Source organism: Nitrosomonas sp. (assembly GCF_040240425.1).
Lineage (GTDB): Bacteria > Pseudomonadota > Gammaproteobacteria > Burkholderiales > Nitrosomonadaceae > Nitrosomonas.
The window spans coordinates 1-57,671 of record NZ_QPHG01000007.1; the positions used below are offsets into that span (position 1 = coordinate 1).

At 48.2% G+C, this 57,671-nt stretch carries 60 protein-coding genes (1 of these 60 running past the window's edge); 10 read left to right on the forward strand and 50 right to left on the reverse strand.

Annotation, left to right across the window (positions count from 1 at the left end; translation table 11 throughout):
* Positions 1-193: 193 nt before the first annotated feature.
* Entirely contained in the window at positions 194-460 is a 267-nt protein-coding gene (gene rpsT / locus DU481_RS03775; protein ID WP_350132716.1) for a 30S ribosomal protein S20, read from the reverse strand.
* Positions 461-637: 177 nt separating this feature from the next.
* A complete protein-coding gene (locus DU481_RS03780; protein WP_350132718.1) occupies positions 638-1,024 on the reverse strand; it encodes a hypothetical protein in 387 nt (128 codons plus the stop codon).
* 183 nt (positions 1,025-1,207) lie between these two features.
* On the opposite strand from DU481_RS03780, the gene DU481_RS03785 reads away from it, so the two are divergent.
* Positions 1,208-1,543 (forward strand): BAR domain-containing protein, encoded by a 336-nt coding sequence (locus DU481_RS03785; RefSeq protein ID WP_350132720.1) that lies wholly within the window; start codon positions 1,208-1,210, stop codon positions 1,541-1,543.
* Here DU481_RS03785 and DU481_RS03790 read toward each other — a convergent pair.
* From DU481_RS03790 to DU481_RS03835, 10 genes are all read right to left on the reverse strand, one after another.
* On the reverse strand, positions 1,536-1,985 hold the full coding sequence (locus DU481_RS03790; protein WP_350132722.1) for a GNAT family N-acetyltransferase: 450 nt from the start codon (positions 1,983-1,985) through the stop codon (positions 1,536-1,538). The genes DU481_RS03785 and DU481_RS03790 overlap by 8 nt on opposite strands.
* A 22-nt stretch (positions 1,986-2,007) precedes the next feature.
* Positions 2,008-3,303 carry an adenylosuccinate synthase gene (locus tag DU481_RS03795; RefSeq protein ID WP_350132724.1) on the reverse strand — a complete coding sequence of 432 codons (1,296 nt, stop codon included), beginning with the start codon at positions 3,301-3,303 and terminating at the stop codon, positions 2,008-2,010.
* Between the two features lie 35 nt (positions 3,304-3,338).
* The gene (locus DU481_RS03800; RefSeq protein ID WP_350132726.1) at positions 3,339-4,490 is read right to left on the reverse strand and encodes an ATP phosphoribosyltransferase regulatory subunit; all 1,152 of its coding nucleotides are present in this window, start codon (positions 4,488-4,490) and stop codon (positions 3,339-3,341) included.
* Between the two features lie 42 nt (positions 4,491-4,532).
* Positions 4,533-4,718: a DUF2065 domain-containing protein gene (locus DU481_RS03805; RefSeq protein ID WP_090319596.1), complete on the reverse strand. Its 186-nt coding sequence runs from the start codon at positions 4,716-4,718 to the stop codon at positions 4,533-4,535.
* A gap of 211 nt (positions 4,719-4,929) precedes the next feature.
* A complete protein-coding gene (gene hflC, locus DU481_RS03810) occupies positions 4,930-5,805 on the reverse strand; it encodes a protease modulator HflC (RefSeq protein ID WP_090319593.1) in 876 nt (291 codons plus the stop codon).
* Positions 5,806-6,996 carry an FtsH protease activity modulator HflK gene (hflK, locus tag DU481_RS03815; protein ID WP_350132728.1) on the reverse strand — a complete coding sequence of 397 codons (1,191 nt, stop codon included), beginning with the start codon at positions 6,994-6,996 and terminating at the stop codon, positions 5,806-5,808.
* A gap of 30 nt (positions 6,997-7,026) precedes the next feature.
* A complete protein-coding gene (gene hflX / locus DU481_RS03820; protein ID WP_502889906.1) occupies positions 7,027-8,205 on the reverse strand; it encodes a GTPase HflX in 1,179 nt (392 codons plus the stop codon).
* Positions 8,205-8,450, reverse strand: a complete 246-nt coding sequence (gene hfq / locus DU481_RS03825) for an RNA chaperone Hfq (protein ID WP_090319587.1) — start codon at positions 8,448-8,450, stop codon at positions 8,205-8,207. Before hfq ends, hflX begins: the two co-directional genes overlap by 1 nt.
* A gap of 256 nt (positions 8,451-8,706) precedes the next feature.
* The gene (locus DU481_RS03830; protein WP_292669975.1) at positions 8,707-9,699 is read right to left on the reverse strand and encodes a cytochrome-c peroxidase; all 993 of its coding nucleotides are present in this window, start codon (positions 9,697-9,699) and stop codon (positions 8,707-8,709) included.
* A gap of 163 nt (positions 9,700-9,862) precedes the next feature.
* Entirely contained in the window at positions 9,863-10,435 is a 573-nt protein-coding gene (locus DU481_RS03835; RefSeq protein ID WP_350132733.1) for an RNA pyrophosphohydrolase, read from the reverse strand.
* 209 nt (positions 10,436-10,644) lie between these two features.
* On the opposite strand from DU481_RS03835, the gene DU481_RS03840 reads away from it, so the two are divergent.
* Together DU481_RS03840 and DU481_RS03845 are read left to right on the forward strand one after the other, a co-directional pair.
* Positions 10,645-12,354 carry a proline--tRNA ligase gene (locus tag DU481_RS03840; RefSeq protein ID WP_350132735.1) on the forward strand — a complete coding sequence of 570 codons (1,710 nt, stop codon included), beginning with the start codon at positions 10,645-10,647 and terminating at the stop codon, positions 12,352-12,354.
* The gene (locus DU481_RS03845) at positions 12,342-12,932 is read left to right on the forward strand and encodes a lytic transglycosylase domain-containing protein (protein WP_292669978.1); all 591 of its coding nucleotides are present in this window, start codon (positions 12,342-12,344) and stop codon (positions 12,930-12,932) included. Before DU481_RS03840 ends, DU481_RS03845 begins: the two co-directional genes overlap by 13 nt.
* 26 nt (positions 12,933-12,958) lie before the next feature.
* On the opposite strand, the gene DU481_RS03850 is transcribed toward DU481_RS03845, so the two are convergent.
* From DU481_RS03850 to DU481_RS03890, 9 genes are all read right to left on the reverse strand, one after another.
* Positions 12,959-13,459 carry a TlpA family protein disulfide reductase gene (locus DU481_RS03850; RefSeq protein WP_350132738.1) on the reverse strand — a complete coding sequence of 167 codons (501 nt, stop codon included), beginning with the start codon at positions 13,457-13,459 and terminating at the stop codon, positions 12,959-12,961.
* 18 nt (positions 13,460-13,477) lie between these two features.
* Positions 13,478-15,010, reverse strand: a complete 1,533-nt coding sequence (locus tag DU481_RS03855; RefSeq protein WP_350132740.1) for a 2-isopropylmalate synthase — start codon at positions 15,008-15,010, stop codon at positions 13,478-13,480.
* A gap of 229 nt (positions 15,011-15,239) precedes the next feature.
* A complete protein-coding gene (gene pssA, locus DU481_RS03860; protein ID WP_350132742.1) occupies positions 15,240-16,016 on the reverse strand; it encodes a CDP-diacylglycerol--serine O-phosphatidyltransferase in 777 nt (258 codons plus the stop codon).
* Between the two features lie 132 nt (positions 16,017-16,148).
* The gene (locus tag DU481_RS03865) at positions 16,149-16,814 is read right to left on the reverse strand and encodes a phosphatidylserine decarboxylase (protein ID WP_350132744.1); all 666 of its coding nucleotides are present in this window, start codon (positions 16,812-16,814) and stop codon (positions 16,149-16,151) included.
* A 12-nt stretch (positions 16,815-16,826) separates the two neighbouring features.
* Positions 16,827-17,843 (reverse strand): ketol-acid reductoisomerase, encoded by a 1,017-nt coding sequence (gene ilvC, locus DU481_RS03870; RefSeq protein ID WP_350132746.1) that lies wholly within the window; start codon positions 17,841-17,843, stop codon positions 16,827-16,829.
* A 120-nt stretch (positions 17,844-17,963) separates the two neighbouring features.
* Positions 17,964-18,455 (reverse strand): acetolactate synthase small subunit, encoded by a 492-nt coding sequence (ilvN, locus tag DU481_RS03875; RefSeq protein ID WP_090319562.1) that lies wholly within the window; start codon positions 18,453-18,455, stop codon positions 17,964-17,966.
* A gap of 8 nt (positions 18,456-18,463) precedes the next feature.
* Entirely contained in the window at positions 18,464-20,167 is a 1,704-nt protein-coding gene (locus DU481_RS03880; RefSeq protein WP_107803657.1) for an acetolactate synthase 3 catalytic subunit, read from the reverse strand.
* 63 nt (positions 20,168-20,230) lie between these two features.
* The gene (tldD, locus tag DU481_RS03885; protein ID WP_350132748.1) at positions 20,231-21,703 is read right to left on the reverse strand and encodes a metalloprotease TldD; all 1,473 of its coding nucleotides are present in this window, start codon (positions 21,701-21,703) and stop codon (positions 20,231-20,233) included.
* Positions 21,704-21,729: 26 nt separating this feature from the next.
* Entirely contained in the window at positions 21,730-22,560 is an 831-nt protein-coding gene (locus tag DU481_RS03890) for a carbon-nitrogen hydrolase family protein (protein WP_107803676.1), read from the reverse strand.
* A 264-nt stretch (positions 22,561-22,824) separates the two neighbouring features.
* Here DU481_RS03890 and glnE point away from each other — a divergent pair, with 264 nt between their 5' ends.
* Positions 22,825-25,614 carry a bifunctional [glutamate--ammonia ligase]-adenylyl-L-tyrosine phosphorylase/[glutamate--ammonia-ligase] adenylyltransferase gene (glnE, locus tag DU481_RS03895; protein ID WP_350132750.1) on the forward strand — a complete coding sequence of 930 codons (2,790 nt, stop codon included), beginning with the start codon at positions 22,825-22,827 and terminating at the stop codon, positions 25,612-25,614.
* Between the two features lie 203 nt (positions 25,615-25,817).
* On the forward strand, positions 25,818-26,264 hold the full coding sequence (locus DU481_RS03900) for a pilin (RefSeq protein WP_350132752.1): 447 nt from the start codon (positions 25,818-25,820) through the stop codon (positions 26,262-26,264).
* Positions 26,265-26,535: 271 nt separating this feature from the next.
* Here DU481_RS03900 and DU481_RS03905 read toward each other — a convergent pair whose 3' ends face one another.
* The 6 genes from DU481_RS03905 to DU481_RS03930 are packed head-to-tail and all read right to left on the reverse strand — an operon-like array spanning position 26,536 to position 32,365.
* Positions 26,536-28,917, reverse strand: a complete 2,382-nt coding sequence (locus tag DU481_RS03905; protein ID WP_502889907.1) for a GspE/PulE family protein — start codon at positions 28,915-28,917, stop codon at positions 26,536-26,538.
* 11 nt (positions 28,918-28,928) lie between these two features.
* Complete coding sequence (locus DU481_RS03910; RefSeq protein ID WP_350132754.1) at positions 28,929-29,693, reverse strand: 3',5'-cyclic-nucleotide phosphodiesterase; 765 nt, start codon at positions 29,691-29,693, stop codon at positions 28,929-28,931.
* 21 nt (positions 29,694-29,714) lie between these two features.
* Positions 29,715-30,140 carry a universal stress protein gene (locus DU481_RS03915; protein ID WP_350132756.1) on the reverse strand — a complete coding sequence of 142 codons (426 nt, stop codon included), beginning with the start codon at positions 30,138-30,140 and terminating at the stop codon, positions 29,715-29,717.
* 32 nt (positions 30,141-30,172) lie between these two features.
* Positions 30,173-30,892 carry a TerC family protein gene (locus tag DU481_RS03920; protein ID WP_350132758.1) on the reverse strand — a complete coding sequence of 240 codons (720 nt, stop codon included), beginning with the start codon at positions 30,890-30,892 and terminating at the stop codon, positions 30,173-30,175.
* 53 nt (positions 30,893-30,945) lie between these two features.
* Positions 30,946-32,115, reverse strand: a complete 1,170-nt coding sequence (locus DU481_RS03925; RefSeq protein WP_350132760.1) for a patatin-like phospholipase family protein — start codon at positions 32,113-32,115, stop codon at positions 30,946-30,948.
* Positions 32,108-32,365 carry a hypothetical protein gene (locus tag DU481_RS03930; protein ID WP_090319530.1) on the reverse strand — a complete coding sequence of 86 codons (258 nt, stop codon included), beginning with the start codon at positions 32,363-32,365 and terminating at the stop codon, positions 32,108-32,110. Before DU481_RS03930 ends, DU481_RS03925 begins: the two co-directional genes overlap by 8 nt.
* A gap of 149 nt (positions 32,366-32,514) precedes the next feature.
* Here DU481_RS03930 and pip point away from each other — a divergent pair, with 149 nt between their 5' ends.
* Positions 32,515-33,477, forward strand: coding sequence for a prolyl aminopeptidase (gene pip, locus DU481_RS03935; protein ID WP_350132762.1), 963 nt, complete (start codon positions 32,515-32,517; stop codon positions 33,475-33,477).
* Positions 33,478-33,485: 8 nt separating this feature from the next.
* Here pip and DU481_RS03940 read toward each other — a convergent pair whose 3' ends face one another.
* Both DU481_RS03940 and DU481_RS03945 read right to left on the reverse strand, forming a co-directional pair.
* Positions 33,486-34,406 (reverse strand): CPBP family intramembrane glutamic endopeptidase, encoded by a 921-nt coding sequence (locus tag DU481_RS03940; RefSeq protein ID WP_350132764.1) that lies wholly within the window; start codon positions 34,404-34,406, stop codon positions 33,486-33,488.
* A gap of 34 nt (positions 34,407-34,440) precedes the next feature.
* Positions 34,441-36,444 carry an SEFIR domain-containing protein gene (locus DU481_RS03945; protein ID WP_350132766.1) on the reverse strand — a complete coding sequence of 668 codons (2,004 nt, stop codon included), beginning with the start codon at positions 36,442-36,444 and terminating at the stop codon, positions 34,441-34,443.
* Positions 36,445-36,674: 230 nt separating this feature from the next.
* On the opposite strand from DU481_RS03945, the gene DU481_RS03950 reads away from it, so the two are divergent.
* Positions 36,675-37,913, forward strand: a complete 1,239-nt coding sequence (locus DU481_RS03950; protein WP_350132768.1) for an EAL and HDOD domain-containing protein — start codon at positions 36,675-36,677, stop codon at positions 37,911-37,913.
* Between the two features lie 19 nt (positions 37,914-37,932).
* Here the strand turns inward: DU481_RS03950 and DU481_RS03955 are convergent, their stop codons facing one another.
* From DU481_RS03955 to bioB, 15 genes are all read right to left on the reverse strand, one after another.
* Entirely contained in the window at positions 37,933-38,382 is a 450-nt protein-coding gene (locus DU481_RS03955; RefSeq protein ID WP_350132770.1) for a DUF6174 domain-containing protein, read from the reverse strand.
* A gap of 15 nt (positions 38,383-38,397) precedes the next feature.
* Complete coding sequence (locus DU481_RS03960) at positions 38,398-38,910, reverse strand: hypothetical protein (RefSeq protein WP_350132772.1); 513 nt, start codon at positions 38,908-38,910, stop codon at positions 38,398-38,400.
* Positions 38,903-39,289 carry a TM2 domain-containing protein gene (locus tag DU481_RS03965; protein WP_350132774.1) on the reverse strand — a complete coding sequence of 129 codons (387 nt, stop codon included), beginning with the start codon at positions 39,287-39,289 and terminating at the stop codon, positions 38,903-38,905. Before DU481_RS03965 ends, DU481_RS03960 begins: the two co-directional genes overlap by 8 nt.
* Positions 39,290-39,303: 14 nt before the next feature.
* Positions 39,304-39,516, reverse strand: coding sequence for a DUF4177 domain-containing protein (locus DU481_RS03970; RefSeq protein WP_090319510.1), 213 nt, complete (start codon positions 39,514-39,516; stop codon positions 39,304-39,306).
* A 110-nt stretch (positions 39,517-39,626) separates the two neighbouring features.
* A complete protein-coding gene (locus DU481_RS03975; RefSeq protein WP_350132776.1) occupies positions 39,627-40,208 on the reverse strand; it encodes a hypothetical protein in 582 nt (193 codons plus the stop codon).
* 278 nt (positions 40,209-40,486) lie between these two features.
* Positions 40,487-41,200: a PEP-CTERM sorting domain-containing protein gene (locus DU481_RS03980; RefSeq protein ID WP_350132778.1), complete on the reverse strand. Its 714-nt coding sequence runs from the start codon at positions 41,198-41,200 to the stop codon at positions 40,487-40,489.
* A gap of 340 nt (positions 41,201-41,540) precedes the next feature.
* On the reverse strand, positions 41,541-41,912 hold the full coding sequence (locus DU481_RS03985) for a YidH family protein (protein ID WP_350132780.1): 372 nt from the start codon (positions 41,910-41,912) through the stop codon (positions 41,541-41,543).
* Positions 41,913-42,001: 89 nt separating this feature from the next.
* On the reverse strand, positions 42,002-42,640 hold the full coding sequence (locus DU481_RS03990) for a hypothetical protein (RefSeq protein WP_350117040.1): 639 nt from the start codon (positions 42,638-42,640) through the stop codon (positions 42,002-42,004).
* A gap of 102 nt (positions 42,641-42,742) precedes the next feature.
* Positions 42,743-43,039, reverse strand: coding sequence for a DUF3175 domain-containing protein (locus DU481_RS03995; protein WP_350132782.1), 297 nt, complete (start codon positions 43,037-43,039; stop codon positions 42,743-42,745).
* A gap of 207 nt (positions 43,040-43,246) precedes the next feature.
* A complete protein-coding gene (locus DU481_RS04000; protein WP_350132784.1) occupies positions 43,247-43,810 on the reverse strand; it encodes a PEP-CTERM sorting domain-containing protein in 564 nt (187 codons plus the stop codon).
* Between the two features lie 417 nt (positions 43,811-44,227).
* Positions 44,228-44,902 (reverse strand): dethiobiotin synthase, encoded by a 675-nt coding sequence (bioD, locus tag DU481_RS04005; RefSeq protein WP_350132786.1) that lies wholly within the window; start codon positions 44,900-44,902, stop codon positions 44,228-44,230.
* Between the two features lies 1 nt (position 44,903).
* On the reverse strand, positions 44,904-45,785 hold the full coding sequence (bioC, locus tag DU481_RS04010) for a malonyl-ACP O-methyltransferase BioC (protein ID WP_350132788.1): 882 nt from the start codon (positions 45,783-45,785) through the stop codon (positions 44,904-44,906).
* Positions 45,763-46,533 carry a pimeloyl-ACP methyl ester esterase BioH gene (gene bioH / locus DU481_RS04015; RefSeq protein WP_350132790.1) on the reverse strand — a complete coding sequence of 257 codons (771 nt, stop codon included), beginning with the start codon at positions 46,531-46,533 and terminating at the stop codon, positions 45,763-45,765. The genes bioC and bioH overlap by 23 nt, the downstream gene beginning before the upstream one ends.
* Entirely contained in the window at positions 46,530-47,693 is a 1,164-nt protein-coding gene (gene bioF, locus DU481_RS04020) for an 8-amino-7-oxononanoate synthase (RefSeq protein WP_350132792.1), read from the reverse strand. The genes bioH and bioF overlap by 4 nt, the downstream gene beginning before the upstream one ends.
* Positions 47,694-48,701, reverse strand: a complete 1,008-nt coding sequence (gene bioB / locus DU481_RS04025; protein ID WP_350132794.1) for a biotin synthase BioB — start codon at positions 48,699-48,701, stop codon at positions 47,694-47,696.
* A 131-nt stretch (positions 48,702-48,832) separates the two neighbouring features.
* On the opposite strand from bioB, the gene DU481_RS04030 reads away from it, so the two are divergent.
* Together DU481_RS04030 and trmL are read left to right on the forward strand one after the other, a co-directional pair.
* Positions 48,833-49,507 carry a ComFC family protein gene (locus DU481_RS04030; protein ID WP_350132796.1) on the forward strand — a complete coding sequence of 225 codons (675 nt, stop codon included), beginning with the start codon at positions 48,833-48,835 and terminating at the stop codon, positions 49,505-49,507.
* A gap of 45 nt (positions 49,508-49,552) precedes the next feature.
* The gene (gene trmL, locus DU481_RS04035; protein WP_350132798.1) at positions 49,553-50,017 is read left to right on the forward strand and encodes a tRNA (uridine(34)/cytosine(34)/5-carboxymethylaminomethyluridine(34)-2'-O)-methyltransferase TrmL; all 465 of its coding nucleotides are present in this window, start codon (positions 49,553-49,555) and stop codon (positions 50,015-50,017) included.
* Positions 50,018-50,024: 7 nt separating this feature from the next.
* Here trmL and DU481_RS04040 read toward each other — a convergent pair whose 3' ends face one another.
* From DU481_RS04040 to DU481_RS04060, 5 genes are read right to left on the reverse strand one after another with little or no spacing between them, the layout of a single operon-like run.
* A complete protein-coding gene (locus DU481_RS04040; RefSeq protein WP_350132800.1) occupies positions 50,025-52,124 on the reverse strand; it encodes a type IV pilus secretin PilQ in 2,100 nt (699 codons plus the stop codon).
* Positions 52,125-52,152: 28 nt separating this feature from the next.
* The gene (locus DU481_RS04045) at positions 52,153-52,674 is read right to left on the reverse strand and encodes a pilus assembly protein PilP (protein ID WP_350132802.1); all 522 of its coding nucleotides are present in this window, start codon (positions 52,672-52,674) and stop codon (positions 52,153-52,155) included.
* Entirely contained in the window at positions 52,675-53,289 is a 615-nt protein-coding gene (locus DU481_RS04050; RefSeq protein ID WP_090319471.1) for a type IV pilus inner membrane component PilO, read from the reverse strand. It lies immediately after the preceding gene.
* Positions 53,290-53,298: 9 nt separating this feature from the next.
* The gene (locus tag DU481_RS04055) at positions 53,299-53,889 is read right to left on the reverse strand and encodes a PilN domain-containing protein (protein WP_350132804.1); all 591 of its coding nucleotides are present in this window, start codon (positions 53,887-53,889) and stop codon (positions 53,299-53,301) included.
* Positions 53,886-54,989 carry a pilus assembly protein PilM gene (locus tag DU481_RS04060; RefSeq protein ID WP_350132806.1) on the reverse strand — a complete coding sequence of 368 codons (1,104 nt, stop codon included), beginning with the start codon at positions 54,987-54,989 and terminating at the stop codon, positions 53,886-53,888. The genes DU481_RS04055 and DU481_RS04060 overlap by 4 nt, the downstream gene beginning before the upstream one ends.
* Before the next feature lie 216 nt (positions 54,990-55,205).
* Here DU481_RS04060 and DU481_RS04065 point away from each other — a divergent pair, with 216 nt between their 5' ends.
* Complete coding sequence (locus DU481_RS04065; protein ID WP_350132808.1) at positions 55,206-57,524, forward strand: penicillin-binding protein 1A; 2,319 nt, start codon at positions 55,206-55,208, stop codon at positions 57,522-57,524.
* 24 nt (positions 57,525-57,548) lie between these two features.
* On the opposite strand, the gene hemB is transcribed toward DU481_RS04065, so the two are convergent.
* Positions 57,549-57,671 carry the 3' end of a porphobilinogen synthase gene (hemB, locus tag DU481_RS04070; RefSeq protein WP_350132810.1) on the reverse strand. It continues 885 nt past the right edge of the window, so the window shows 123 of its 1,008 coding nt (coding positions 886-1,008); the start codon falls outside the window, past its right edge — the gene reads right to left on this strand; the stop codon is at positions 57,549-57,551.

A 57,671-nucleotide genomic window follows, 5' to 3' on the forward strand; every position in this document is an offset into this window, starting at 1 on the left:
CCAGAGCTTTTACTTCCTCAATCCATCCGGTTCCCTCTGCCCGCACAGCTTCCCAAAACACAGGCAGGTAGCCTCCCCTAGACTACTTAGTCACCTCACCACTGTCAAGGGGACTGTAAACACGATACCATCTCGGATCCCGTTCTTCTCAATACTTTCTGCGCTATAAAATGAAAAAGTAAATTACTTATTCTTAGCTATTCAGCATTTTGATGGCCGCAGATAATCGGCTTTTATAACGCGCAGCCTTATTTTTATGAATGATGCCCTTACCAGCAATTGAATCCACAGTTCCCAAAGAACTATTAAAAGCATTTTGGGCCAATTCCTTATTTCCTGTTCCAATTGCCTTTCTAACCGATTTTATTGCAGTACGTAATTTAGACCGCAAACTGACATTGTATTCTCTGCGTTTGATCGCTTGTCTCGCACGCTTTCTTGCTTGTGCACTGTTAGCCATAAAAATCCACAGCTCCTTCAAAGAAAAAGGATTGGATACTACTTTCTTTTTTTCTATATTGCAACCATAACTGCCTAAAACCTGAGGTAAATCTACAAACCTCAAGTATTTTAATGACTACCACTCATCGTTATAATTTTTCAAAACTAGAATTATAAAAACGATGTTAGATTTTTACTAATTCTGTTTTATAGAACGCGGAGGTTTACAATAAAACCGCGATGGATATTCCGGATTGCGCTGTTTATTCCGAATAACATCACCGCCTTCATTGACACAAACCATTACCGATTTGTCTAGATTGGGAAAATATTCGTTTGATCCTGGTTGAGCCGAGGTTGGCGGCACCTTTTCTCTGATTCTGGCGCAGATATCTGGTTCATTTGGTTTCGGCCGGTCACTTTCCATCGCTGGCAATGGGCAAAGATTACATGGATCTCCAGGACATAAACAACCTTCACAATTGGCTAATGTCGGTGCGGCATAGGTAATTAGCCCTATACCGAACAATAAGCCCGCACTGATTTTAAATACTGATAACAACATTCTCACACTTTTCATCATACTTATTCACCTGAAAAATTTTATCTCAATTTTGTTTTTTTAGATCTTTAATAAAGATTTGATAACCGACAGCAATCAGCAGAAACATCTGCTTTTTGTTATACTGATTTTACCTCAACTTAGATTGAGCTAAGAGCAATGCAGAAAACTTTGAGTCCATAAATCATGATAATGAATTTCAATTTGAAACTAATTAAATCCACTTTATGCATACTAAGTGTTCTAATTGCCTCGTTTGCTCATGCCGAACCCATTGAACTTCTGCAAAAAAATGCCAGTGTGGCGTATGAAAAAATGATGAAAGCCAAGCAAACTGCAGAATCTTTGGCCAAAGACGCTACTTTTGCTGAGAAAAAACTGGTCTCAGCTAAGCAAAAAATGATGAAAGCCGAACGCGAAGCAGAAACAGCCAAAAGAAAATCGGAGCAAGCCAAAATCGCGATGGAGCAAGCAATTAATCGATGGAAGCAAGCTTCCGATATGCTGGCAAATGAATGGGGCACATCGGAGGTCAAATAATCAAAGCTGACTCTTTGAGAGATAACATCATTTTGACATGTGGAATACCGGCTTCCATGAATTCTTCTCCCACAACTTGGAATCCCAATTTTTTATAGAATGGTATAGCGCTCGTTTGAGCATGCAATTGCGCCTCAAACTGGCCCCGTCTTATTAATATCTGCAATAAAGTTGTCAACAACGCGCTGCCCAAACCTTGGCCACGCCATTCTTTTAATACCGCCATACGTCCGATATGACCATCCGGCAATAATCGCGCAGTCCCCACCGGTTGACCGGCGTTATTCAAAGCAAGCACATGCACGCTGACTGCATCAAACTGATCCCACTCCAATTCTTCCGGAACCTGCTGTTCGCGAATAAATACCGTTGTTCGTACTGCACGCAGAGCACTCTCCGCTTCTTCCCAACTAACGATTTGTACAGCATCAGCATGACGCACGATTAACTTCTGTCAAGCGGTATTATTTAAACGGATGACGCAGCAGAATCGTTTCTTCCCTATCCGGTCCAGTGGAAATCATATCGATCGGTATTTCACAAACTTCTTCAAGACGTTTCAGATAGTTTTGCGCCGCTTTGGGTAACTGTGTGAACTCCTTAATTCCAGCCGTATTTTCTGACCAGCCCGATATTTCCTCGTAGATTGGGTCACAGTTATCCAGGTCGTCAGCACCAACAGGGAGAATAGTGCTGCTGCTGCCATTGCTCAATTTGTAGCCAACGCCAAGATTCAAACTTTCGACACCATCCAATACATCCAGTTTAGTAATACATAACCCTGTTACGCCATTAATTTGTATCGAACGCTTCAGCGCGACCGCATCAAACCAGCCGCAGCGGCGTGGGCGTCCAGTAGTCGACCCAAATTCATGACCGCGCTTAGCCAGATGCTTGCCAACTTCGTCATCCAGTTCTGTAGGAAATGGCCCTGATCCAACCCGTGTGGTATAGGCCTTGGTAATTCCCAGGACATAATGCAGCATCTGCGGCCCCACTCCACTCCCGGGAGCTGCGGCGCCAGCCACGCAATTGCTTGATGTTACAAAAGGATATGTACCATGATCGACATCAAGTAGCGCGCCTTGCGCACCTTCAAACAACAGATTATTTCCCGCTTTATTTGCTTCAAATAACAATCGCGGAACATCGGCTAGCATGGGTTTGATTCTCTCGGCTTGGGCCAATGCATCATCCATTGTTTTTTGAAAATCTATAATCGGCGCTTGAAAATAATTTTTCAACACGAAATTATGATAATCCAGCATCTCACCCAGCTTGGCAGCAAAACGATCACGGTGAAACAGGTCCTGCAAGCGAATAGCCCGCCGTGCGACTTTATCTTCGTAAGCCGGTCCAATGCCACGCCCCGTAGTGCCTATTTTTCCGACACCCCTGGCAGTCTCGCGCGCGTTATCCAAGGCAATATGACAAGGTAAAATTAACGGGCAGGCTTCACTAATCCGCAATCGATTGCTGACATCAATCCCGCTTTGCTCCAACATATCAATTTCACTGAGCAGCGCCTCCGGCGAAATCACGACGCCATTACCGATATAACAAACCACCGTATCACGCAGAATACCGGAGGGAATCAGGTGCAATACGGTTTTCTTGTTGCCGATGACCAATGTGTGACCTGCGTTGTGTCCGCCTTGAAAACGCACGACACCTTGCGCATGATCCGTGAGCCAGTCGACGATTTTTCCTTTTCCTTCATCGCCCCACTGCGTACCAATGACGACAACATTCTTAGTCATAGTGCTAATCTCTAAAAAATTCTGTTTCCAAATGATTAAATTTCTTTAACGATCCATTGCCCGTCATGCAATATTAATTCCCTGTCGCAATCGAGAGATTTGCCTTTTTGCCCCGGCAATTCCACCACAACGATCTGCCCTGACTTACGCAATTGCTCAATTTTGTTTTCCAACTCAGTGTTTTTTTTCTGATAAGGCGCGCTGATTGCCTTTGGATACGATTGCGGCTTCATCAATCTGGACAATTCTCTTAAATCCATACTGAAACCTGTGGCCGGGCGGGCTCGCCCGAATGCTTTGCCTATTTCATCATAACGTCCGCCTAAAGCAATCGCATTGGAGCAACCGCTGGTATAGGCAGCAAAAACCATTCCGGTATGATAATGATAGCCGCGTAAATCGGCCAAATCGAATGCGATCTCTTCGACAATCGGTTTCAGCTCTTCTTTAGCAATGCTCAGTTCATTCAGGGCCGCTCTGATTTCCGGATAATCGGGTAATCGGCTGGCCGCATCAGTAAGCACTTTGTGATCGCCATACAGTTCAGGCAATAGCAATAATGCTTCTCGCGTTTGCTTTTGCAAATCCACACACAGTTCCTGTAAAGTGGACACATCTTTTGCTTGCAATGCCGCATAAAGCTCAGCTTCAAGTTCGTGCGAAATACCCGCGCCTTTAATCAAGCCACGAAAAACTGCGACATGACCAAGATCCAATTGGATTGCACTCACACCGGAGACAGTCAAGCACTGCAACATAAGCCGCTGAACTTCTAAGTCACTCTCCAGACCGGAATGACCATAAAGCTCTGCCCCTACTTGTAAAGGCTCTCGCGTTTTAGTTATGCCCGCGGGCACGGTATGCAATACGCTATTGGCATAACACAAACGTGTAATGCCTTCAAAATTCAACAAATGCGCGTCAATTCTTGCCACTTGCGGTGTCATATCGGCACGTAGCCCCATCATGCGGCCACTCAACTGATCAATCACCTTAAACATGTGCAAATCCATGTCACTGCCACTACCGGTCAGCAACGACTCTACATACTCCAATAAAGGCGGCACCACTTGTTGATAGCCTTGCACCATCAGCAGATCTATGATCTGGCGGCGCATACCTTCAATATGTATTGCTTCCGCAGGCAATATATCTTCAACAAACTCTGGAAGTAACCAATTGTGCATATTTACGATTGACGAGCTGTCAACAAAAAGAATAAAAAAACATCAACTGACGATCAGAAGCACCATTAATCCGACTAACATCGAAGTCAAACCTACAAACCGGATCTGATTATCGTTAATCTCCGTCAGTTTTCTAAATGCTTCCCGCCATGTCTGCGGTGATAGAAAGGGTAACATTCCTTCTAAAATTAACATCAATGCAACTGCATTAAGAAAAGTTTCCCACATACTCAGAACCACTCCGGTTTAATCGTGCCAACATAATTTCTCTACAAGAAGCAGAAAAATTAAGAGGTTCTGATGTAATCGCATATACAAGAACCATTACGATTTCCAGAACCTCTTTCTCAGTCATTACATAATCGAGTTACATAAAAACCACCTAGGTATGCAATGCAGAAATTGCGTTTATACCTTCATCCATACCACTCCTCGTTACCTACTTGCTGACTGCCGGGTTTCTCAGATACTTGAAGAAATCGGAGGTAGGTTCCAACACTAACATGTCACCCTTGTTCTTGAATGACTGTTTATAAGCATCAACGCTACGCCAGAAAGCATAAAACTCCGGATCTTTCTGAAATGCAGTGGCATAAGTCGCTGCTGCTTGACTATCACCATCACCCATCGTTTTTTGCGCTTCTCGGTAAGCTTCAGCTAATATGACTTCACGCTGTCTGTCGGCATCCGCGCGAATTTTCTCTGATTCAGCCGCACCGGTAGAACGTAATTCGTTGGCAACTCTTTTACGCTCCGCTTCCATACGTCTAAATACCGACTCGCTGACCTCTTGCGGAAGATCAACACGCTTCAAGCGCACATCGACTACTTCCACACCAATAGAGCGCGCATCGTTATCCGCTTTCTGGCGCATAATTTCCATAATGACATCACGCTCACCCGAAACTACGTCATGAACAGTGCGATTACCAAATTCATCGCGCAAACTTGCATTGATAGTCTGCGCCAAACGTGTTTGCGCCAGTGCTTCATCACCACGCACACTGATGTAATATTGTTTCACATCGACAATACGCCATTTCACAAACAAATCCACCAGAACGTTCTTTTTTTCTGAAGTAATAAAACGTTCGGGTTCTTCGGTATTCATTGTAAGAATACGTTTCTCAAAATAACGTACATTATGTGCGATTGGAATTTTGAAATATAAACCAGGTTCGGTTTTAACATCGATAACTTCACCCAGTTGGAACAAAATAGCTTGCTGCCGTTCATCCACAACATAAATAGCTGAGCTACCCAGAAAAAAAATTGCGATAACAATGCCTGAAAATACTGATGTAAAACTTTTCATCTATCTTGCCTCCCGTTCGCGACTGCGAAAAGATTCTCGAGCCCGCACACTGCCGCTCTCAGTTGTCGTTTCCTGCATCATAGGCTGCACGGCGACAGGTGAAACCGATGATGGCGCTCCACTCATATTAACCAACTTATCCAATGGCAAGTACAAGAGGTTGTTACCGCTTTTCTGATCAACAATAATCTTGCTGGTGTTAGAAAGCACTTGCTGCATCATATCTAGATATAGACGTTCACGCGTTACTTTCGGCGCTTTGCTATATTCAGCAAGAATTTGTTCGAAACGGCTGGCGTCACCCTCCGCACTGACAATCACGCGTTGCTTATAACCCTCTGACTCCTGAATCAATCGAGCCGCATTACCTACCGCTCTTGGAATTACGTCATTGGCATAAGCCTGGCCTTCGTTCTTTTGCCGTTCTCTGTCTTGTCCGGCTTTAACCGCATCATCAAAAGCTGCTTGAACTTGCTCAGGCGGTTGGGCATTTTGCATCGTTACTCTGCTGATCGAAATACCAATCTCGTAACGATCCAAAATCTTCTGCATTAATTGCGTTGCATTAGCTGCAACTTGCTCACGGCCTTCGTAAAGAACGTAGTCCATTTTACTTTTACCGATTACTTGACGGATTGCCGTTTCTGCCGCTTGCAAAACAGCTTCGTCAGGATTCCTATTCTTAAATAGGAAATTTTCCGGATTATTCAATATGTATTGCACCGCAAATTGAATATCAATGATGTTTTCATCATCGGTTAACATCAATGATTCCCGCAATACTTTACTGCGCACATTGTTACGATAACCAATTTCAACCGTGCGAACTTGACTGACGTTTACTACTTCCACTTTCTCGACCGGGTAAGGTATATGCCACCGCAAACCTGCCGGAGCGGTATCTACATACTGGCCGAAACGTAACACAACGCCTCTATGCCCTTCATCCACTATATAAAATCCGCTTGCCGACCAGACTACCGCAAGCAAACCAAGAATCACTGCGATGCTACTGCCACTTTGCGGCTTAGGGCTTGGAGTATTAGAGCCAGAGCCGTCATCGCCTCCACCACCTTTTTTTTGCCCGAAAATATTATTGATCTTTTTGTTGACATTACGCAGTACATCATCCAGATCCGGCGGACCAGAATCACCTTTGTTTTTTCCCCATTGTGGATCATTTAATCCCATAACAATTCCTGTTTTGTTCGTTCAAAAAAGTTATTGTACCGTAGCACAATCTCCAGTTATTTTCGGAATATCTGTAGGTTCTTCATATAATTTCTTAGAGTTTTCTACTACTGCTTCTGTCAATGCCTGCCTTACAAGTGCTATTCCTTCACCAGTTTTTGCACTTAAACGAATGCGAGATATTCTATCATATTCGTCACGTGTACAACCTTTACTAGCTTCTGCAAAGTCAGTCAGATCAATCTTATTTAAGATTAAAATTTGCGGAATCGTATCAGCGCCAATCTCTTTTAAAATTTTATTCACTTCTTCGATTTGCTCATCCCGGTTAGGGCTGCTGGCATCGATAACATGCAACAAGATATCGGCTTGCACGGTTTCTTCAAGTGTGGCACGAAAAGCTGCCACCAAGGTATGCGGTAGTTCTCGAATGAATCCTACCGTGTCGGAAATGACTACCGGCCCTCCTTCAGCAAGAAATAATTTTCGTGTCGTCGTGTCCAATGTAGCAAACAATTGATCGGCGGCATACGTTTGAGCGCGAGTCAACTTATTAAATAGAGTCGATTTCCCTGCATTGGTATAACCGACAATAGATACCGACAATACATTGGTACGCTGCCTTGAGCGCCTCCGCACAGTACGCTGGCGCTGCAGAGTTGCAAGTTTCTCTTTGAGCAATTTAACACGCTTTCGAATCAAACGGCGATCTGTTTCCAACTGAGTTTCACCCGGACCACGCAAACCAATACCCCCTTTTTGCCGCTCCAGATGAGTCCAACCCCGCACAAGACGCGTCACCAGATACTCAAGCTGTGCAAGCTCTACTTGTAATTTTCCTTCATGACTTTTAGCACGCTGAGCAAATATATCCAAAATCAGACTGGTGCGGTCAATGACGTTACAATTTAACCGCAAAGATAAATTGCGTTGCTGTGCCGGAGACAAATCATGATTGAATATAACGAGTGTAGCGTTGTTTAACGAGATCAACCGTGCAATCTCGTCGACTTTACCGCTACCGATATAGGTCGTTGGATCAGGCCGCGAACGCTTCCCTTCCAGAACCGCTGCAACTTGGAGTCCTGCGCTAATAGCCAGTTGCTGCAATTCCTGCAAGCTATCAGCATGAGTGCTACTGCCAAAATCAATACCAACCAGTATCGCTGCAACAGCAGCATTCGCTTTATCCATACCTGATTCAAGCATCAGGCATCACGTGCATCCAATGTTTCAATAGGAATAGTAACGGCTCTTGCGGGCACTACCGTAGAAATCGCATGTTTGTATACCATTTGCGTAACCGAGTTTTTCAACAACACAACATATTGATCAAATGAATCAATTTGCCCTTGCAATTTAATACCATTCACTAGATATATCGATACCGGAATATGCTCTTTCCGTAATATATTCAAAAACGGATCTTGCAGTAACTGTCCCTTGTTACCCATGGGTAACTCCCTATTCTAATTATTGGTTATTGGAATAGTGACTCTACTTTATTTTTTAATGTAAATCTATACCTGATTGCACTAATACAGTAGAGCCGTCATATTAATCTAAATCAACTACTGCCCGTAGCATCACTACCCTATTGGCGACTCACAGGCATTCAGATTGTTTGTTGGCACCCTGAATGCCTGGATATTGATTCCCCGGCTTTGTTTCAATATTAAAATTGCTTATTTTTCAGTCAGCCACTCATTATTAGAACGGTACAGGTCTTGGGGTATTATTGTTGGAAGGTGGTAAAACCGGCAGTTTAATATCAGGCTGATCACCGGTTAGTGTTTTTAAGAAAGCAACAATGCTATCAATTTCTTTCTTATTGAAATCACGGTCCAACTGAATTTTACCCATTGTTTTTACTGCATCTTCCAATGTTGCTGCCGCGCCATCATGAAAGTAGGGATAGGTTAACTCAATATTGCGCAAAGTCGGTACTTTGAAAACATTCAAGTCAGTATCCTTTCCAGTGACCCCTTTTCTTCCTTCCGCTTTGCTTGCGGTTTTATAAGGATGATGCACACCGAATTTCTGATAAAGCGCGCCGCCAACTGCTGGGCCGTTATGACAACCGGCGCAGCCGCTGCTCTTGAATAATTCGTAACCTTCCACTTCTTGAGCATTCAATGCTTTTTTGTCACCTTCCAGCCATTTATCGAAACGCGAACCCGGTGTAACAAGTGTTTCTTCAAAAGCAGCGATCGCAGTGGTAACCCGGTCAATATCAACCTGATCGGAACCAAATGCTTTTGCAAAATGAGCACGGTACTGAGGAATGGATTGCAGCACTTCGACAGCCACTTTATGGGTTGAAGCCATTTCACCTGGATTAGCAATTGGGCCACCGGCTTGCTCTTTCAGATCCTTAGCCCGTCCATCCCAGAATTGCGCCAAGTTCATGCTGGCATTAAGGACGGTTGGTGCATTAATCGGGCCTTGTTGCCATTTATGACCGATTGAGGTAGGAATATTATCCGTTCCGCCCATGCTCAGATTATGGCAAGAGTTGCATGAAATAAATCCTGATTTTGACAGACGGGGATCAAAAAACAGCATCTTACCCAGTTCAACCACATCAGCATTTGCTACTTTTGCAGCTTTAATGGGCTGAATAGGTTCATTGGCTGAAACATTAATCGAAGTGACAAGAGCGCCAATCGATAACAGCGACGCAACCACTGCACGTATCTTCATCGGTATTCTCCATAAGTAAATAAATAAAAAACGGCTGTAGTGGCGCAGCCGATTACGCCTGATGAAACACCCACACATGGGAATTTGTAAAAAGCGGAACGGCTCAACTTCGTTCCTGTTACTTGCAGGACGACTTAAAAACCCTGCAAAACTCTCAGACGAACTACTCGTTTACTTCCAGTTGATCGGCCAGGATCTCTCTCGATCCTTTGAGTAGAATTTTTTGATCATATCCCGCCCCGATACTTTGGTTGGGACAAGAATCCGTTTTTAACAAGCGCGACAATTCCGTCAGCGCTTGCTTATATACTTTACGTTTGAATTCAACAACCGAATCCAATTCAATCCAATACTGGTTCCAGCGCCAAGCATCGAATTCGGGGTGCGCGCTCCTGCGCAATGAAACATCACTATCGCGCCCGATCAAACGCAGCAAATACCAAATTTGCTTTTGTCCCTTGTAATTCCCCCGCCACTCCCGCCGGATCCAGCGATCGGGAACCTCGTACCGTAACCAATCCCGTGTGCGCCCAACAATCTCTACGTGATTTGGACGCAACCCGATCTCTTCGCTTAATTCCCGATACATGGCCTGTTCGGGACTTTCTCCCGACTTAATGCCGCCTTGAGGAAATTGCCAAGAATTTTGTCTAATACGTTTGCCCCAGAATACCTCATTTTTTGAATTCAGGAGGATAATACCGACATTGGGGCGATATCCATTACGGTCAATCATATGGAATACTCATTTGACCCATCAAATGGGTGGATTTTTTCATACTTTTCTTTAGATTGAAAGTGCTCGAAGAATAAAAATCCTAGCACTCCAGCATTTTCATCAATCTCAATTAAATTACTTATTCGGCATATAGGGACTAATCCCCACTTAACCAAGTATTTCAAGGTAAAATCGTCACAATTTTATTTTCATAATGGAATCCCCTCATGCGCGTTTCGCAATTTTTTATTTCAACGCTTAAAGAAGCTCCCGCCGAAGCGGAGCTCATCAGTCACAAACTCATGCTCCGTGCCGGACTCATCAAGCGCTTGGGGAGCGGATTGTATACTTGGATGCCATTAGGTTTGAGGGTATTACGTAAAATAGAGAATATCGTGCGGGAGGAAATGAACAAAAGCGGCGCCATCGAAGTGCTCATGCCCGCAATACAACCAGCGGAATTGTGGCAAGAAACCGGCCGTTGGGATGTTTTCGGGCCGCAAATGCTAAAAATCAAGGATCGTCATGAGCATGACTTTTGTTTCGGCCCCACGCACGAAGAAATCATCACCGACATCGCACGCAAGGAAATTAAAAGCTACCGCCAGCTGCCACTCAATTTTTATCAAATTCAAACAAAATTCCGCGATGAAATCCGGCCGCGCTTCGGTGTCATGCGCGCGCGCGAATTTATCATGAAGGATGCTTATTCATTCCATACCGATGAAAACAGTTTGATGCAAACGTATCAACTCATGTATGAAACTTACAGCCGCATTTTCACCCGCCTCGGATTGAAATTCCGTGCCGTTGCAGCCGATACCGGCGCCATCGGGGGCAGCGGCTCTCATGAGTTTCATGTATTAGCGGATTCCGGAGAAGATGCCATCGCGTTTTGCCCTGACTCGGACTATGCCGCCAATATCGAATTAGCTAACGCATTATTTGCTCAACAAGAACGTGATACGCCGGATGGCGATATGCAAAAAGTAGCAACTCCCGGTAAAAAGACTTGTGCCGAGGTTGCCGAATTTTTAAAAATCCCGCTGCAAAAAACCGTCAAAACGCTGGCTGTCAAAGCTAATGACGAAATATTCCTCTTGCTGCTACGAGGTGATCATCAGCTCAATGAATTAAAAGTAAGAAAAATACCCTTTTTATCTGGGTTTCAGATGGCCACTGAAGAGGATATTCTACGCACCACTGGAACAGTGCCCGGATATATCGGCCCTGTCGGTTTGGAAACTCGTGTAATTGCTGATCAAGCGGTCATGAATATGAGTAATTTTGTGTGTGGCGCTAATGCAGAAGGCTTTCATTTGACGCAGGTAAACTTTGTACGCGATCTCAAACTACCCGATCACGTCTTTGATATCCGCAATGTTGTTCCGGGCGATGATTCTCCGGACGGCAAAGGTAAACTGGAAATTTGCCGCGGCATTGAGGTGGGTCATATTTTCCAATTACGTACCAAATATTCCGAAATCATGAAAGCCAACTATCTCGATGAATCAGGCCAAACTCAAAATATGGAAATGGGGTGCTATGGAATCGGTATCTCACGCATTGTCGCAGCTGCCATCGAACAAAATCACGATGATCATGGCATTATTTTCCCTGATACCATCGCGCCTTTTCAACTTGCGATCGTACCCATCGGCCTACAAAAAAGCGCTCTCGTCAAAGATACCGTGGAAAATCTCTACCAACAGTTCACCGATGCACAGATCGAAATACTCTTGGATGATCGCGATGAGCGCCCCGGTGTCATGTTTGCCGATATGGAATTAATCGGCATTCCGCACCGGATTGTTGTCGGCGAACGAGGACTCAAGCAATCGACCATTGAATATCAAGGACGGAAAGATCAAGCTTCACAAGCGGTACACATTGATGAAATTTTTTCATTCATATCGGCCAAGCTATGCAAAAACTAATCGGTACACTCTTCTTATTATTCTCATCCAGTTTCATTCATGCCAACAATTTGCAGTATGAACAGCTATCTGCCAGTACGCAGACCATCACTTTTCATGAGAAAAGTGATCAAGCGGCTTCGTATATCGAATATGCCGCTGTAGCAGACAGCGTAACCTGGCTGATCAACATGAGCCGACGTATGGAAAAATACATACCGGATCTGATCGAGCGGGAGGAATTTCTGAGAACGGTTTATTACGAAGCAATACGGGCTGGGTTGGATCCGCAGTTAGTGTTAAGCATCATCCAAGTCGAAAGCGGTTTTAAGAAATATGCCGTTTCACATGCCGGTGCACGCGGCTATATGCAAGTTATGCCATTCTGGACTGGCGTAATCGGCCACCAAGATCACAATCTGTTTCATTTGCGCGTGAATTTGCGCTACGGCTGCACCATTCTGCGCCATTATCTGAATAAGGAAAAAGGCGACTATTTCCGTGCATTAGGACGATACAACGGCAGTCTCGGAGAAGCCGCCTACCCGCAATTGGTGTTCAACAAATGGCAGACGGTTTGGCGCTATTCGGCATCCTGACCGGATAGAATGAACCATCGGTGAAATCAGTGTTTTTGATTAACACTTTTTTTGTTTGATTTTGAGTCTATAAACTCTTCAATACTCTCGCGCGAAATAATCCCCTGCTGACGCGCAGCCGGGTTTCCCTCCGGATCAAAAAAATAGGTACTGGGCAATAACGAAACGTCATCCAGCTGGGAAGCAATTTTCCGGTCACCCAACACAATGGGATAGTTAATGGACATGGATTTCACAAAATCCAACACCACTTTCGGGTCATCCACATCCATCGCGACTCCGATCACGATCAGATCTTCGCGTTGCTCATACAGCGCAATCAAGTCGGGAATTTCTTTCAAGCAGGGCGGGCACCACGTCGCCCAAAAATTGACCAGCACCCAACGCCCTTTGTAATCCGTAAGTTTATGAATTTTCCCGGTTGTGTCTTGGAACTGAAATGCTTGCACTGAGAAGCTCAACAGCAAGACAATCAAACAAAATAATACTGTGACATTACGTTTCATCATCTTGTGCAGAGCTTCCATTTTATTTATTCATCCCAGCTACACTTGCGGGTGAGCCCGTTCCAGCTTGCTGTGGAGTTTATTCAACGCGCTCAGATAAGCCTTTGCCGAAGCGACAACGATATCCGTATCGGAGCCATGCCCGTTTACGATACGGTCGGATTTCTGTAATCGCACAGTCACTTCACCTTGCGCATCGGTTCCACTGGTAATATTGTTCACCGAGAACAGTTGCAGCTTAGCTTCACTGGCCAGTAACGTCTCAATCGCGCGGAAAGTTGCATCCACAGGACCGCTGCCTTGAGACTCGGCACGCATCTCCTTACCATCATCGGAAATCACGATGCGTGCATACGGCACTTCACCGGTTTCACAATGCACAGTGAGCGATATAAGGCGGTAACGCTCCTGTAACACCAGCACCTCATCAGAAACCAGCGCTTGCAAGTCTTCATCGAAGATTTCATGTTTCTTATCCGCCAGCTCCTTGAAGCGCATGAACGTATTATTGAGCATTTCTTCGGATTCCAACTCGATTCCCAGTTCCATCAAACGGTTACGGAAAGCATTACGGCCTGAGTGTTTCCCCAGCAATAATTTATTCGCGCCCCACCCGACATCTTCCGCCCGCATGATTTCGTAGGTTTCACGATGCTTCAACACACCATCCTGATGAATGCCGGATTCATGTGCAAAAGCATTAGCGCCTACAATTGCTTTATTAGGCTGTACCGGAAAACCGGTAATGCCGGACACCAGCTTACTGGCCGATACGATATGCGTGGTATCGATTTTTGTATCGCAGGGAAAATAATCCTGGCGCGTACGCACAGCCATCACGATCTCCTCCAGCGCAGCGTTGCCTGCGCGTTCTCCCAGGCCGTTGATCGTACATTCAACCTGACGCGCACCATTCATCACAGCGGTCAATGAATTGGCCACAGCCAGCCCTAAGTCATTATGACAATGAACCGAAAAGATCGCTTTATCGGAATTCGGTATGCGTTCACGCAGATTATGAATCAGCTTGCCGAATTGATCGGGCATTGTATAGCCAACCGTGTCCGGAATATTCAATGTCTTTGCACCGGCGTCAATCACTGCTTCCAATATCTGGCAGAGAAAATCAATTTCCGACCGGCCGGCATCTTCCGGAGAAAACTCAACGTTATCGGTATATTGGCGCGCCCATTTCACCGCTTTCACTGCCTGTGTGATCACTTGGTCAGGTGACATGCGCAGCTTTTTCTTCATATGAATCGGCGATGTTGCAATAAACGTATGAATGCGAGCCGATTGTGCGCCTTTCAATGCTTCACCGGCACGTTGAATATCCGCTTCAATCGCCCGCGCCAAACCGCAGACGACACTGTCTTTAACCGAATCGGCAACCGCCTTGACTGCCTCAAAATCTCCGTTGGAAGCTGCGGGAAAACCGGCTTCAATGACATCGACACCCATGCGCTCCAGTTGCCAGGCAATGCGCACCTTCTCTTCTTTCGTCATGGATGCACCAGGACTTTGCTCACCGTCACGTAACGTCGTATCAAAAATAATCAAATGCTCTTGCATTATGCTCTCCGCTTGAGGAAGAAAACCTTAATGAATAATAAAACTCGTGATGCGAATTTTATAGGGAAGAAAGGGAAATAGGGGGAGAAAATTTTAGCGCGCAAGGCGCAGCAGCAGTTCCACTAGAACTGTGGAAGCTGGAATAAAATGCAATGATTGGGTAAAGTGCTTAGAAAACATGATGGACGGGAATATAAATAGTTTTTCCTTTGGACGCAATAGGTAATCTTCAAGTACCGGGTGTCTCACTATTTTTCTTATTTCTGCCAAACCGCCATAACTTCACAAAATAACCGGAAAATGCATAAACCGCGAACAAAATGAATAAGACCAGCGGCGGATGACTCGGAATCAAAACAAAGAAGAACAGCACTAATAACAGGACTGTAAAAAACGGCACGCGGCGGCGTAAATTAAACTCCTTGCCGCTGTAGTATGGAATATTGCTAACCATCGTCAAACCGGCAAATAAAGTCACGATGGAAGCCAATCCCTTAATATCGCTTCCTTGCACTTGAAAATCAATCGTTACCCAAACCAATCCCGCAATTAATGCAGCAGCAGCCGGACTGGGCAGACCTTGAAAGAAACGTTTATCGACCACTTCGATGTTGGTATTGAAACGCGCAAGCCGCAATGCGGCACAAGCACAATAAATGAATGCAATAATCCAACCCCATTGCCCCATTTCCTTCAATGCCCATTCATACACAATCAATGCCGGTGCAACACCAAAAGAAACCATGTCCGACAAGCTATCGTATTCAGCGCCGAACTCGCTTTGGGTACCCGTCAATCGCGCTACTCTGCCATCCAATCCATCCAGTACCATAGCAATGAATACCGCGATTGCCGAATATTCAAAATTTCCGTTCATCGCCTGCACGATGGCATAAAACCCGGCAAATAATGCAGCCGTCGTAAATAAATTGGGTAACAGATAGATGCCGCGCCGTCTCAGCCGGGCTTTCAGTACGGTTCGTTCTGGTAGAGAATCAGGCGTCATGAGCGTTTTAATAAAAGGATACGAAACGGAAATATACTCAGTTAAAAATCAATGACAAGAATCACGAGAAACTTGACTCAATACCAGTTATTGATTCTGCAACGCTAGCACAAAAAGTGAAACGCGGTTCCTTCAAACCACCGGTTTAGCTTCTTCGCGAAATTCCGCCAATACGGTCAGTGTCGCCGACACCTTATCTCCGATATTGACATTGATTTTAGTATCCAGCGGCAAATATACATCCACTCGCGAACCAAACCTGATAAAGCCGAAACGTTGACCGCGCGTCAAATGCTCGCCGGGTGATACGTGACAAAGTATACGTTTGGCAATCAACCCGGCAACTTGCACACAGGTCACATCGGCGCCATTATCCGTTTTAATCCATAACGCATTGCGTTCATTCTCCAGCGAAGCCTTGGGTAAGTCCGCATTAATGAATTTTCCCGGGAAGTACCATTTGTCACGCACTTCTCCATCAACCGGGCTGCGGTTGGAATGCACATTAAATACATTCATAAACACGCTGATTTTGAGCGCTTCGCGATTCAAATAAGGGTCTTGCGTTTTTTCTACCGCCACAATTCTGCCATCAGCCGGTGCCAATATGGCATTGCGATTCTCCGGCACTTCGCGCGGCGGGTCGCGAAAAAATTGCAGAACAAAAAGAGCAATCACCCAGAACGGGAGCGCCCAAAGCCAACCAATTAATTCTGTTGCGCCAAGCGCGGCGACAAACGCAATCGCAATGTGTAACCAGCCTTCGCGAGCAATGATAGGATGGGGATAATGAGCCATAAAGTTAATTTTTTAGTTTTTACCTTGATCAACCAATTTATTCTTCTTGATCCATGGCATCATGTCGCGCAACTTAGCCCCCACTTGCTCGATTTGATGTTCGGATGCAATACGGCGGCTTGATTTAAGCACCGGTGCGCCAGCCTGATTTTCCAGAATGAACTCGCGCGCATACTCACCAGTTTGAATCTCCCGCAGAATTTTACGCATTTCAGCACGTGTCTCATCCGTAATAATACGTGGTCCGCGTGATACATCACCATATTCCGCATTATTGGAAATTGAGTAACGCATATTGGCGATACCGCCCTCATAAATCAGATCGACAATCAATTTAACTTCATGCAAGCACTCGAAATACGCCATTTCCGGCGCATAACCGGCTTCCACCAGCGTCTCAAAACCAGCTTGAATCAGCGCAGTTAAGCCGCCACATAGCACCACTTGTTCTCCGAACAAGTCTGTTTCGGTTTCTTCGCGGAAACTGGTTTCAATCACACCGCCCCGAGTTCCGCCGTTAGCAGCTGCGTAAGAAAGTGCCAGATCTCGCGCTTTACCGGATTTATCCTGATGCACGGCGATCAGTGATGGCACACCACTACCTTGTAGATAGGTCGAGCGTACCAGATGACCTGGCCCTTTGGGTGCAATCATGATCACATCAAGATCTTCACGTGGCGTCACTTGTCCATAATGCACGCTGAAACCATGCGCAAATGCCACTGTCGCATTTTTCTTCAAGCCGGACTCGATTTCTCTTTTATATACCGATCCAATTTGTTCATCGGGCAATAAAATCATGACGACATCAGCATCTTTAACTGCTTCAGCAACTTCCATAACCTTCAATCCGGCTTTTTCCGCTTTACCCCAAGATAATCCGCCTTTACGCAGACCGACAGTTACTTTCACACCGGATTCACTCAAATTGTTAGCATGCGCGTGACCTTGCGAGCCATAACCCAATATCGTTACTTTTTTCCCCTTAATCAGAGATAAATCTGCGTCTTTGTCGTAATAAACTTTCATTATTTTCCTTTTAAACAAAAATAGGATAGAAACAGGCGGGTAATAGAGAGAATACTATTTTAGCGAATGAATCACTCTGGATTGCCAGCCTAAAAACCGGGATTAATCAGTAAGTACGGATTATACCTTTAAAATCCATTCTCCGCGCCCTATGCCGGAAGCGCCGGTACGTACTGTTTCCAGAACCGCGCTGCGCTCGATTGCTTCAAGAAACGCATCCAGTTTCGAGCTGGTGCCCGTTAACTCAATGGTATAGGACTTATCCGTAACGTCGATGATAGAACCACGGAAAATTTCGGCGAGCCGTTTGATTTCTTCGCGATCTGGGCCTACCGCGCGGACTTTGACCAGCATCAACTCGCGTTCGATATGATTGCCGTCATTCAAATCGATGATTTTGACTACTTCAATCAGTTTGTTCAACTGCTTGGTCACTTGCTCCACGACTTCATCCGATCCAATCGTTACCAGCGTCATCCGCGACAATGTGGGATCCTCGGTAGGTGCAACTGAAAGTGACTCAATATTATAGCCGCGCGCCGAGAACAGACCTGCTACACGAGACAAAGCACCTGCCTCATTTTCCATCAATAAAGAAATAATATGTCGCATTTATTTTTCTACACCAGAATCATTTCAGAAAGACCTTTGCCGCCCGGTACCATAGGGAATACGTTTTCGGTCTGATCGGTAATAAAGTCCATAAACACCAGCTGATCTTTCAGTTTGAATGCCTCTTTCAGCGCATCTTCCACATCTTCCGGTTTTTCAATCTTCATTCCGACATGCCCATAACTTTCAGCCAGTTTAACAAAGTCGGGCAGCGCATTCATGTAGGATTCCGCATAGCGGTTACCATGGAAAAACTCCTGCCACTGCCTGACCATGCCCATATAACGATTATTCAAATTAATGATTTTCAGCGGCAGTTTGTATTGCTTGCAAGTTGATAATTCCTGTATGCACATCTGGATACTCGCTTCGCCGGTAATACACGCAACCTTCCCTTTCGGATTAGCGAGCTGCACCCCCATCGCGGCAGGCATACCGAATCCCATCGTGCCCAATCCGCCGGAATTGATCCAGCGCCGCGGTTTATCGAACTTATAAAACTGCGCTGCCCACATCTGATGCTGCCCGACATCCGACGTAATAAACGCATCGCCCTTGGTAACATTGAACAGTTTCTCAATCACCATCTGCGGTTTGATGATTTTGCTGCTCCGGTCAAATTTCAAACAGTCCCGCTCACGCCACAGCTCGATCTGTTTCCACCATTCTTTCAACGCGGTTTGATCCGGCTTTTCTTTCTCGGCTTTGAGTAGCTTGATCAGCTCTTTCAACACATCCAGAACATCACCTACGATTGGCACATCCACTTTGACGCGTTTTGAAATAGAAGACGGATCAATATCGATATGAATGATCTTTCTGTTTTCGTTGAAAAAGTGCTTCGGATTGCCGATCACACGGTCGTCAAAACGGGCACCCACGGCTATCAGAACATCACAATACTGCATCGCCATGTTCGCTTCATACGTGCCATGCATGCCCAGCATACCCAGCGATTGCTTATCGGTTGCAGGATATCCGCCCAATCCCATCAGCGTATTGGTGCAAGGAAAATTCAGCAGTTGCGTTAACTCGGTCAATTGCGGCGCGGCATCGCTTAGTATTACCCCGCCACCCGCGTACACCATCGGCCGCTTAGCGCTGAGAATCAATTCCGCCGCTTTCTTAATTTGCCGTGAATGCCCTTTGGTCACGGGATTATAGGAACGCATACTGATCTTATCCGGGTATACGAACTTGGTTTTTTGCTGTGAGATGTCTTTTGGGATATCCACCAGCACGGGACCAGGTCGTCCGGTTGAAGCGATATAGAAAGCTTTTTTGATAGTCAGCGCCAGTTCGGTGATATCTTTCACCAGAAAGTTATGTTTGACGCATGGGCGCGTGATACCCACAGTGTCAACTTCCTGAAATGCATCGAGACCAATAGCGCTGGTAGGCACTTGTCCGCTAATTATCACCATTGGAATTGAGTCCATATATGCCGTAGCAATACCGGTTACCGCGTTGGTAACACCCGGACCTGATGTCACCAGCGCCACGCCCACTTTATTACTGGAGCGCGCATAGCCATCGGCGGCATGTATCGCAGCCTGTTCATGGCGCACTAAAATGTGCCGGACTTTATCCTGCTTGAACAATTCATCATAAATAAATAACACCGCACCGCCAGGATAGCCGAAAATACACTGCACTCCTTCTTCCTGCAGACAACGTATCGTAATTTCAGCACCGGTTAATTCCACGCTCATGCTTTCTGCATCCCAATATCAATTTCAACAAGTTATAAAAAAATTCTAATTATCATCGCATCGTCAAATTCCTGTCCCGCCGACAGTCAATCCATCGATGCGCAATGTCGGCTGCCCGACACCTACCGGCACACTCTGACCTTCTTTCCCGCAAGTCCCGACACCCGGATCCAGCAGCATATCGTTGCCAATCATGGAAACCCGGGTCAGCACATCAGGCCCGTTACCGATTAAGGTCGCCCCTTTAACAGGGTAGGTGATTTTACCATCTTCAATCATATAGGCTTCAGCAGCTGAAAAAACAAATTTCCCGCTGGTGATATCAACCTGACCGCCACCAAAGTTTGCCGCGTACAAACCATGCTTCACCGAGGCGATAATTTCCGCCGGATCTTTGTCGCCGTTCAACATATACGTATTCGTCATGCGCGGCATAGGAATATGCGCGAACGATTCACGCCGGCCATTGCCGGTTACCGGCAAATCCATCAAGCGGGCATTCAGGCTATCCTGCAAGTAGCCCCTCAGTATGCCATCTTCTATCAATACAGTACATTGTGTCGGATTACCTTCGTCATCGATATTTAACGACCCGCGCCGCCGTGGAATCGTTCCGTCGTCGACAACCGTAACACCGGGAGCGGCAACGCGTTGACCGACACGCCCTGAGAAAGCCGAGCTGCCTTTACGGTTGAAATCCCCTTCCAATCCATGACCGATTGCTTCATGTAGCAAAATCCCAGGCCAACCGCTTCCTAAAACCACTGTCATCGTGCCAGCCGGTGCCGGACAGGCATCCAGATTGACCGTGGCTTGATGAATAGCTTTTTTTGCATAATCGTGCAAAATCTCATCGGTAAAATAAGCATAACTGAAGCGTCCGCCGCCACCGGCTACCCCCTGTTCACGGCGGCCGTTCTCTTCCGCGATCACTTGCACTGATAAACGAACCAGCGGTCTTACATCGGCCGCAACCAATCCGTCACTGCGCGTCACCAGGATCACTTCATACTCGCCAGCAAGTGATGCCACCACTTGCGTCACACGCTGATCAAGCTGCCGAGTAATGCGTTCCAATCTTTCCAGTAGCGCTACCTTATCCGCATCCTTAAGGCTCGCTATCGGATCTTCGGGCAAATAAAGCTGTGATCGTTGATCAATTGCATTACGTTTCACAATTTGAGCTGACTGGATACTGCCTTGATTGGCAATCGCCCGTGTTGCTTGAGCGGCTGACACCAACGCCGGCATGCTGATATCGTCGGAATAAGCAAATCCGGTTTTTTCTCCACAGACCGCACGGACACCGACACCTTGCTCAATATTGAAGCTACCCGATTTAACAATACCTTCTTCCAGCATCCAGCCTTCGGAGCGGCTATACTGAAAATAAAGATCAGCATAATCGATTTTATGCGTCAGTATCTGTCCTAATACGTGTTGCAATCCGCTTGTATCGATATCATAAGGCGACAACAAGCAGCGATCGGCAATCGCAAGAAAGTCCTTTGACTCTGTCATATATTCGGTTGTCATTTATGCTGTTCTATCAATCGCTTTGATTAACATGGCTGTAAAATCCGGTGATCTAACGCGGGTAAATTAGTGCGTAAGCTGGTTTGATACTCCGGATCGATTGCCGCAACCACGGCTCCGGAACCACGCGGCAACCGTTCCATGACAACCCCCCAAGGATCAACGATCATGCTATCGCCGTTGGTTTCACGCCCATTGACATGATAACCGCCTTGTCCGGGCGCAATCACGTAAGCCATATTCTCAACCGCGCGCGCACGTACCAGCACTTCCCAGTGCGCTTTTCCGGTAATCGCCGTAAAAGCCGCAGGCGCCAAAATAATATCAACATTATTCATCAGGCGGAATAATTCCGGAAACCGCAGATCGTAGCATATCGACAGACCGATACGGCCAAAGGGCGAATCGACTGTCACCACTTTGTTTCCCGCCTTAATGGTTTTTTCCTCGGCGTAATGCTCATGACCGAGCTGCAGACCAAACAGATGAATCTTATCGTAGCGCGCAACCTGTTCGCCGTTATCCGCGTAAACCAAACAGCTATTATAGACTTTATCCGGTTCGGATGACGCCAGCGGCACTGATCCGCCCACCAACCAAATCCCCAGCCGTTTGGCCGTATCACTGAGAAATTTCTGAATTTGTCCGTCACCCGGTTGCTCCCGGACCGCTAGCTTATCAGTATCTTTCATTCCCATGATGCAAAAATACTCCGGCAATACTACCAGTTCCGCTTTCTGAGAAGCGGCATCTTCAATCAAGCGCGCAGCTTCTTCCAGATTAGCGGATACGCTCGGACCCGAAGCCATTTGAATGGCGGCGACACGAAAGCCTTTATGTTTTTTGTTTTCCATCATTGCTTGTTGCTGTTTAGTGGTATTGTTTAACATAGTTGTTCGACTGTTCTGATTTTTAAAATGAATCAGCCAATAATCAACACCGTGAGCAAATCCCTTTTTAAATTACGTTATCATTAAGTGATTTTCTTTTTATTAACTATCTTATAGAAAATAAAGATCTCCGCTACAGGGTTGATTCTAGCATTTACTCTGATAACGTTCTATTTTGATTTATGCTTAATCTGAAATGCTTTGCTATTCTATAGCCTTTACCGCCCGATTATGCCCATAACCGCTCCCCCATCCGCTGCAACCCTCGCCGCCGCATTACCTTTCAGCCGCTATGCACAACGCATATTGGATAGTGAGCCGATGCGGAAGATCGCGCTGCAGGAAACGCTGCACCTGCCCTTCCGCAGAGAGGAGATGCAGGCTTTTCTTAATTCGCAAGCTGGTAAAATTGCCCATGAAGAAGCTTTACATCAGGCCCTGCGCGATCTGCGCAAACAGGTCATGCTGCGGCTCGCCGTGCGCGACATCAGCGGCCAAGCCGATTTGTTCGAAGTGATGTCCAGCATGACCGATCTCGCCGAAGTCACGATCAACTTCGCTTTACAACACCATGAAATCTGGCTGACGCAATCGGATCGTTTCGGATTCCCGAGGGGGGGAAACAGCAGCGCCATTCAGCATTTGCTGGTGGTAGCCATGGGCAAACTGGGCGGCGGTGAACTGAATGTATCATCGGATGTTGATTTGATTTTTGTTTATCCCGAAGATGGCGAGACCGATGGCGCCAAGCCGATTTCAAACCATGAATTTTTTGCCCGCCTGGGGCGCAAACTAATCGCCAGTCTCAATGATTTGACCATCGATGGTTATGTATTCCGGGTTGACATGCGGTTACGCCCTCATGGCGAAAACAGCCCTTTAGCGATCAGCTTTTCCATGCTGGAAGAATATTTCATCAAGCATGGACGAGAATGGGAGCGCCATGCCTGGATCAAAGGCCGGGTGATCGCCAATCACACCGGCACAGAGGCCGAGTCGATTTTGATGGAAAAAATTGTCCGGCCTTTTGTGTTCCGCAAATATCTGGATTTCAGCGCGTACGAATCGATGCGCCGCTTGCATGCGCAATTGCGCAAGGAGGTCGAGCGCCGCGAAATGCACGACAACATTAAACTGGGGCCGGGCGGCATTCGTGAAATCGAATTTATCACGCAAGTTTTTCAGTTGATTCGCGGCGGCCGCGATGTGGATCTGTGTATCCGTCCAACGCTCAGTGTTTTGCAGCGGCTGCGAAAAAAACAGCAACTCCCGATGGAGACCGTGACGGAACTTATCGATGCTTATCTGTTTCTGCGCAAATTGGAACATCGTCTGCAATATCTCGACGATCAGCAAACACAAACGCTGCCGCTAAATGTAGACGACCAAACGCTGATTGCCACCGCCATGGGATTTCCCAATTATGCAGCTTTCATGGAGCAGCTCGATATTCACCGGAATGACGTAACGCGTCACTTTGAGCTCATTTTTGCCACTCCACGGAAGTCATCCGCGCACGACACGCTGGCCAATTTGTGGCAAGCCGAAACACAAGACGTTTCGCAAACCGAAGCCGCCACCATGCAACTGAGCACATTCGGATTTAGTAATCCGGTCAAAATTTCGGAACGGCTACGGTTGTTTTATCAGGGTAGTTTTTATCAGCAACTACCTAAAACCAACCGTGAGCAAATCAATACCTTAATTCCGCTGTTGATTGAAGCAGTGGCCGGGCTACCTCCGGTTGAGGCCACGTTGGAGCGCATGCTGCAGCTGATGGAAAAAATCAGCCCACAAACATCGTATCTGGCGCTGCTGCTCGAACATCCGCACACACTGCATCGCGTAGCGGAACTCGCTAGCATCAGCCAATGGGCTAGCGATTATCTCGGACGGCACCCTATTCTGCTGGACGAATTACTGCGGCAGGAATCGCCACATCCTGTTCCCGATTGGAACGCACTCCACGATGAGCTCGTCTATCAACTCAATCATGTCAACAACCCCAAGGATGACGTCATCGAGTGGCAAATGGACGTTTTACGTCACTTTCAACACGCTCAGGTATTCCGCCTGCTGGTCACCGACCTGGAAGGATCACTGCTGCTCGAAACGCTCAGCGATCATCTAACTGCGTTAGCTGATCTAATGCTCGATACAGTGCTGAATTTAGCCTGGTCCGGCCTGAAGAGACGTCACCGGGCAGAACCCGCGTTTGCGATCATCGGTTATGGCAAATTGGGCGGCAAAGAACTCGGTTATGCTTCCGACCTCGATCTGATTTTTCTTTATGAGGACGATCATCCCGATGCTGCGGAAATCTATACCAAGCTTGGACAAGGTATCAATGCCTGGCTCACGCGTCATACATCGGCGGGCCTATTGTACGAAACGGATCTGCGCTTACGCCCTAATGGTGTTTCTGGATTATTGGTCAGCTCGATAGAAGCTTTTGCGCAATACCAGCGCGAACAAGCTTGGGTATGGGAGCACCAGGCATTAACCCGGGCTCGTTTCGTCGCTGGCGATCAACCAGTGGGCGCGGCATTCGAGCACACGCGCAAGGAAATTCTGTGCAAACCGCGCAATCTTGGTGAACTCAAGCAGGAGATTCTGAAAATGCGCGAGAAAATGTTGGATGTCCATCCCAATCCAACCACGCTGTTCGACATCAAACACGACCGCGGCGGCATTATCGACGTGGAATTCATCGTGCAGTATCTGGTATTGGGTTATTCTTCTCGCTACCCACAATTAACAGGCAATATCGGCAATATCGCACTACTGAAACTCGCTGGTGAACTAGGACTGATTTCCCAGAGTACAGCTGATGAAGTACGCTCCGCATACCGGGAATTCCGGCGCATTCAACACCGCTTACGATTGAATGGCGACGTGGACATGACCGGTAATGCGCCCATCGATGGGCAAACTCAGAAATTCACTCGAGTGGAAGGCGGTCATTTAAAAGATGATCGCATGGCGGTGTTGGCGTTATGGGAGGAAGTATTTGGCAATTAACAAAATGAATTCTGATCCCTGTAAAATCTATACAGAACGTGAGACATTCCCTGATCCTCGAAACAATCTCAAGTATCAAATACAACCCGATAAATTAACAAAGATTACATAACAAATTTTCAGAATTAAAATTCTGGCATAGTTTCTGCTATAGACACTACACACACTTGGTGTGCCTTACTCAACCCAAAGGAGAACAACAAATGCAACAAGCACAAAAAGGTTTTACTCTGATTGAATTAATGATCGTTGTCGCCATCATTGGTATTCTGGCTGCAGTTGCTGTACCTGCGTATCAGACTTATACTTTGAAAGCGAGGTTCAGTGAAGTTGTATCCGCTGCCGCTCCATACAAGCTGGGTGTTGAACTTTGTTTCCAAGAACAAGGCACTCTAGCCGCTGCCAACTGTACTAACGCGTTGGGAGGTATACCGGCTGCGACTGCTGCAGCTGATGGTGCTGTTGCGGCTGGTTCCGGTGCCATTTCTGCTAATGGCCCACTCACTGCCACCATTACCATGACTGCTAGCAACGCTAATGGTCTCGCAGGTCAAACTTATATTCTCACCGGAACTTCAGCAGGAGTTGGAAGACCTATAATCTGGACCAAAGCCGCTGGGAGTACTTGTATTGCTGCTGGAATTTGCTAATCTGAATTCTTAATCGATTGTCTAATTTCCAATTGAAATATAGATCGTTGATGCTTTAAGCTCTAACAAGAAAAGCCGCCTTAAATATTAAGGCGGCTTTTCTATTTAACACATCACCTACTCCATCGGTGTGAAATAACACAGTAACCAACAAAGCTACTATTAACTCCTAACTTCAGTCCACTAGCAAGTAGCTTGCCAGTTACGTACTCTTCACACACGACATACTACGTAAGAGAGTGACCATTATCGTCACTTTTATTACAGTAACTCACTTAATACACACCACCCGTACCTGATGAATATCCGTAACCCCCTGTAACACCTTTTCAATACCATCTTGCTTCAATGTCCGCATACCATCACCCAAGGCCGTCACCAGCATATCCGCCACACGAGCGCGCTCTTGAATATTCTTTTTCAGTGCATCGGTGGCTGTCATCAATTCATGTAATCCCACCCGCCCGGAATAACCTGTACCGGCGCAATCATCACAACCCGCTGCCTTGTACAAGGTAATTTGACCTTGATCGTTTCCATATTGTTGGATCCATTGTTCGCGTATTTCACCAAGCGCAGCATCGGGATTGGCTTTAAAACGATCGATATTTCTGAGCTCGGCGCAATACTCGGTTAATAATGTATCGACTTCATGTTCGCTGGCTACATACGATTCTTTACAATTCTTGCATAAACGCTTCGCTAAACGTTGCGCTAACACACCCAGCAAGGCATCGGAGAAGTTGAACGGATCCATGCCCATATCCAGTAACCGAATGACCGATTCCGGCGCGCTGTTGGTATGCAGTGTCGCCAAAACCAAGTGCCCGGTTAGTGAAGCTTCGATACCGATACTGGTCGTTTCCTTGTCGCGCATCTCACCCACCATGATAATATCCGGATCGGCTCGCAAAAAAGAACGCATGATGGCTGGGAAAGTTAATCCCGCTTTGACGTTGATTTGCACCTGACGCAATCCTCTTTGTGTAATCTCAACCGGATCTTCCGCAGTCCAAATCTTGGTATCGTCGCGATTGAGATATTTCAATACCGAATGCAGCGTGGTTGTTTTACCTGAACCTGTCGGGCCGCATACAAAAAACAACCCGTACGGTTTGCTGATAATTTTCTTCAACTCCTCCAGATTGTGCTCGGTAAAACCCATTTTCTCCAGTGGAATGGGTTCACCGGCAGCCAGAATACGCATTACGACATCTTCCAAACCACCGGCTGAAGGAATGGTCGCAACACGCAATTCGATATCCAGTGGCGCAAATTTCCTGAACTTAATCTTGCCATCCTGCGGTTTGCGCTTTTCGGAGATATCCATATCACACATAATTTTTATACGTGTGATCATAGAATTACGATAACCTGCCGGAACCTCGATATAAGGCATCAGCGAACCATCCTTACGGAAGCGTACTTTGGTTTTTTCTTTCCCTGAGTAGGGTTCGATATGAATATCCGATACCCCCATTTTATAGGCATCAATAATGATTTTATTGACGAGCTTGACCAGCTCGTTGTCAGTCGCCGCGGAAGATTCCTCTATCTCACCTGTTATCTCTTCGACATCTTCAGTCCCGAGATTGGTAAGCATTTCATTGATGTCGCCGGTACCGATCTCGTCCTGGCTGCCGCCATAAAATTGTTCGACCGTGGCATTAAATTCTCTTTGCGTAGTAACCGTGTAAACGATCTTATGCTTTGGGAAAATCGTATTGGCAATACGCTGCGACTTAACCCGTTCAGGATCGAGCGTTAGTAGTATCAAGCCATCTTCGGTTTCATCAATCGGCAGTAAGGCATTGCTTTCAACATAATCTTTTTTTAAATTCTTAAGCAGATCAGCCGGTTTAATCCTATCCGCTCTAAAAGGCTCATACTTAACCTGAAAAAAAGAAGCCAATGCCTTGCCGATGAGCGGCAAACTCATGCGGAATTCGTCAACCAGAACATCTTCCAGATCGCAGCCTTTTTTCCGCGCTGAGCGTGTCGCCAGTTCCAGTTCAGGGGCGGAAATAATTGCATCGAGAATCAGATAATCATATTTCGATTTGAGCAATTGAGAGGGCTTCTGGCGCTGCTTAAAAGCAATGGCAAGAACGCGGCAAATTTCCACGACCCCTTCCATGATCTCGGTGGTGAATGATTCATTCGATCTATTATTAATCACTTGAACCACGCCCATCAGTTCCCGGCTATCTGCGTTCAGAATCGGCACCGCCAGCATCTGTTTGGTTCGATAACCCGTGCGTTTATCCACCTCGTTGGAAAAAACCAGTAGCGGATTAAATTTTTTTAACTCACTTTTATCGTATACATCTGCAATATTGACCACTTTCTTTTGCAAAGCGGCAAAACCGATAATACTGTTTTCCGTTACCGGCAGTTTCAAATCCTGAAAAGAATCAAATCCACTTTTAACCCTCGAAACAAAAGAAGATTTATCTTCATTCAGTGAGTAGATAGTAAACCGGTCCGCGTTGAGCAATGCGCAAATATCCTTGCTAGTTTCCAGCATGATTTCTTCAACACCATTCGCAGCGTATATCTTGTTGATAATAACCTGCAGATTTTTGGAAAAAGCTGATTCGTTATTATTATTTACATTATTCTTTTGTGGTTGAATCATCGCGACTGTACTCATAGCCTCACTTCCTAAAATTCGAATAATTGATTGTTCTCAAGGCGACGTGGATTATATTTTCCAATGCACTGATCTATTTCTTCCATGATGACATCGGCTTCACCGGGTTTCAGGTGCGTAATAAATATTTCCACATTCCGTTCCAATTTCTCTAATTCTTCCGCCAGCAAGCTGGGGCAAAAATGCCGTGATCTGATCGCGATATCCTTGTTCTGATTGCAAAAGGCGCATTCAATAATCAAATACTGCAAATTTACAATCTTATTAACGGCTACCCAGAAGGCATCATTAGTAGTTGTATCACCGGAAAAAACAAGACTGGCTAACCCCGAGTCCAACTGAAAGCCGACTGTAGGAACGGTGTGATGGGCGGGCAGTGGCGTAATCGCACGGCCATCGAGAAGAATGGTATCTCCCAACGACAATGTTTCGTAACGCATATAAGGGGAAATGTCATTGGGAATTTTTGTAAAATCTGGCCACAGATGCCAGTTAAACAAATGCTCCCGCAACGTATCCAGCGTGGGCTGGATGGCATGAATTGTTATCGGTTTGTTGCGGATGGAACCGACGGTATCCACCAGAAATGGAATAAATGCAACATGATCCAAATGTGCATGCGTAACAAGAATATGATCAATTTTGATCATCTCGGACAAACTCAAATTACCCACACCTGTTCCCGCGTCGATTAGCACATCGTCGTCCAGCAACATCGCAGTGGTTTGTTCGCCGCTTCCTATCCCTCCGCTACACCCCAAGATCCTTAGCTTCAAAAGACTCGCCCCGGAAATTCATTACTTAATCAATAACACGGGAGTTTTTGCCAACTGCATCACTTTGCTGCTTACCGAGCCCAGCAACAAACCTTGGATACCGCCCGCTCCGCGCGGCCCCATCACAATCTGATCATATTGCTTCTCACTAGCAAACCGTACGATCATTTCGACCGGATCACCCACCACAATGTGATATTGATAAGCAACACCCGCCTGATCGAGCAAAGCGCACGTGCTTTGCAATTCCTTTTGGCCTTCCTCTTGGTGATATTGCTTAATATCCGTCTGGTTAATGAACAATGCCGCATTGCCGCGCAGCGGATATTGCACATTCAGTAAATGCAGTTCCGGTTTTTCCTTATACCAGTCCAATAAAGCAATAAAGCCGGTTACTGCTTTATTGGCATAATCAGAACCATCGACAGGTAATAAAATTTTTAGCATGATCAGTCTCTCAAACTTTTATACGTGAATGACTATTTGGGAATTTTTTCATCGGCCAAATCTTCCAACGGCTGGGGTTTAACCGGTTTCCGGGCCGCCAGCAATTTGCCGGCCGCAATAACCAGAAGCGCTACAGAAGCCGGCGCAATCCACTGAAGATACTTCGCCTGTGTACTAACCCATTCCTTGGTGACGACATCGGTAACCGCCATATCGCCAGCAATCCATCCCAACAATCCCGCGCCAATTGCGATCGTAACCGGATATCGATCCATGACCTTCATCACCATTTGACTGCCCCAAACGATGATCGGCACGCTGACGACCAAGCCGAAAATGACCAAACCGATGTCATCCTTGGCCGCACCTGCGATGGCGATGACATTGTCCAAACTCATCACTGCATCCGCCACGATAATCGTTTTAATCGCACCAACTAACGTCGTGCTGGCATCAATTTCATGCGCACCCTCCGGCTCCGGTTGCAGCAATTTAATGCCAATCCAAACCAGCAAAACCGCGCCTACAATCTTTAGATAGGGCATGGTCAACAGACTCAAAGCAAAAAAGATCATCACCACGCGCAATAAGATTGCGCCAAACACACCCCAGAAAATACCCAATTTGCGCTGTTGCTCTGGCAAACGCCGGCAAGCCAGCGCGATCACAACGGCATTGTCGCCGCCGAGCACAATATCAATCGCAATGATTTGTAAGACAGCAAGCCAAAATTGCGGACTATCAAAAGCCATTTATTTTTCCTGACAAAAATTTTAATGCAATAAAAACGTGACGCCCGTATGCGCTATACCTTTTCTTGAACCCCAATAAACTTTAAAAGTTCATTTTTCTGTTGCATGGTATCGTTATAACCCAACTCGATTAAATCCCGGCAGAAAGGCACTTCAAATAATACGTAGCTGAGTAAAGTCGAACCATTCGGCCCCATGGCGCCGATGGCACGGTATAGATAGCGCATGATCCACGGCAGTGTATGCGCATATTTCTGGGCAATTTCGTTGATTCCCTCGCTCGGGGCAATCATCATTGCTTCGATGGGGCGCAGCGATATGTTATTCGCTTTAAACGCCTCGGGCGGAATCAGTTTCAGTGTTTCATTAATGCGTAGCAAACGCTCCAGATCCACGTCCAGGCTGTCGACAAAGATGCTGTTCAACGCATGTCCTGCAATCTGTGCAAAAGGCGGATAACCTGATGCGCTGATACGTTTGGGCTCGTCGGTTACCGGTTTACGCACGCCGATGATCAATACTTTATCGGCTCCCAGATGAAGCGCCGGGCTAATCGGCGCCATCTGACGCATGGAGCCATCGCCAAAATACTCACGATTCAATTTCACGGCAGGAAAAATAAACGGTATCGACGAGGAAGCCATCAAATGCTCAACTCCGATCTCGACCGGAAGACCCAGTCTTTGCGCCCGTTTCCACGGTAACACTTCTCGTGCCGCTTGATAAAAAGTAACCGATTGACCTGATGTATATCCCCAGGCAGTCAATCCCAGTGCATGCAGCGAGCCGGAGCGGATACAGTGTTGAACGGTGCGGAAAGAAAAACGGCTTTTTAGCAAAGCTTCCAGTGGCGCATTATCCAGCAGAGAAATGGGATTATGCTGGCCGTATTCGCTCGACACCAAGGAGAGCATACAGCGCAAAGTGTTATGAATAACACCCATGAGATCCGACCGGTAAATCTGATCGACATGAAAATTCGACCATACTTCTTCCAGCCGTTCGACACCTTCGGCAAAATTGTGGGCGGAAACGGCAATACTGGCAGCATTGATAGCACCGGCGGAGGTGCCGCAAATAATTGGGAACGGGTTGCGCGTCTTATCAGGTAATAATTCGGCGATGGCGCGCAACACACCCACTTGATAGGCGGCGCGCGCTCCACCGCCGGTCAGAACAAGTCCAACTTTCGGTACGGCTAATGCTTTCTTCTGTTCATACACGAACTGCAAACTCTGACTTCACCCTCTCCAGCGCATCCCGTAAGGTTTCTTCTGGTAAATTGTTTAACGAACTGGACAGGATCTTGGCTGCCTGGCAGACCGAATCCGGCAATAAAGTACTGTCCATCTTGGCCACAAACACAGCCGCGGCGCCAGTCGCATCCAGCAGGCATTGGCGTTCATTCATCAATATTTCCATTTCTTCGCGCAACATGGAAACTTCTTGTTCTCTCAGGATAGTATTAGGCATATGATATTCCTTTTAACATTGATACAGTAGATAGCCTGTCGAGCAATATAGCAGAACTATAATTCATTTAAGACCTGAACTCTGTGATCTTTGCCACTCTTTTCTATCTTTCTTAAACCCAATTAATTATCGGCATTTGTACCCATATCATGAACCATCATTCACCTGCGGCGCTTTACCCTGAAATTCAACCCAACCGGCAAGGCACATTAGCCTTGGATAACATCCACACCATGTACTGGGAGGAATCCGGCAATCCTTCCGGCACGCCGGTGGTATTTCTTCATGGCGGCCCTGGTGCGGGATCGACACCAGCGCACCGGCGCTTCTTCGATCCGGCATATTACCGCATAGTCATATACGATCAAAGGGGCGCGGGGCGTTCAACACCGCTGGGTGAAACACAAGACAACACAACACCGCATCTGATCAACGACTTGGAATCACTGCGTCAGCATCTGGGCATTGACCGCTGGCTGGTATTTGGCGGCTCGTGGGGCAGCACACTGGCGCTGGCGTATGGCGAAGCGCATCCGGAACGTTGTCTGGGCTTCATCCTGCGCGGCATTTTTCTCTGCCGCAAACAGGAAATCGATTGGTTTCTGTACGGATTGCGTAATTTGTTCCCGGAAGCATGGCGTGAATTGGTTGCACCGCTATCCGATACAGAGCGCAACGATATACTCTCCGCTTACCATCAACGCCTGATGAACCCGGATCCGGCTATCCACATGCCTGCGGCGCGCACCTGGAGTACCTATGAAGGCTCGTGCTCGACGTTATTGCCCAATCCGGCCACAGTCCGCTACTTTGCCAGCAACACCGTGGCGCTCGGACTGGCGCGCATGGAAGCGCATTACTTCATGCACAATATCTTCCTGCCGGAAAATTCGTTACTGAATAACGTGCACAAACTGCACAACATCCCCGCCACCATCGTGCAAGGCCGCTACGACGCCGTGTGCCCGATCGTCAGCGCGGACGATCTGCATCACGCCTGGCCGCAGGCGGAGTACCTCATCATCGACGACGCCGGGCATTCGGTGTGGGAACCGGGCATACAAGCCGCGCTGATCCGCGCCACCGATCGCTTCAAAACCCGCAACTCGTAACGCGCAATCTATCCGTTCCTTACATTCCCGGCATATGCGCTGACCTCCATCATCCAGGCGATGCCCAGATGCACCGCCAGACCACCGGCGATGGAGCGGGTTTGATACGCGACGACGCCCAAAATCAAACCGCCGAAAAAGGAAGAAATACACTCGAGCAGCGGTTTGCCGAAATGGACGCTGCAATAAAAAACCGCCATCGGCAGAATCGCCGCCGGTCCGGCATAGCGGGCAAACGCAAAAATCAGGAAACCGCGGAAGAACAGTTCGATTGTGACAAAATCGATACCGTAACTGACCTCGTACAGCAACTGAAACCAGCCGAAATGTTCCGTATGCGGCGCGATGAAAGCGATTTGTTTTAAGCGTGGATACGCCGCGAGAAAATCCGGCTGCGTCCCGGCATACGCAATCAGCGGCATCATCATCAACAGCATCAAACCGTACGGCCACCAACGCACATTGCGTAGCGTCAGCCCCCAGAAACCCGGCTGTTCAGGAAACCACCGCTGTAACACGATCAACGGCGCCAGCACGACCAGCAACTTAAAAGGCAGCGTCGTGACGATCGTCCAATAACTCCCCCACACCCCATCGATTTGATTTTCCAGCGGATTGGCCACACTCGCCTTAACCGCAAACAAAACCGGTGCGATCAGCAGCAGCAACCAAAATAGCGGCGTGGCCGCGATCAAATGTCTGCGGAATACCACGGCAAAACCATACGGAATGACAAACGCGCTGCAATACACCAGAAACAGTGCAGCACACTGCTGCCAGCGCGAATCCAGCCCTTTGATTATGCCGCTTTCAATACCCAGCGTATAGTTCAGCGCAATCAAAAGCCCTGCCCACACCGTGCAGAACAGCAGCAACCCTTTGTCCAGCAAAGACCCGCACTCGCGCAAACGGATAAGAGCAGCCGTCATCGGGAAAGGAGCAACAGATCAGACGGCGACACGCTCAAGGCTTCGCCGCTTCCGCTGACGGTTCATCCCGACCGGATGAATCCAGTTGCAGCATTCCTTCCAGTATACCGATTCGCAGCTCCCATTCATGGTCTAGCCGTTTCTCACGCTGCAACCGGTATAAAATGTCCAGCGCATCCGCCAGTAATTCCTTTTGCTGTCCGGTTAGAATCTGCGACAGTTTGACATAGCTCACCACCAGATCGGTTTGCCACTCCACCACATCCGGATCGAGTTCCGCCAGTCTCTTAGCGATGGTGAGATCATTCTGATAAGCCTTCAGCGCTGCCGCGTTGTCGCCGGTTTTCTCATGTACGCCGCCGATTTTGTTATAACTCACCGACAGATCGCGCTGCCACTGTGTGTGCTTTGGGTCGCGTTCCGCTAGTTTCTTGCGGATCGCAAGCGCTTCCTGATACGCCTTCAGTGCCGCTGCATTGTCGCCACTTTTCAGGCGCATGTTGCCGACTCGCTCATAGCTCATCGACAGGTCTTGCTGCCACTGCGTTTGCTTCGGGTCAAGTTCCGTCAGTCTCTTGGCGATGGCAAGACCATCCTGATACGCCTTCAGCGCCGCACCGCTGTCGCCGGTTTTCAGATGCAAGTCCCCGACTTTGCTATGACTCACCGACAGGTCGCGCTGCCACTCCGTGTGCTTCGGATCGAGTTCTGCCAGTCTCTTGGCGATGGCGAGATCATCCTGATAAGCCTTCAGCGCCGCCGCATTGTCGCCGGTTTTCTCATACATGCTGCCGATCTTGTTATAACTCACCGACAGGTCGCGCTGTAAATTGAGATTATCCGGCTCCGCTTTCACAAGCTGTTCCAGCAATAATTGGCTTTGCTGGTATCTCTCAAATGCTTTCCGGTTATCGCCCAGCGCGCTCAAAATATCCGCTTCATCGCTTAAGGCAACTGCAAACCACCAAGGATCTTTTTCCGGATCGAGCTGCTTCTGCAGATTTTGCGCGGCTTCCAGTGCCAGCGTACTGTTGCCTAATTTTCTGGCGATGCTGCCGATATTGCGCCAGGCTTTGGGGTAATCGCGCCGGAATCCAACGGCCTCTTGATACAGCGCCAACGCCTTGGGCATATTGAAGGCATTTTCCCAGCGCTCCGCAGCCGTGAACGCTTCCTGCGCCAGCTCTGCCGTTTTTTCCCGTTTCAGGTTTTGATAATAACGCTCACGAAGCTGTGCCGCCTGTTCCAGTTCACCTGCCTGCAAAGCTTGCTGTTCAGCCAGCAATTGCGGATTTTCGGGATTCTTTTGCAGATCGGCCGCGTTTTGCACCAGTGCATCGCGGTATCTGCTTTCCCATTCCGCCACATCACTGCGGTATCTTTCAAGCAGATCGCTAAGATTGTGATTATTGCGTTTTTCCTCCGAGAGCTGTTTCTGCAGTTGCGCCACGAGCGTTTGGACTGCGGCATCGGGCAAGTTGGTATACGACGCAACTTGTACCGCCTGTTGCGCAATATTGACGTTTAACGCAAGTCCACTGGCGGTCTCCGGCGGAAGATAGATCATGCCACCGATTTCCGGCGCTGGTGTCGCGTGTTGATCCGTCAGCAAGCGGTAAAGCACGGTGTAATCGCGTGGCAACGTGTAGGTGGTGTAACCTTTCAGCGGCAGCGGCACATCGTCCAAGCTGCCTTGCACGGGGATGATCGGGATGAATTTGGTGTTGCGGTAGTAATGATCGTACAGCGTTTGCGAGATCACCACGCCTTCGAAATTGACGCCGCGCCCGCCATCCGGGTCATTTCCGCGATAACGCTGTAGATATACTGGCGTGCAGACGATCAGGACAAAATCCGCTTGTTCAATCTGCGTTTCCATCCAGCGCTGCCAGCCTTCCGGCGGAAACCCATTGACGTATTGGTCGATCTGGCAATCCAGGCCATCCCGGCGCAGATCGTTGGCCAAATTCCGCACGAATTCCCGGTGTGTATCCGAGTCGTGGCTGTAACTGATGAAAACGCGGGTAGTTGGATTCATGAGTAGCGGGTAGCGCGGGTTCGATGAGCGGCAAGCATAAGTAAAACCGGCGGTAAAGTCTACCGGGTGCCCAACGGACGCGAGAAATCACCAAAGCATATTGCAGCAAATCTCTCGCTGAACGGAAAACCCCGTTTGTTCCTGCTTTAGGCTGCAGTCACCCTACCGTATATTCCAGCTTCATTTACCCGAACAAGCAGTTGCACCCAACGATCAATGCGGAGGAATCAATGGAAAGTTATTTTCTTGGCCGGCAACCCATTCTGGATCGTAACCAGAACTTAGTCGCATACGAGTTGCTGTTCCGGCAGGAGGAAACCCAGGAAGCAGCCAAAGTCACCGACGATTTATCCGCGTCGGCCAACGTGATCGTCAACGCTTATGGCCGTTTCGGCATTCAGAATGTGCTCGGGCAACAGCGCGGTTTTATCAATGCGGATCTCGATCTGATCATGAGCGATATCATCAGCTTGCTGCCGAGCAAGCATGTGGTGCTGGAAGTCAGGGTGCCGGAACAGATCACGGTGGAATTTCTACAGCAATGCAACGAGTTGAAACAAAAAGGCTATCAATTCGCATTGGATAATATCGTTGCCATCGACAGCAAAATCGAACAGTTACTGCCGATCGTCAGCGTTGTGAAAGTCGATGTGCTGGCGCTTGGAGCGGATGAGCTCGAAGAACTGGTCGCCGCATTAAAACGCTGGCCGGTTTTGCTGCTGGCGCTGAAAGTGGAAAGCCGAGAGCAGGAATTACGCTGTAAGGAATTGGGATTCCAGATGTTTCAGGGCTATTATTTCGCCAAACCCGAGGTGATGTCGGTCAAATGTACAGATCCGGGGAAATTGTCGCTACTTAGATTATTGACTTTGGTGACGGATAATCTCGATCACGAAGAAATTGAAAAGGAATTCAAACGCCAGCCGGGACTCAGCTATAACCTGATGCGCATGGTCAATTCCGTGGCGGGCGATTTGCCGCGCAAAATCAATTCGATCAAGCACGCCATCACATTAATGGGGCGCGAGCAATTGCTGAAATGGATACAACTGCTGCTGTACACCGCAGGCAAGTCGGAAGATGGCATCCCCAGCACGCGCATGCAAACAGCGGTGGAACGCGGCAAATTGATGGAATTGATCGCGGCTGCGGAGCGCCCGCACGATAAAAATCACCATGAACGCGCCTTTATTGTCGGCATTTTGTCGCTGCTGGACGAATTACTCGGCATCGAGATGCAGCAGATCGTCAACAAATTGGGTATTTCCGACGATATGTGCCTAGCCTTAGTGAAACGCGAGGGACGTTTGGGCCAAGCATTGAAATTGGTCGAAGCGGACGAACAAGGCAACGGCGTTGCAATTCAATCCATACTCGCCGGATTGGGTTTCCTGAGTCTCGATGAATTCACCGGCATTAAAATACAAGCCAGCGGCTGGGCCAATCAAACCGGCGACATCGCCAACTAGAACAGGATAGAGCTTGCGGTTAAGGCAATCGCTCAAACGCCGATACCGTTAACCCCAGCTCGTCGTCCGCCGCCCTTTTGATGCGGTCGATATTGATCCGGGTTGGAAAGCCATAGCTCGGATGATAAGCCGCCGCGATTTGATCCGCCGTGCCGTTCAAGTTCGCTTGCAGTTCCGAGAACAGCCGGTCGATGGTTGCGTAACGGGAAAAATAGGCATAGTCGGCATCTGCCGCCGTAATCGTTTTGCCCGTGTTATCCGTCATTGCAACAACCTGGCCGTTCAATACCTCGATCTGTAGCGGCATGCGGTTTCTGAAAGTGCAAAAACAAATCATATTCAGCTCGAAGCGGTAGTGCGTAATATTCGCTTCCTGCCATTTCTTCTGGTGACGATCGAAGTCGCTGCGCATGGGCAACACGCAAGCCATCAGCAGCAAAATTGACATGAGCAGAAGCGTTTTTTTCATGTGGCGAAAAATTCCCTAATCATCCATTCTTCCGGATCCACCGACCGGCGCATCCAGCTGGATTTCCGGTTCGGTCACGGGCGTGGCTGAGAATTGGATTGGCAGTTCGCTATAGTTCGCCGGTGTAATGAACACTTCCATATAAACCGGTGTGGCGAGAAATTCGGCATAAAAAGTATTGGCATAGCCGCCGGATGCCGTGGCAAAACCGAATCCATGCGGCGTGATCTGTCCCTGCGCGTCGATACGGATCAGATTATCCAGCGTAAACGGTTCGTTTCCCGGAATGGATTTACCGGTGGGGTGCAGACCAGTAATGCGCTCACCATTGCGGTGTCCGGCAATACTGAGAATTGGATAAAAGCCTTGTGCATCGGCAGTTTCGGCGGTCGTGAGTGTTCCTCTGGCGACAACGCTGCTGCTGGTGTAACGCCAATTCCATATTTTCTCGGCGCTGGCATTGTGCGCACATACCAGCAATAGCGCGACAACAGCGCCGGATAGAATCTGATTCGTTAATCTATTCATTCTGACTCACCGCGCGGTAGATCTTTTCCATAACTTCATTATTGTAGTCCTGAACCACGCTTTGCGAATTAAACAAATCCCTCAGTTCAACCACCGTGATCGCAATAATCAGCAGCAATCCGGCGCCGGCAAGCCCGGTGAAGAACATGACTGTTCCGGTAATGAATAGGCATAGATTGATCGTGCCACGCAGCGGTTTACCCAGATAGAAATGATGGAGACCGGCGACAAAAAGATAATTCAGCACCGCGTAAGTATCCGGATCTTTCAGTTCTTGTTCGGCTTGTTTGAAAAATTGCAGCCGCTTGTCATCCGGCAATTCCCGTACCTGCTTTCTGATGCGCTCTTCGTCTTCCTGGATGGTTTCCTGGCTTTTCATGGATGTGGCAATGCTTAACGCGCCAGCGTGATGATCACCGCTTCCCGTTTCCAAAACAGCAAAAACCGCTTCTGCTCGACAAACTGAAACACCAGCGTCCAGCCATCCGCGGCTTCCCTGTTCAGCGTCATTTCCAGCCGCTTGATCGGAATACCCGACGCGCCCAGGAAAATCGTTCCCAGTCCGCCTTCCGTCACGTATAGCACTTTGTATTCTTTGTAAGCCATATGGTTAAGTCCCTGTTGATTTCACCGGAATGCAGGATTGTTTAGATCAGCGGCCTAGTGTACTGCAACCGGGAAATCCGGTGTTGTGACGCAATAAAATCAGAAACGTATTACGCCACGACGACCCTCCTGCGGTATGCGATCAGCGTAACCATGAAAACACAAATCACCAGCATAACAGCCGGAAACAACAGCGTGGTCACGGAAAAATTCTCCAGCGCCAGCATCACCAGTACATTACGCAACGTGAATAATGCAAAAAATTGCAGTGATTCCGAATATGGGAATTGATAGGCTTTTCTGACCGTGGGCCCGAATCCGATCACATCGATTGCCGTCAACAACACCACCGCCCACACCGGATCGGATGTCCAGAACCACAGCGGCAATGAAGACAATGCCGCGATAAAAAATACCCAGTCGGCTCGAGTAACCGTCACATCGGCACGCTTCAGGTAGGCCAGATAGGCAATGCCGATGGTAATTCCGGCTGAAACACCGATCGGCCAAGTACCCGCGCCGCCCTTGTCCTGCAATTGCGCCACAAAAATCAGCAACGTCGTCGCACCCCAGATCACCCAGGAAAAAATATGCGGTTTAATCGAGCCCCGGAAAATTTCCCGGATGTATGGAATGAACGCGGCCAAAGTGATTGCGATGGCGAGGAGACTGAGCGCTTCTTTGTAAAACATATGCTTTTGTGATGAGCCGAGAAAAACAGAATCACATATGAGTTCATTGCTTATGATTGGTTCAGTCTGGGAAAAAATATTCCTGATGCATTTGATGCATCAGGCAAAACAAAGAAAACCAGCTATTTTGGCTTACCCGATCAGGGTGTTTTCGTGGTTACAACTGCTGGTATTGCTGTTGGGATAGTTGCGGGTTTTGTTGGCTTTAAACGCAACCGATGAGATGGGGGTGAACCTTGATGGATGCCGCCGGATATAGCAGGCGGCATCCGATAAAATTAAGCTACCTGATTTCTACGGCGAACCATAAATCCCAGGACGCCCAAGCCTGCTAATAACATGCCATAGGTTTCGGGTTCAGGTACGGGACTCACCGTACCGCCAATAAAGAAAGTGCCGGTGCTATTGTAAGCTGCATCAATCGCAGCCACGGCTGCCGCATTGAGCGTAATGGAGACGATACTACCGTTACTCGATGAATCCACTGAAATCGAACCGTAAGAATTACCGGATGCCAGATCATTAAAAATTCCAAGACCGGTATCGCTGAGAGGATTACCGGAAACATCGAACAGGGTATACAACAATGCAGCCGATTGGCTCAAGAAACCGCCATTCGCGCCACCGTTTTCTCCAACCGCTGGTTGATACAAATTCAATACTGCACTAGTGGTTCCAATAGCGCGATGCACGTCGAATGCGAAATAGTTATTCGCAAACGTATCGCTTCCACCGCACGAATCGGATGAGCCGCAGGTACCCGCAATATAGTTTCCTGTCGCGCCACCAAAATTGTTGGTACCAAATTCGTCAACCCAGCCGCGATTGGTCGCCGTATACGTTGTGCTGCCATTCAGCACCAGTTGCGCGCTGCCAACGTTGTGAGTCCAAGCAAAAGTGTGGTCACTTAAACCGGCCGATGCAACCGATGGCAGTACCGCCAATCCTAGAATGCACGCCACTGTGCTAACTAATTTATTATTTTTGATCATTTTCTTTCCTTTCAAGACTAAAATTATCTGGAAAATCACTTATTGAATTATTTTTAACCCATTTCGTATGGGGATAGTAGTTTGCTGTAAATATTAAAACCATAGGGCAGCACTACTTTTTTTATAGTCGAGTTGTACCATTTATGGGGTATTCAATCGATCCATATCCGCTGAAAATCTCCTTAGAAATGGGTGAAAACACTGGCCGGTGTCAACTGAACAACGAGTATGGGTACCCCTTCGATTCTGTGTGTAACAACAGTAAATCGCATGATTTTTTGAGAATGGAGCACTTGGAATCGCCAGATACGGCACAGCATTCTTGCTCCCAGTGATCACATCAAAAACGCCCGATGTAAAGCACGACAATGAGTCCCAAAGCCAAGATAGCCACAGCGACATTCACCAGCATGCCCCAACGGGTTCCATAACCTTCCGGGAATTCGTCTGGGTTTAGGGTTTTCAGGAATATCGCATACTGGCGGGATGAATAAATGGCGGACACCGCGCCGAGCAAGACGAAAGCAAACCCCAGCCAGAATGTCAGCATCATACCGGAAGCATGCACATGATCCGGCGCCAGGGCGCTCAATAGCAGGCCGGCACGCTCAACCAAAAAACCGAAAGCGATCAAGGCAAGACTGGTACGGTTCCAGGCCAGCAACGTGCGTTCCGCTGCGAAGAGCACCCGGGGATCCTTGAGGTCTGACATACGTTCTCCTAAGCGCGTAACTGAATCGGGTTAACGAAATAATCCTCTATGAAAAGTCAGCGGTCTCTACGCGTTGACGCGATAGATTTCTACTCCCAAATCACCATCTTAAAGCGTTCCTTGACGATACCGAAGTAATGGCATTTCCAATCGCTTTGCGCGAAGAAATCGAGGTGGTGCCATTGGTCTTTCTGTTTCAGAATGCTGGCGGCAGCATCGTCCCAATCCGTGGCGGCCAATTTAACTTCCAGCTGCTGCTTGCGTTCGGCCACTTCCGCATAATCGAAACCGTCGTATTCCCAGTGCAGCACTTCAAACACATTGCCCGCGCGGTCGGCATAATCCATGCTGAAATCCAACCCCCACTTGGGGCGCATACGGATGATTTTATAGATCAGCGGATTGGCTTGCGCCCAGCATTCGAGCTGCTCCAGCGCTTCGCCGCAGTACCCTTTGCGCTCGAATAACAAACTATGGTTAAGCACCGCGCCTTCCACTCGTTCCGGCTGTGTAAACCAAGGCGTCTTGATCGCATGCCGGTGTTCCCGGTGCGCATGGGCGGTCGCCAGGTTAGCCTCAGCATAGCGTTGCTCCAAACCGGTCAAGTCGTAGCCATTCTGATCGAACAGCGCCAGCTCATGGACTGCAGGCGGATTCAAACTTTCCAGCGGCCGGTCCCAGAAACCTTTGGGGTTGAATTGATTGTCGGTTAAGTCGAGGTAACTCATAGGTAAAAAGGCTATCGGATTAACAAATGGTGGCGAAAAGAAATTGCAGATTGTGACAGGCTGAATCAAAAAAAGCTACGCGACTGCCGCCGGGGCGGCGAACTAACCCCTGTGACGCGGCTTTCCATACAACACGCGCAGCTCATCCTTGGCTTTTTCCAGCACCTCACGTTGCTGCACAGGCAAATGCTTCCCCGCCCGGTTGATATAGAAATTGAGCATAGCCATCGCCGACGCAAATGGTTCCGCCTTGCGCCGCTGGCTATTGTCAGCCGACCGCTTCAACGACACCGCGATTTTGAGCGGATCACCCCAGGTAAAAACATCCTGTTCGAGATCCAAAGCATTACTGTTTCCGGTAACTTGCTGAGACCAATTGCGCGGGGTATTTTGCGGCATAAATCATCACCCGGTGTTAGACAAAAATCACGAAATGCAGCCAAGCACGCATTCATAATCAGCGGCACTTGTTGCACGCCGCATCAAAACTGCAGCGACAGTGACTAAGCTTGATTCCAGAAAAATATACACGAACAGATCGAACAGCTACTAGTAAAAAATAACCCCGTTACTTGGAACGGGGTTATCTCTGTTAAAAATAATTAATTAGACATTTTGTTTTCTACGGCGCGCGCAGAAACCAACCAGTCCAAGCCCGGCCAGAAACATTGCATAAATTTCCGGTTCAGGCACGGCTGCTATCGTATTGGAAAATGAGAAACTCAAATCGTTGTAGTCAAAAGGCCCATTGTACAAATCTTCAAAACTGACCAATGTGGTGTTCGGAAGCCAGTCGGATTGAACACGCGCATGTTCGTGGCTATCCGGATTGCGACTTGCCTCACCGGTAAAAAAATCATGACCGGTATTGTTAACATGCATGCGGAACATGAGCTCGGTTCCGGCAGCAAAAGTTCCCAAACTTACCGAAGTACCGACCGGTGTAGCATGGTTATTAAAAATAAAAGTAGAACCCAAGTAAAGATCATTGCTGAATGAGGCGGAATTTCCTTCATAAGTTGCGATGATTTCTCCACCAGTCGCAATTACTTTAAGACCCTCGCTGCCTGGTGCGGCAATTGGAAAAGCATAAGCAGATAAGCTGACTCCCCCGCTAATAATCAGAGCAGCAGCTAGTCGCATTACTGAATGAGTAAGTATGTGTAACATAGAATTATTCCTTTTTTATTATTGATCGGACCAATCCAGAAGCCCTTGGCAACAGCATTGGCATTCGAATTTGAGTATAGAACACCGGAAAAAGTGAATTGCTCCATTTGTCTTGTTCCAAATGCACTACTAATTTAAAAAGTAAGGGCATTTATCTGATACTCCTGCTGCAGCGAAACGGCCAAAATTTATTGAACAAACCGCAAACGGCTATTAAGTATTCTCCGTTTTTACGATTGAATCAAGTACCGGTCAGAAAAATTATTTTTTAAGCAATCATTGGCTTAAAAAAACACTGAATAATTTGGCAAACAAGGTGAGGTACAAAACGAATGGGGAGAAGGCAAATGAAATCTATCATTGTGATAGGTAATTTTTTCAGTACCACATGGTGCAGTAGATCACTTATGCAGACTATTATTCAGTGCCTCCTTCAGCTTTAAGACAGTCAAAAAACTGAATTTCTTCCGGATAGCTATTTTTGGTGAACGGTATTATTCCCAGCAACGGCCCCTCCAACCGCTGCTCCAACGTCGCAATATTTTCCTTCAGCATCCGCATCTGCGGATCAACGCCATTCGCCACCCAGCCCGCCAATGGTAAACCGGCAATGCGGATCGCTTGCGCGGTCAGCATTGCATGATTCAAGCAACCGAGCCGCATACCCACCACTAAAATCACCGGAAGATTTAATGCGCGTGCGAGATCCGCGCCGTTCTGCGTTTGATTGACCGGCACCAGAAATCCACCCGCGCCTTCGACGATAACGATATCCGCCTGATTGCTGAGTGCTTGGTAGGCATGTTGAATGACCGCAAGATCGATTTCGGTCCCGGCTTGTTGCGCGGCGATATGCGGTGAGATGGGGGGATCAAAAGCGTAGGGGTTGACGTATTCGCGGGCGGCGCTGATGTTGCTGGCGGCGATCAGTTGTTCGACATCCGGCCATGTTCCGTTTTCACTGCCCGCAACTACCGGCTTCATGCCGATGACTCTTTTCTCTTGCGCGGCAAACGCTCGCAGCAACGCGCAACTGACAGTGGTTTTACCAACACCGGTATCGGTGCCAGTAATGAAGTAACCTCGCGCCATATTAAGGCGGCAAACCCAATTGCCGGCGCGTTTCCGGCGTCAGCATTGAGCGCGGATCGAACGGCTTCCAAGCGTGGCCGTACACCACTTCAAAGGTGGCGGGCAGTTTGCCGTCGCGGCGCAGTTTTTCGTATTCGCCGATGACTTGCTGCCATTTATTTTTCCCCATCAATCCTTGCTGCCTACCCTGCAATACGTTGTGCGCACCGATGGCTTTGAGATCGCGCATCACGCTGATGACGTCGTCGTACGTCAAGGTGATATATTCCATGTCCATCACCGGGGTGGAGAAGCGGTTATTGACCAGCAGATCGCCGATGTCGTGCATATCGACAAAGCGATTGACGTGATTATAGCCGTCGATTTTCGCAAACGCCTGACGCAGTTCTTTCAAAGTATCCGGACCGAAGGTGCTGAACATCAGCAATCCATCGGCACGCAAAATACGATGCATTTCGGCAAAGGTGCGATCCAGGTCATTGCACCATTGCAGTGCAAGGTTCGACCAGATCAGACCGACACTTGCATTCTTGAACGGCAATTGCTCGATATCGCCGCAGACATAGTCGCTGCGTTGTTGCTGCAACGGCAGCAAGCGTTGCCACCAGGCGGTATTGGGCCGCGCATGCGATAGCATCGTCCAGGCGATATCGACCGCGATCAATTGGCCGTTCGGATAGCGTTTGGCCAGTTGCTGGCTGCCGTAGCCGGTACCGCTGCCCGCGTCGAGAATTACATCGGGTTTATATTTGATGTACTCCAGCCGCCCCAGCATACGGTTGCTGATTTCGCGCTGCAGCACCGCCGCATGGTCGTAACTGGCCGAAGCGCGTTCAAACGCAGCACGCAGTTGTTTCTTGTCAAGAATTTGTCCGGAATGCATTGAGATGAGCCACAAATTGTTCGGGGTAAGATAAAAACGGCGCGTGACCGCAGTGCGCAAACATCACCTGCTGCGATTGCGGCAATTGCCGGTGCATCCAATCGGCCGCTGCCGGATGGGTGATCACGTCATTTTCGCCATGCACGATTAAAACCGGTTGCTTGATGGTCACCATCCGCTCACGTAAATCACTGTGCTGCAAAATCCGCAAGCCTTTTTCCAATGCATCGGGATCGGGCTCGCCACGCAGAAAAAAGTTTCTGCGCAATTGCGGCAGGATTTTGCTCGCATCGCGGTCACCGCTCATTTGCAGCGTCAAGAAACGAGTGATCGTCGTGGCGTAATTGAGTTTCAAGTTTTCCAGAAACAATTGCAGCAATTTATGCTCCATGCCCGATTCCCAATCGCCACGCTTGGCAAAACATGGGGTCGTGGCAATCAGCGCCAGTTTTTCCACCCGCTGCGGTTCACGCAAAGCCAGTTCCATCGCAACCTGTCCGCCGAGCGACCAGCCACCCAGCATGCAACGCTCGGGTAGAATCTCAGCAACGATCTCAACCAAATGATCGAGTGTTCCCGGCTCACTCGCGGGACTCAAGCCGTGCCCGGGCAGATCGACCAGATGCACATGAAACTGTTGTGCCAATAAATCGCGCACGCTACCCCAAATGCCGCTGTGCATGGCCCAGCCGTGCAGCAGCACGAGATCAGGGCCTTGCCCAAAGGTTTCAATGTGTAATGATGTCATGCCGATGCCAATTCGTGCAAAGCATCGGTAAGGCGTTGCACATCTTCCGGCCGGTGGGCAGCGGATAATGAAATACGCAGCCGCGCCGCGCCTTGCGGCACCGTGGGCGGACGAATGGCCGGTACTAAAATACCGTGTTCGCGTAATGCCTGGCTGATGCGTACGGCTTCAGCGCTGTCACCGGTCAGCAAGGGTTGAATCGGCGTATTGGACGGCAGCAATTTCCACGGCAATGACCGCACGCCTTGTTTCAGTTGCGCGATATTACGTTGCAGCGCCTCGCGCCGCCATTCGTCTTGTCCGATCAATCGCACACTGGTCAACAATGCATGCGCCAGCAACGGCGGTGTGGCGGTGGTGTAGATATAACTGCGCGCAGACTGGATCAAGGTTTCAATCACTTCCGGTTGCGCCGCGACGAATGCGCCGGATACACCGGCCGCTTTGCCAAGCGTCGCCATGTAGACGAGATTCGGCGAATGGGAGTGCGCATTCTCCGGCAAAAATAAGCTGCCGCGCCCCTGCTCGCCCAATACGCCAAAACCATGCGCATCGTCCAATAACAGCCATGCATGGTAGCGTTCGCACAATGCGATCAATCGCCGGATCGGCGCGATATCACCTTCCATGCTGAACACTGCATCGGAAATGACCAGCCTGCGCCGCGCTTGGACTGTGGCCAGACGTTGTTCCAGTGCTGCCAGATCGCAATGTGGATAGCGAATGAACTGCGCGCGCGACAGTAAAGCCGCGTCGTTCAGCGAAGCATGATTCAGTTTGTCAGCGAAAACCGCATCTTCGCGCCCGGCTAACGCCGTGACCATGCCGATATTGGCCATATAGCCGGTGGAAAATAGCAAGGCTTGCGGGAATCCGGTAAATGCCGCCAGTGCTGTTTCGAGATCATGATGCGCGGCGCTATGACCGTTGACCAAGTGTGAGGCACCCGCGCCAACGCCGTAGCGCCGGGCACCGTCACATGCCGATGCGATCAATTCCGGGTGGTTGGCAAGTCCCAGGTAATCGTTGCTGCTGAACGCCAGATAATCGCGCCCATCAATCGTGATATGGCTTGCTTGCGGGGAATCGACGATTTGCCGAGTGCGCCGCAGACCTTTTTGCTCGCGTATGCGCAGTTGCTCAGCCAGATCCGCAAACATCTACGACAGCGCGTGCAGCCCCAGCTTATCCAATAACATGCGGTCGCGATCGGTTTCCGGATTTCCGGTCGTCAACAATTTGTCGCCGTAGAAAATGGAATTGGCACCGGCCAGGAAGCACAGCGCTTGAATCGCATCGGACATCTCCTGCCGTCCTGCGGACAACCGTACCATGGCTTTCGGCATGGTGATTCGCGCTGCGGCGATGGTGCGTACGAATTCGAGCGGATCGAGTGCTTCCGTACCGTAGAGAGGCGTACCCTTGACCTGCACCAGATGATTGATCGGCACCGATTCCGGATACGGATTCAGATTGGCCAACTGTGCGATCAATCCAGCGCGCGAGCGGCGCGTCTCACCCATCCCGACAATGCCGCCGCAACACACATTAATGCCCGCTTGACGCACTTCCTGCAGGGTATTCAAACGATCCTCATACTGCCGCGTGGTGATGATCTCTTCATAAAATTCCGGCGCGGTATCGAGGTTGTGGTTGTAATAATCCAGACCGGCTTCACCGAGTTGCTGCGCCTGTCCCGGTTTCAATAAACCCAGCGTGGCACAGGTTTCCATGCCCAGTGATTTGACCGCACGTACCATCTCGGTCATTTTCTCGATATCGCGCTGTTTCGGGCCGCGCCAGGCAGCCCCCATACAGAAGCGCGACGCGCCTTTGGCTTTGGCGGCAGATGCGGCAGAGACCACTTCGTCGAGCGACAGCAGGTCCTGATTCTCAACGCCGGTGTGATAACGCGCGGCCTGCGGACAGTAACCGCAATCTTCCGGGCAGCCGCCGGTTTTTACGGAAATCAGTGTCGATAACTGCACGCCATTGGCGTCGTGATATTGCCGGTGCACGCTTTGCGCACGATAGATCAGATCGTTAAACGGCGCATTCAGCAATGATTCAATATCCGCCACGCTCCAATGCGCCGAGTCTTGCGATTTTCCGGTTATCCCGCCCAGATCGTTTTGTGTTTCGTTGCTTGTCAGTGAATCCAAGTTCATATCAATTTACCTATTGTACTGTTTAAATGCTGCAGCGATCGCGCCCATTGCCGATAGCCTTAGAAACCCAATGTTGTATTCATTGCGAGTTATTTTACCACCGCCGATTTTTAAACAACGGATTAAATGCGATGCCGACCTGGATCCGGAAAAATTGTTTGCTCTGCGCCACCGCCAGCGCTCAGGATTTCTGCGCAGCGTGTTACCGCGATTTACCGCAATTGCCTGATCACCATTGCCCTGTTTGCTTGTGGCCGGTGCCAACGGGGGAAATCTGCGGCGCTTGCTTGAAAAAGCCGCCCGCATTCACGCGCACGATTGCCGCACTGCGCTATACTTTTCCTGCCGATGCGCTGATTCATGCATTAAAATATCAAACCAATCTAGCGATCGCACCGGTTCTTGCCGATCTGTTCATCGCCCGGCTAGAAGCGGTAGAAACGATGCCTGATGTCATCGTGCCAATGCCGCTGCACCCGATCCGGTTACGCGAGCGTGGCTTTAACCAAGCGATGGAAATCGCCCGTTACATCGCCAAGCAAACCAGCATTACCTTGTTGCCGGACGGTTGCAGCCGCATCAAGCATACGCTGCCACAAGCCGGGTTACCGTGGAAAGAGCGGCCGAAAAATATCCGCAAAGCCTTTAGCTGTACAATGGATTTATCCGGCAAGCATGTGGCGGTAGTTGATGATGTCATGACAACCGGCGCGACCCTCAACGAACTGGCCAAAGTATTGCACCGGCAAGGCGCGGCTGAAATCAGTAATTGGGTGATTGCCAGAGCCTTGCCGGAAATAAAGTAAACCGATCCTTCTATTTCATTCTAATCGACACACTCTAATAGCCGTATGTTTCATATCGTTCTGCATCAACCTGAAATCCCGCCCAATACGGGCAATATCATTCGTCTGTGCGCCAATACCAGCTCACAGCTCCATTTGGTCAAACCGCTCGGCTTCCCGCTGCAGGATAAACAATTGATTCGCGCCGGTCTGGACTACCATGAATTTGCTTCGATTAAAGTCCATGAAGATTGGACGGAGTGCGATCAGCATTTGCAAGGACAGCGCCTGTTTGCGATCACTACGAAGGGGAAGCAGCGCTACGACTCGATCGCGTATGCCGCTGGAGATGTTTTTTTGTTTGGTTCGGAAAGCTGCGGCTTGCCGGTTCACCTCATGGAAACTTTTCCGGAGCAACAGCGCATCCGGGTGCCGATGATGGCCACCAGCCGCAGTCTGAATTTATCCAATGCCGTCGCCATTGTGGTTTATGAAGCATGGCGGCAAATTGGATTTCCGTCGGGACAATAACCGGCAATTACTGAAGATTGAGATTCTCGCTCAAGATGCGCGGCGTCACAAAAATCAGCAATTCACGTTTGTTATCGACTTTAGTGGTATTACGGAAAACGTAGCCCAGTACCGGGATATCGCCCAGCATCGGCACTTTGTTAACCACTTCGTTTTCGGTGCGATCAAAAATACCGCCAATCACTACCGTTCCACCGTTTTCTACCAGAACCTTGGTCGTGACCTGTTTGGTATTGATCGGTGGCGGCAAAAACTGGTTGATTGCAGTACCGATCTTGTCCTGATTGACATTGAGTTCCATGTCGATCTGGCCATTGTAAGTAATCAGCGGTTTCACTTTCAATCGCAGCGTAGCATCCATAAAACGGATACTGGTGGCGCCGCTGCTGGTCGCTTGTTGATACGGCACCCTATCGCCTTGTTCGATAATCGCTTCCACACCATGCGCCGTTACCACACGCGGACTCGCGATAATCCGCCCTTTCTGATCGGTTTCCAGTGCAGACAGTTCCAAGTTAATGAGCCGGTTATTGTTAATCTTTAACAAACTCAATCCCAATGCAGCCGGTCCTCCCAGCAATCCGGTCGCTGCTGCTGCGGGCAAATTGACGTTCAGATTATTCCCTCCTCCCGCCGAACTGCCGCCAGCTAAAGCACTCGAATCGGCCAAATTGCCGGAAATTCCAAGCCCCTGACTTCCCAAATTGGTTGAGTTCTGAATCCCAAAACGGGCTCCAAGATTACGGCTAAATAGATCGGTCGCTTCCACAATACGCGCTTCGATCATGACTTGTCTTTCGAAAATGTCCAATTTCTGAATACGTTTTCTGACTTCGTCCAATCGGGCCGGAATATCGGTAACGGTAATCGTATTACTGATTTCGTCCACATTGATCGTGCCGCGTTTGCTGAGCATGCTTTCAAATGACATGGAATTCACCCTACGGTGATTCAAGCGAAAAATCTCAGAACGCAGCGGTTCCATATCGGCGATTTGCATCTTCGCTTCCACATCGAGCAATTCCCTGTCCGCCATTTCCTTGCGCGGTGCCACAAAAATGACATTGCCGGTCTTGCGTTTATCCAGACCTTGCGCCTGCAACACGATGTCGAGCGCATGATCCCACGGAACATCCTTCAAGCGCAATGTGAGATTGCCTGCAACGGAATCGCTGGCAATGATATTCAGATTGGTAAAATCAGCGATGACTTGCAGAACCGCGCGCACTTCGACATCCTGAAAATTAAGCGATAATCTTTCCCCGGTATATCCGCCGTTGGCCCGTTGCTTCTTTGCAATTTCTTCTTCATCCTCGCTCAATGCGCGGATTTCCAGAACAAACCGGGTACCGGATTGTCGCGCCGAATGTTCCCAGCGTCCGCCGGATTTCACGTGCATCCGGACGTTATTGCCTTTCTTCGATGCTTCGATGGTTTGCACGGGAGTCGCAAAATCGACCACGTCGTATCGTCTTTTCAAGCTGCCGGGTAGCAATGTATCGACAAACTCAACGAAAACGTCATCGCCTTGAGTCTGCACATCAACAGTCGCGCCCGGCTTTGTCATGTCCACTTCAATCCGGCCATCCCCCTTTGTACCACGGCGGAAATCGATATCCTGCAAACTGTTCATGTGCTGATTGGGCGTCTCTTCCGCAAACCGGATGGCGGTAGCGGTTGCCGGGTTCTCTGGCACGCTCACGAGCCGGACAAAGAGAATGTTTTCTTGTGCACGGATGTCATGCCGCATGAGCCTTGCCAAATTCATCACTAGCCGGGTGCGATCCCCAACTTGCACAATATTAACGCTGCGTAAATCACCTTCGGCAGCTTCTTGCACATTTCTGCCCAAGCCATTGGTAACTTGATGAAAATCGAAATAAATGCGGTGTGGGTTATCCAACGCAACGCCCGTCGGCAGAACGGAAAGCGATTGATCTAAAGCAAGTTTGACGATGACTTCGCCATTCAGAAAAGTGGAAATATCGATGGAACGGATACTATTGGGCGGTGTTTCCGCAGTTATCGTTTGTTGCGCGAAAATTGCCGTCGCAAAACAAATCAACAGTGCTGCTAATACGATGTTGAGACCATATCTTTTCATCATTATTGGTAGCTTTAGGGTTGTTTTATTTCTAATTTTTCAGCATGAGTGTACTAGCTTTCTCAGTCCATTCATTCGCTCCATCCTGCACAATCTCCAATAGTTTAACTTCTGATTCCGAAATATGGTTAATTTTTCCGAAATTTTGTCCCAAATAGTTACCGGTTTTCACACGATACAGTGTGCCATCCGGAGATTTAATCAGGGCGAAAATCATATCATGTTGCTGCAATGTTCCAACCATTAATAAATTTTCCAACGGAAAGGATTCCAGAACTTCCTTACGCCTGGTCAAATCAGGTTGAATTCCGCTGGCTACTGCTTGCACTTGTCCATTTTTACGGGGCACGAAGGGGCTGGGAATGTCGAAAGCTTGATAAGTGAAATATTGATGCGGTTTTATTTCGGGAAGCGGATCGATCTGGCCTTTCAAACCTTCACCTGAGCTTTGAATAAAAGCTTCCAAATCACTATAGTCATTTTGACTGCAAGCAGTCATCGCCATCAAAGCTATTGCAAGTAATACTAACAGGCATAGGTTTCTTATCATCATTCATTTACCCTTAGCTTGCTTTGCGATTTCTTCTTCATCCAAATAACGGTAAGTTTTTGCAACTGCATCCAACACCAATTTTCCATCGGTAGCTGGAGCGATCGCGATGTCATTGAGTGTCACAATTCGCGGCAATCGCGCGATATCGCTGGCAAAAGCGCCAATATCATGATAACCGCCCGTGACCCGGATCGAAACCGGCAGTTCGGCATAAAATGCGTTGATTGTTTCCTTCTCGGCCGGTTTAAATAATTCAAATTGCAGCCCCCGGCCCAAACCTGCCTGGTTGATATCGACCAGCAACGCTTCCATCTCGGATTTATCCGGCAGTTGCTTCAACATGGCGCTCAGCGACTGTTCTATTTCTTCCAGCTGTGCGCGTAACGCCGGTAAATTAACAGCACTTCTTTTTTTAAGAAGATAAGTATTTTTTAATGTTTCTTCCTCAGCTTGGATTTTCTCCAACGTTTCGGTCTGGTCTTGCCACACCAGGAAATGACCGGCTATCACGATAACAATGAATAAAATGACCAGAGCAGCAATTTTAAATGCTACCGGCCAGCTCCCTGCTTGATTGATATCAAGCTGACGCAATTCAATAAGCAAATCATTCATACCTTAGCCTTACGATTTTCCAGCGGGATTGGCTGGTGAATTCTGCACATCGTCAATCGATATCCTTCTGAGCTTGATTCTCATATTGAATTCGTTCTGGCGGATGTTATTAACCGTTATCGCCTTAATTTCCACCAATAGCGGCGATTCCAGCCAGGGCGATGATTCGAGATTACGCATCAGCATGGATACCCAAGCATTGGATTGCGCATATCCCGTGAGCGTAATAATCTGATCATTTTGCTTCACACTTTGCAGGTACACACCATCGGGAAGCAATCTTACCAGTTGATCCAGTAAGTGCACGACTTCAGAGCGGCTGTTCTGCAGGGTTTCCACCACCAGTTTGCGCGACAGTAACTCCTGAGTTTGCGTTTTGATATTTCTGATTTCAGCAATTTCTGTATCCAGAACAGCAATCCGGCTTTGCAAAAATTGATTCCGGGCATTTTGATTTTCTATTTCGTCGTCGATCATCGCATAAACACTCCAGACAGCCGCAATCCCCAGAAAACCAGCCACACCGGCCAGAATCGCGATTTGTTGTTGCTGTGCTTTGCGCTTCAGTTGACGGTGAGGTAGCAGGTTGATGCGAATCATGATGGGTCAAAGCTCCGCAAAGCCAAACCGCAGGCGATCAGAAGAGAAGGTGCATCCTGGTTTAATTGCCGCGAAATGATGCGGCTTGATAACTCCATGTTTGCAAATGGGTTCACAACAAGTGTGCTGACTTGTGTACGTGCAGCAATGATGGCATCCAATCCAGGTATAACAGCGCACCCTCCTGCGATAAATATATAATTCACTTCGGTGTATTGCGTTGAAGTGTAAAAGAACTGAATGGCGCGCATCACCTCAATCGCCAGGGTCTCGCAAAATGGTTGCAGTACTTCCGCTTGGTAATTTCCCGGCAAACTCCCACCGCGCTTGGCAGCTTCCGATTCTTCCAGTGACAGATTAAACTGATTATGAATTTCCTGTGTCAGTTGATCGCCGCCGAAGTGCTGATCGCGCGTATAGAGCGATTCATCATTCAACAGCACATTTACTTTCATGACAGTCGCGCCAATATCAACCAGCGCAATGACTTGATCTTTCCCGCCGCCCGGTAATTGACGCAACGTTAATTCAAATGCTGCCTGTGCCGCATAAGGCTCAACATCCACGATCACTGTCTTCATACCAGCTGCAAGCGCAGCAGCCACACGATCCTCTACTTTTTCCTTACGCGAAGCCGCAATCAGTACTTCGACTTCTTCCGGATTATCCGGAACTGATCGGGTTACTTGAAAATCCAGATCCACTTCATCCAGCGGAAAAGGAATGTATTGACTGGCTTCATTCTCTACTTGAAAAACCAGGTCTTCCTCGCGTTGCCCGGCTGGCACTACAATTTTCTTGGTAATCACATCCGTTGCGGGCAGTGCGAGCGCTACATTCTTTTGCCGCGTTCCCATCCGTTTCCAGCCGCGCCGCAGACTTTCGGTCACTGCTTCCATATTGGCAATTCCGCCATCTTGCATGGCGTCAGGCGACAGGGATTCTATGACATAGCGTTCTATACGGTAAGCTTGATTGTCTTTGCCAATCATCGATAACTCAACCATCTTCACGGATGAGGAACTGATGTCCACTCCGATCAGTGGCGGTGACTTCAACTTTAAGAAGTCAAAATTGATATCAAAATTTCCCTTGAACATTGGCTTGTTAGAAGCGATACTCGCGCATTATAAATTACCCTGTTAAAGCCGAATATAGGTAAACTACTACCCATTATCAAGATAAATCTAGGTTTATTCAGCAGATTAAGAAGTTGATGTTGATTCTGACAGAATTCGAAAAATCCTATTCAAAGAAAAACAGTAGATATACCCCCTATAATTTTGTATTTTAACCGTTTCATCATTTAATTATTCATGTTTGCTCGCTGGTTGTACTATTTTTTTGTCACTTTATCCGCATTAGGTTTAATCGGTGTGCTGCTGGCAGGCTTTGCCGGATTGGTCATTTACTCCAATCTGCCATCACTGGATACGCTGACAGACTATCGCCCGAAAATACCTTTACGCATATACAGCGAAGAAGGTCAGATAATCGGTGAGTTTGGCGCGGAACGAAGAAATGTCGTCAGTATCTCTGAAGTGCCGGAGCATCTGAAACAGGCCATTCTTGCGGCGGAAGATGACCGCTTTTACGAACATGGCGGGGTTGATTATTTAGGTGTATTGCGTGCGGCTTATTCCAATTTCTCCGCGGGCAGTGTACGCCAGGGCGCCAGTACGATCACCATGCAAGTCGCCCGGAATTTTTTTCTGACCAGGGAAAAAACACTGACCCGGAAACTCAGCGAAGCGCTACTGGCATTCAAAATTGAACACAGCCTTAGCAAAGACAAGATTTTAGAACTGTACGTGAATCAAATTTACCTGGGGCACCGCAGTTATGGTTTTGCAGCGGCAGCACACACCTACTTCGGAAAGTCATTACAAGAAATCAATATCGTAGAAGCCGCCATGCTGGCCGGATTGCCCAAGGCGCCTTCAAGTTATAACCCGATCAGCAATCCAAAGCGGGCGAAAAGCCGGCAATTGTACGTTTTGGGCCGGCTTCATAAACTCAATTATATTTCCAGTAACGAATTGAGTGAATTGGAAAAACAGCCTGTTCCCGTGAAGAAGCAATCGACCGCCTTTGCCATGCGTGCCGAGTATGTGGCAGAAATGGTTCGCCAGGTCATCTATGATCGATATCAGGAAGAAACCTACGATAAAGGAATCAAGGTTTATACTACTCTGCGGCAGCTGGATCAGGAAGCCGCTTATCAGGCGCTCCGTAAAAATGTGATCGATTACGACAGACGCCGGGGTTATCGCGGTCCCGAAGCTTATATCGATCTGATGAAATATGGCGGAAATCAAGAAAAAATACTGGACGACGCGCTGGACGAAATCAACGATAGCGATGATATTTATGCAGCCGTTGTCATAGCGGCTAAACCCAATGCCGTTCAGGCTTACAAGAAGGGTGGAGAAGTCATTGAAATCACTGGTGATGGACTAAAATTCGCACAGAAATTTTTGGCTGAGAAAAAAGATCCCGGCAAAAAATACATTACCCCCGGTGCATTAATCCGTGTGCAAAAAAATCAGAAGAATGTCTGGCATATCGTTCAACTACCGGAAATAGAAGCGGCGCTTGTTTCTATCGACCCCAATGATGGCGCTATCCGCGCATTGATCGGTGGATTTGATTTCTATAAAAATCAATTCAATCATGTCACACAGGCATGGCGGCAACCAGGTTCCAGTTTCAAACCTTTCATTTATTCGGCCGCATTGGAGAAAGGTTTTACTCCAGCCACCATCATCAACGATGCCCCGCTCTCGTTCAGCGCAACCCAGACCGGTAGTCAGCTATGGGAACCGAAAAATTTCGATGGCAAATTTGAAGGACCGATGCGCATGCGCACGGCGCTAACCAAATCAAAGAATCTTGTGTCGATCCGGATCTTGCAGGCGATCGGTATACAGTATGCGCAAGATTACATTACGCGATTCGGTTTCGATGCCAGCCGTCATCCACCCTACTTACCGATGGCGCTCGGCTCGGGTTCCGTCACGCCGATGCAAATGGCTGCCGGATACGCGGTTTTTGCCAATGGCGGTTTCCGCATTGCACCCTATTTCATCAAGAAAATCGAAGATGAGAAAGGCAACATCATCGAACAATTCCAACCTGTCTCCGTTACCCATGGGGCAAAACGTGTGATTGATCCTCGCAATGCTTTTATCATGACCAGCATGATGCAGGATGTTGTGAATCAGGGTACAGCAGCCAAAGCAAGACAACTGGGACGCAGCGATCTGGCGGGAAAAACCGGTACGACCAGCAATTTTATCGATGCTTGGTTCTGCGGTTTTCAAAAAGACTTGGTAACCATTGCTTGGACAGGATATGACGAGCCTAAATCGCTGGGAAACAATGAAACCGGTGGGCGCGTTGCGTTACCGATTTGGATGGATTATATGGGTCCTGTGTTGAAAGGCGTCGCTATGGCAGAATACAAACCACCCAATGGAGTCGTTGCCGCAAGAATTAACTCAGCCACAGGATTCAGGGAAACCGGCGGAGATATGACCGAGTATTTTCTTAGCGAGCAGCTTCCGCCGCTAAATGAAAGTCCGGTTGAACATACACCGAAAGTTACCCGGGATTTACAAGATCAACTGTTCTAGCTTTATTACTCGCCATTTTATGGCTTATTGTCTCTTTTTGAGCCAATTTGCAGCTTCTATCGCGTAATAAGTCAATATTCCGTCCGCACCAGCGCGTTTAAATGAAAGCAGCGATTCCAGCACACAAGCTTCTTCATCTAACCATTC

Excerpts from the sequence above, each read along its gene's own strand:
- rpsT (WP_350132716.1), bottom strand. The coding sequence starts at position 460 with ATGGCTAACAGTGCACAAGCAAGAAAGCGTGCGAGACAAGCGATCAAA.
- DU481_RS03780 (WP_350132718.1), bottom strand. The coding sequence starts at position 1,024 with ATGATGAAAAGTGTGAGAATGTTGTTATCAGTATTTAAAATCAGTGCG.
- DU481_RS03795 (WP_350132724.1), bottom strand. The coding sequence starts at position 3,303 with ATGACTAAGAATGTTGTCGTCATTGGTACGCAGTGGGGCGATGAAGGA.
- DU481_RS03800 (WP_350132726.1), bottom strand. The coding sequence starts at position 4,490 with ATGCACAATTGGTTACTTCCAGAGTTTGTTGAAGATATATTGCCTGCG.
- DU481_RS03805 (WP_090319596.1), bottom strand. The coding sequence starts at position 4,718 with ATGTGGGAAACTTTTCTTAATGCAGTTGCATTGATGTTAATTTTAGAA.
- hflC (WP_090319593.1), bottom strand. The coding sequence starts at position 5,805 with ATGAAAAGTTTTACATCAGTATTTTCAGGCATTGTTATCGCAATTTTT.
- hflK (WP_350132728.1), bottom strand. The coding sequence starts at position 6,996 with ATGGGATTAAATGATCCACAATGGGGAAAAAACAAAGGTGATTCTGGT.
- hflX (WP_502889906.1), bottom strand. The coding sequence starts at position 8,205 with ATGCTTGAATCAGGTATGGATAAAGCGAATGCTGCTGTTGCAGCGATA.
- hfq (WP_090319587.1), bottom strand. The coding sequence starts at position 8,450 with ATGGGTAACAAGGGACAGTTACTGCAAGATCCGTTTTTGAATATATTA.
- DU481_RS03830 (WP_292669975.1), bottom strand. The coding sequence starts at position 9,699 with ATGAAGATACGTGCAGTGGTTGCGTCGCTGTTATCGATTGGCGCTCTT.
- DU481_RS03835 (WP_350132733.1), bottom strand. The coding sequence starts at position 10,435 with ATGATTGACCGTAATGGATATCGCCCCAATGTCGGTATTATCCTCCTG.
- DU481_RS03840 (WP_350132735.1), top strand. The coding sequence starts at position 10,645 with ATGCGCGTTTCGCAATTTTTTATTTCAACGCTTAAAGAAGCTCCCGCC.
- DU481_RS03845 (WP_292669978.1), top strand. The coding sequence starts at position 12,342 with ATGCAAAAACTAATCGGTACACTCTTCTTATTATTCTCATCCAGTTTC.
- DU481_RS03850 (WP_350132738.1), bottom strand. The coding sequence starts at position 13,459 with ATGGAAGCTCTGCACAAGATGATGAAACGTAATGTCACAGTATTATTT.
- DU481_RS03855 (WP_350132740.1), bottom strand. The coding sequence starts at position 15,010 with ATGCAAGAGCATTTGATTATTTTTGATACGACGTTACGTGACGGTGAG.
- pssA (WP_350132742.1), bottom strand. The coding sequence starts at position 16,016 with ATGACGCCTGATTCTCTACCAGAACGAACCGTACTGAAAGCCCGGCTG.
- DU481_RS03865 (WP_350132744.1), bottom strand. The coding sequence starts at position 16,814 with ATGGCTCATTATCCCCATCCTATCATTGCTCGCGAAGGCTGGTTACAC.
- ilvC (WP_350132746.1), bottom strand. The coding sequence starts at position 17,843 with ATGAAAGTTTATTACGACAAAGACGCAGATTTATCTCTGATTAAGGGG.
- ilvN (WP_090319562.1), bottom strand. The coding sequence starts at position 18,455 with ATGCGACATATTATTTCTTTATTGATGGAAAATGAGGCAGGTGCTTTG.
- DU481_RS03880 (WP_107803657.1), bottom strand. The coding sequence starts at position 20,167 with ATGAGCGTGGAATTAACCGGTGCTGAAATTACGATACGTTGTCTGCAG.
- tldD (WP_350132748.1), bottom strand. The coding sequence starts at position 21,703 with ATGACAACCGAATATATGACAGAGTCAAAGGACTTTCTTGCGATTGCC.
- DU481_RS03890 (WP_107803676.1), bottom strand. The coding sequence starts at position 22,560 with ATGATGGAAAACAAAAAACATAAAGGCTTTCGTGTCGCCGCCATTCAA.
- glnE (WP_350132750.1), top strand. The coding sequence starts at position 22,825 with ATGCCCATAACCGCTCCCCCATCCGCTGCAACCCTCGCCGCCGCATTA.
- DU481_RS03900 (WP_350132752.1), top strand. The coding sequence starts at position 25,818 with ATGCAACAAGCACAAAAAGGTTTTACTCTGATTGAATTAATGATCGTT.
- DU481_RS03905 (WP_502889907.1), bottom strand. The coding sequence starts at position 28,917 with ATGAGTACAGTCGCGATGATTCAACCACAAAAGAATAATGTAAATAAT.
- DU481_RS03915 (WP_350132756.1), bottom strand. The coding sequence starts at position 30,140 with ATGCTAAAAATTTTATTACCTGTCGATGGTTCTGATTATGCCAATAAA.
- DU481_RS03920 (WP_350132758.1), bottom strand. The coding sequence starts at position 30,892 with ATGGCTTTTGATAGTCCGCAATTTTGGCTTGCTGTCTTACAAATCATT.
- DU481_RS03930 (WP_090319530.1), bottom strand. The coding sequence starts at position 32,365 with ATGCCTAATACTATCCTGAGAGAACAAGAAGTTTCCATGTTGCGCGAA.
- pip (WP_350132762.1), top strand. The coding sequence starts at position 32,515 with ATGAACCATCATTCACCTGCGGCGCTTTACCCTGAAATTCAACCCAAC.
- DU481_RS03940 (WP_350132764.1), bottom strand. The coding sequence starts at position 34,406 with ATGACGGCTGCTCTTATCCGTTTGCGCGAGTGCGGGTCTTTGCTGGAC.
- DU481_RS03945 (WP_350132766.1), bottom strand. The coding sequence starts at position 36,444 with ATGAATCCAACTACCCGCGTTTTCATCAGTTACAGCCACGACTCGGAT.
- DU481_RS03950 (WP_350132768.1), top strand. The coding sequence starts at position 36,675 with ATGGAAAGTTATTTTCTTGGCCGGCAACCCATTCTGGATCGTAACCAG.
- DU481_RS03955 (WP_350132770.1), bottom strand. The coding sequence starts at position 38,382 with ATGAAAAAAACGCTTCTGCTCATGTCAATTTTGCTGCTGATGGCTTGC.
- DU481_RS03960 (WP_350132772.1), bottom strand. The coding sequence starts at position 38,910 with ATGAATAGATTAACGAATCAGATTCTATCCGGCGCTGTTGTCGCGCTA.
- DU481_RS03965 (WP_350132774.1), bottom strand. The coding sequence starts at position 39,289 with ATGAAAAGCCAGGAAACCATCCAGGAAGACGAAGAGCGCATCAGAAAG.
- DU481_RS03970 (WP_090319510.1), bottom strand. The coding sequence starts at position 39,516 with ATGGCTTACAAAGAATACAAAGTGCTATACGTGACGGAAGGCGGACTG.
- DU481_RS03975 (WP_350132776.1), bottom strand. The coding sequence starts at position 40,208 with ATGTTTTACAAAGAAGCGCTCAGTCTCCTCGCCATCGCAATCACTTTG.
- DU481_RS03980 (WP_350132778.1), bottom strand. The coding sequence starts at position 41,200 with ATGATCAAAAATAATAAATTAGTTAGCACAGTGGCGTGCATTCTAGGA.
- DU481_RS03985 (WP_350132780.1), bottom strand. The coding sequence starts at position 41,912 with ATGTCAGACCTCAAGGATCCCCGGGTGCTCTTCGCAGCGGAACGCACG.
- DU481_RS03990 (WP_350117040.1), bottom strand. The coding sequence starts at position 42,640 with ATGAGTTACCTCGACTTAACCGACAATCAATTCAACCCCAAAGGTTTC.
- DU481_RS03995 (WP_350132782.1), bottom strand. The coding sequence starts at position 43,039 with ATGCCGCAAAATACCCCGCGCAATTGGTCTCAGCAAGTTACCGGAAAC.
- DU481_RS04000 (WP_350132784.1), bottom strand. The coding sequence starts at position 43,810 with ATGTTACACATACTTACTCATTCAGTAATGCGACTAGCTGCTGCTCTG.
- bioD (WP_350132786.1), bottom strand. The coding sequence starts at position 44,902 with ATGGCGCGAGGTTACTTCATTACTGGCACCGATACCGGTGTTGGTAAA.
- bioC (WP_350132788.1), bottom strand. The coding sequence starts at position 45,785 with ATGCATTCCGGACAAATTCTTGACAAGAAACAACTGCGTGCTGCGTTT.
- bioH (WP_350132790.1), bottom strand. The coding sequence starts at position 46,533 with ATGACATCATTACACATTGAAACCTTTGGGCAAGGCCCTGATCTCGTG.
- bioF (WP_350132792.1), bottom strand. The coding sequence starts at position 47,693 with ATGTTTGCGGATCTGGCTGAGCAACTGCGCATACGCGAGCAAAAAGGT.
- bioB (WP_350132794.1), bottom strand. The coding sequence starts at position 48,701 with ATGAACTTGGATTCACTGACAAGCAACGAAACACAAAACGATCTGGGC.
- DU481_RS04030 (WP_350132796.1), top strand. The coding sequence starts at position 48,833 with ATGCCGACCTGGATCCGGAAAAATTGTTTGCTCTGCGCCACCGCCAGC.
- trmL (WP_350132798.1), top strand. The coding sequence starts at position 49,553 with ATGTTTCATATCGTTCTGCATCAACCTGAAATCCCGCCCAATACGGGC.
- DU481_RS04040 (WP_350132800.1), bottom strand. The coding sequence starts at position 52,124 with ATGATGAAAAGATATGGTCTCAACATCGTATTAGCAGCACTGTTGATT.
- DU481_RS04045 (WP_350132802.1), bottom strand. The coding sequence starts at position 52,674 with ATGATGATAAGAAACCTATGCCTGTTAGTATTACTTGCAATAGCTTTG.
- DU481_RS04050 (WP_090319471.1), bottom strand. The coding sequence starts at position 53,289 with ATGAATGATTTGCTTATTGAATTGCGTCAGCTTGATATCAATCAAGCA.
- DU481_RS04055 (WP_350132804.1), bottom strand. The coding sequence starts at position 53,889 with ATGATTCGCATCAACCTGCTACCTCACCGTCAACTGAAGCGCAAAGCA.
- DU481_RS04060 (WP_350132806.1), bottom strand. The coding sequence starts at position 54,989 with ATGTTCAAGGGAAATTTTGATATCAATTTTGACTTCTTAAAGTTGAAG.
- DU481_RS04065 (WP_350132808.1), top strand. The coding sequence starts at position 55,206 with ATGTTTGCTCGCTGGTTGTACTATTTTTTTGTCACTTTATCCGCATTA.